General features: G+C 70.9%; 51 protein-coding genes and 1 pseudogene. 26 read left to right on the forward strand and 26 right to left on the reverse strand.

All coding sequences use genetic code 11. The features are described 5' to 3' along the window. Positions 1-78 precede the first annotated feature (78 nt). Entirely contained in the window at positions 79-2,862 is a 2,784-nt protein-coding gene (locus tag ABZT04_RS38960; RefSeq protein WP_356063534.1) for a penicillin acylase family protein, read from the reverse strand. Between the two features lie 221 nt (positions 2,863-3,083). Here ABZT04_RS38960 and ABZT04_RS38965 point away from each other — a divergent pair, with 221 nt between their 5' ends. Beyond that, complete coding sequence (locus tag ABZT04_RS38965) at positions 3,084-3,686, forward strand: hypothetical protein (protein WP_356063537.1); 603 nt, start codon at positions 3,084-3,086, stop codon at positions 3,684-3,686. Between the two features lie 185 nt (positions 3,687-3,871). On the opposite strand, the gene ABZT04_RS38970 is transcribed toward ABZT04_RS38965, so the two are convergent. Next, positions 3,872-4,678: a G1 family glutamic endopeptidase gene (locus tag ABZT04_RS38970; protein WP_356063540.1), complete on the reverse strand. Its 807-nt coding sequence runs from the start codon at positions 4,676-4,678 to the stop codon at positions 3,872-3,874. Positions 4,679-4,932: 254 nt separating this feature from the next. Between ABZT04_RS38970 and ABZT04_RS38975 the strand changes: the two genes are divergently transcribed. After that, positions 4,933-5,850, forward strand: coding sequence for a hypothetical protein (locus ABZT04_RS38975; protein ID WP_356063542.1), 918 nt, complete (start codon positions 4,933-4,935; stop codon positions 5,848-5,850). A 21-nt stretch (positions 5,851-5,871) separates the two neighbouring features. Further along, the gene (locus ABZT04_RS38980; RefSeq protein ID WP_356063545.1) at positions 5,872-6,600 is read left to right on the forward strand and encodes a 3-keto-5-aminohexanoate cleavage protein; all 729 of its coding nucleotides are present in this window, start codon (positions 5,872-5,874) and stop codon (positions 6,598-6,600) included. On the opposite strand, the gene ABZT04_RS38985 is transcribed toward ABZT04_RS38980, so the two are convergent. Further along, positions 6,546-7,280 (reverse strand): hypothetical protein, encoded by a 735-nt coding sequence (locus ABZT04_RS38985; protein ID WP_356063548.1) that lies wholly within the window; start codon positions 7,278-7,280, stop codon positions 6,546-6,548. The genes ABZT04_RS38980 and ABZT04_RS38985 overlap by 55 nt on opposite strands. A gap of 100 nt (positions 7,281-7,380) precedes the next feature. Between ABZT04_RS38985 and ABZT04_RS38990 the strand changes: the two genes are divergently transcribed. Next, positions 7,381-8,448 carry an RNA ligase (ATP) gene (locus ABZT04_RS38990; RefSeq protein WP_356063551.1) on the forward strand — a complete coding sequence of 356 codons (1,068 nt, stop codon included), beginning with the start codon at positions 7,381-7,383 and terminating at the stop codon, positions 8,446-8,448. An 8-nt stretch (positions 8,449-8,456) separates the two neighbouring features. Here ABZT04_RS38990 and soxR read toward each other — a convergent pair whose 3' ends face one another. Continuing rightward, positions 8,457-8,978: a redox-sensitive transcriptional activator SoxR gene (gene soxR / locus ABZT04_RS38995; RefSeq protein ID WP_356063553.1), complete on the reverse strand. Its 522-nt coding sequence runs from the start codon at positions 8,976-8,978 to the stop codon at positions 8,457-8,459. A gap of 123 nt (positions 8,979-9,101) precedes the next feature. On the opposite strand from soxR, the gene ABZT04_RS39000 reads away from it, so the two are divergent. Beyond that, the gene (locus ABZT04_RS39000) at positions 9,102-9,563 is read left to right on the forward strand and encodes a MaoC family dehydratase (protein WP_356063555.1); all 462 of its coding nucleotides are present in this window, start codon (positions 9,102-9,104) and stop codon (positions 9,561-9,563) included. Between the two features lie 26 nt (positions 9,564-9,589). On the opposite strand, the gene ABZT04_RS39005 is transcribed toward ABZT04_RS39000, so the two are convergent. The 3 genes from ABZT04_RS39005 to ABZT04_RS39015 form a co-directional block, all read right to left on the reverse strand. Then, positions 9,590-10,213 carry a TetR/AcrR family transcriptional regulator gene (locus tag ABZT04_RS39005; RefSeq protein ID WP_356063557.1) on the reverse strand — a complete coding sequence of 208 codons (624 nt, stop codon included), beginning with the start codon at positions 10,211-10,213 and terminating at the stop codon, positions 9,590-9,592. 73 nt (positions 10,214-10,286) lie between these two features. Beyond that, entirely contained in the window at positions 10,287-10,532 is a 246-nt protein-coding gene (locus tag ABZT04_RS39010; RefSeq protein WP_356063560.1) for a YiaA/YiaB family inner membrane protein, read from the reverse strand. A gap of 74 nt (positions 10,533-10,606) precedes the next feature. Next, positions 10,607-11,758: an acyl-CoA dehydrogenase family protein gene (locus tag ABZT04_RS39015; protein ID WP_356063562.1), complete on the reverse strand. Its 1,152-nt coding sequence runs from the start codon at positions 11,756-11,758 to the stop codon at positions 10,607-10,609. Positions 11,759-11,823: 65 nt separating this feature from the next. On the opposite strand from ABZT04_RS39015, the gene ABZT04_RS39020 reads away from it, so the two are divergent. The 3 genes from ABZT04_RS39020 to ABZT04_RS39030 all read left to right on the forward strand — a co-directional run bounded on the left by ABZT04_RS39020 (position 11,824) and on the right by ABZT04_RS39030 (position 14,213). Then, positions 11,824-12,465 carry a TetR/AcrR family transcriptional regulator gene (locus ABZT04_RS39020; RefSeq protein ID WP_356063564.1) on the forward strand — a complete coding sequence of 214 codons (642 nt, stop codon included), beginning with the start codon at positions 11,824-11,826 and terminating at the stop codon, positions 12,463-12,465. Positions 12,466-12,499: 34 nt separating this feature from the next. After that, positions 12,500-13,222 (forward strand): winged helix-turn-helix domain-containing protein, encoded by a 723-nt coding sequence (locus tag ABZT04_RS39025; RefSeq protein ID WP_356063567.1) that lies wholly within the window; start codon positions 12,500-12,502, stop codon positions 13,220-13,222. A gap of 70 nt (positions 13,223-13,292) precedes the next feature. Then, a complete protein-coding gene (locus ABZT04_RS39030; protein WP_356063663.1) occupies positions 13,293-14,213 on the forward strand; it encodes a DMT family transporter in 921 nt (306 codons plus the stop codon). Positions 14,214-14,237: 24 nt separating this feature from the next. Here the strand turns inward: ABZT04_RS39030 and ABZT04_RS39035 are convergent, their stop codons facing one another. The 11 genes from ABZT04_RS39035 to ABZT04_RS39085 form a co-directional block, all read right to left on the reverse strand. Then, entirely contained in the window at positions 14,238-15,320 is a 1,083-nt protein-coding gene (locus ABZT04_RS39035) for a Zn-dependent alcohol dehydrogenase (protein ID WP_356063569.1), read from the reverse strand. Positions 15,321-15,331: 11 nt separating this feature from the next. After that, positions 15,332-16,720 carry an aldehyde dehydrogenase family protein gene (locus tag ABZT04_RS39040; protein ID WP_356063572.1) on the reverse strand — a complete coding sequence of 463 codons (1,389 nt, stop codon included), beginning with the start codon at positions 16,718-16,720 and terminating at the stop codon, positions 15,332-15,334. A 98-nt stretch (positions 16,721-16,818) separates the two neighbouring features. Further along, complete coding sequence (locus tag ABZT04_RS39045; protein ID WP_356063575.1) at positions 16,819-17,271, reverse strand: DUF3574 domain-containing protein; 453 nt, start codon at positions 17,269-17,271, stop codon at positions 16,819-16,821. A gap of 20 nt (positions 17,272-17,291) precedes the next feature. Further along, entirely contained in the window at positions 17,292-18,620 is a 1,329-nt protein-coding gene (locus ABZT04_RS39050; RefSeq protein ID WP_356063577.1) for an ABC transporter ATP-binding protein, read from the reverse strand. 146 nt (positions 18,621-18,766) lie between these two features. Next, entirely contained in the window at positions 18,767-19,492 is a 726-nt protein-coding gene (locus ABZT04_RS39055) for a class F sortase (protein ID WP_356063580.1), read from the reverse strand. Beyond that, positions 19,479-20,135, reverse strand: coding sequence for a hypothetical protein (locus tag ABZT04_RS39060; RefSeq protein ID WP_356063583.1), 657 nt, complete (start codon positions 20,133-20,135; stop codon positions 19,479-19,481). Before ABZT04_RS39060 ends, ABZT04_RS39055 begins: the two co-directional genes overlap by 14 nt. 101 nt (positions 20,136-20,236) lie before the next feature. Further along, a complete protein-coding gene (locus ABZT04_RS39065; RefSeq protein ID WP_356063585.1) occupies positions 20,237-21,472 on the reverse strand; it encodes an MFS transporter in 1,236 nt (411 codons plus the stop codon). 23 nt (positions 21,473-21,495) lie between these two features. After that, positions 21,496-22,893 (reverse strand): citrate:proton symporter, encoded by a 1,398-nt coding sequence (locus ABZT04_RS39070; protein WP_356063587.1) that lies wholly within the window; start codon positions 22,891-22,893, stop codon positions 21,496-21,498. Between the two features lie 122 nt (positions 22,894-23,015). After that, a complete protein-coding gene (locus ABZT04_RS39075) occupies positions 23,016-25,256 on the reverse strand; it encodes a molybdopterin oxidoreductase family protein (RefSeq protein WP_356063590.1) in 2,241 nt (746 codons plus the stop codon). A 126-nt stretch (positions 25,257-25,382) separates the two neighbouring features. Beyond that, positions 25,383-26,000: a TetR/AcrR family transcriptional regulator gene (locus tag ABZT04_RS39080; protein ID WP_356063592.1), complete on the reverse strand. Its 618-nt coding sequence runs from the start codon at positions 25,998-26,000 to the stop codon at positions 25,383-25,385. A gap of 64 nt (positions 26,001-26,064) precedes the next feature. Further along, entirely contained in the window at positions 26,065-26,628 is a 564-nt protein-coding gene (locus tag ABZT04_RS39085) for a hypothetical protein (RefSeq protein WP_356063595.1), read from the reverse strand. Positions 26,629-26,787: 159 nt separating this feature from the next. Between ABZT04_RS39085 and hmgA the strand changes: the two genes are divergently transcribed. The 3 genes from hmgA to ABZT04_RS39100 are packed head-to-tail and all read left to right on the forward strand — an operon-like array spanning position 26,788 to position 30,057. Next, complete coding sequence (hmgA, locus tag ABZT04_RS39090; RefSeq protein WP_356063597.1) at positions 26,788-28,104, forward strand: homogentisate 1,2-dioxygenase; 1,317 nt, start codon at positions 26,788-26,790, stop codon at positions 28,102-28,104. Positions 28,105-28,131: 27 nt separating this feature from the next. Beyond that, positions 28,132-28,884, forward strand: coding sequence for a GntR family transcriptional regulator (locus ABZT04_RS39095; protein WP_356063600.1), 753 nt, complete (start codon positions 28,132-28,134; stop codon positions 28,882-28,884). Between the two features lie 12 nt (positions 28,885-28,896). Further along, positions 28,897-30,057, forward strand: a complete 1,161-nt coding sequence (locus ABZT04_RS39100) for a type ISP restriction/modification enzyme (protein ID WP_356063604.1) — start codon at positions 28,897-28,899, stop codon at positions 30,055-30,057. Here the strand turns inward: ABZT04_RS39100 and ABZT04_RS39105 are convergent. Next, positions 30,039-30,770, reverse strand: coding sequence for a TetR/AcrR family transcriptional regulator (locus tag ABZT04_RS39105; RefSeq protein WP_356063607.1), 732 nt, complete (start codon positions 30,768-30,770; stop codon positions 30,039-30,041). The genes ABZT04_RS39100 and ABZT04_RS39105 overlap by 19 nt on opposite strands. 63 nt (positions 30,771-30,833) lie before the next feature. On the opposite strand from ABZT04_RS39105, the gene ABZT04_RS39110 reads away from it, so the two are divergent. From ABZT04_RS39110 to ABZT04_RS39120, 3 genes are read left to right on the forward strand one after another with little or no spacing between them, the layout of a single operon-like run. Then, on the forward strand, positions 30,834-31,778 hold the full coding sequence (locus tag ABZT04_RS39110) for an ATP-binding cassette domain-containing protein (protein ID WP_356063610.1): 945 nt from the start codon (positions 30,834-30,836) through the stop codon (positions 31,776-31,778). After that, positions 31,775-32,557, forward strand: coding sequence for an ABC transporter permease (locus ABZT04_RS39115; protein ID WP_356063612.1), 783 nt, complete (start codon positions 31,775-31,777; stop codon positions 32,555-32,557). Before ABZT04_RS39110 ends, ABZT04_RS39115 begins: the two co-directional genes overlap by 4 nt. A gap of 49 nt (positions 32,558-32,606) precedes the next feature. Beyond that, a complete protein-coding gene (locus tag ABZT04_RS39120; RefSeq protein ID WP_356063614.1) occupies positions 32,607-33,815 on the forward strand; it encodes a CaiB/BaiF CoA-transferase family protein in 1,209 nt (402 codons plus the stop codon). Positions 33,816-33,857: 42 nt separating this feature from the next. Here ABZT04_RS39120 and ABZT04_RS39125 read toward each other — a convergent pair whose 3' ends face one another. The 3 genes from ABZT04_RS39125 to ABZT04_RS39135 form a co-directional block, all read right to left on the reverse strand. Continuing rightward, positions 33,858-34,124: a hypothetical protein gene (locus ABZT04_RS39125; protein ID WP_355906245.1), complete on the reverse strand. Its 267-nt coding sequence runs from the start codon at positions 34,122-34,124 to the stop codon at positions 33,858-33,860. A gap of 126 nt (positions 34,125-34,250) precedes the next feature. Continuing rightward, positions 34,251-35,084 carry an anti-sigma factor gene (locus tag ABZT04_RS39130; RefSeq protein ID WP_356063617.1) on the reverse strand — a complete coding sequence of 278 codons (834 nt, stop codon included), beginning with the start codon at positions 35,082-35,084 and terminating at the stop codon, positions 34,251-34,253. Beyond that, entirely contained in the window at positions 35,081-35,623 is a 543-nt protein-coding gene (locus tag ABZT04_RS39135) for a sigma-70 family RNA polymerase sigma factor (protein WP_355906741.1), read from the reverse strand. Before ABZT04_RS39135 ends, ABZT04_RS39130 begins: the two co-directional genes overlap by 4 nt. 229 nt (positions 35,624-35,852) lie before the next feature. Here ABZT04_RS39135 and ABZT04_RS39140 point away from each other — a divergent pair, with 229 nt between their 5' ends. From ABZT04_RS39140 to ABZT04_RS39155, 4 genes are all read left to right on the forward strand, one after another. Next, positions 35,853-37,394 (forward strand): DUF4331 domain-containing protein, encoded by a 1,542-nt coding sequence (locus ABZT04_RS39140; RefSeq protein ID WP_356063619.1) that lies wholly within the window; start codon positions 35,853-35,855, stop codon positions 37,392-37,394. Between the two features lie 170 nt (positions 37,395-37,564). After that, complete coding sequence (locus ABZT04_RS39145; protein WP_356063621.1) at positions 37,565-39,544, forward strand: tetratricopeptide repeat protein; 1,980 nt, start codon at positions 37,565-37,567, stop codon at positions 39,542-39,544. Then, entirely contained in the window at positions 39,541-41,181 is a 1,641-nt protein-coding gene (locus ABZT04_RS39150; protein WP_356063623.1) for a sulfite exporter TauE/SafE family protein, read from the forward strand. Before ABZT04_RS39145 ends, ABZT04_RS39150 begins: the two co-directional genes overlap by 4 nt. Positions 41,182-41,226: 45 nt before the next feature. Then, positions 41,227-42,834: a serine/threonine-protein kinase gene (locus ABZT04_RS39155; protein ID WP_356063625.1), complete on the forward strand. Its 1,608-nt coding sequence runs from the start codon at positions 41,227-41,229 to the stop codon at positions 42,832-42,834. A 4-nt stretch (positions 42,835-42,838) separates the two neighbouring features. Here the strand turns inward: ABZT04_RS39155 and ABZT04_RS39160 are convergent, their stop codons facing one another. Then, complete coding sequence (locus ABZT04_RS39160; protein ID WP_356063628.1) at positions 42,839-43,645, reverse strand: SGNH/GDSL hydrolase family protein; 807 nt, start codon at positions 43,643-43,645, stop codon at positions 42,839-42,841. Positions 43,646-43,917: 272 nt separating this feature from the next. On the opposite strand from ABZT04_RS39160, the gene ABZT04_RS39165 reads away from it, so the two are divergent. The 5 genes from ABZT04_RS39165 to ABZT04_RS39185 all read left to right on the forward strand — a co-directional run bounded on the left by ABZT04_RS39165 (position 43,918) and on the right by ABZT04_RS39185 (position 51,057). After that, positions 43,918-44,244 carry a hypothetical protein gene (locus ABZT04_RS39165; protein ID WP_356063630.1) on the forward strand — a complete coding sequence of 109 codons (327 nt, stop codon included), beginning with the start codon at positions 43,918-43,920 and terminating at the stop codon, positions 44,242-44,244. Positions 44,245-44,612: 368 nt separating this feature from the next. Then, on the forward strand, positions 44,613-45,431 hold the full coding sequence (locus tag ABZT04_RS39170; protein WP_356063632.1) for a glycosyltransferase family 2 protein: 819 nt from the start codon (positions 44,613-44,615) through the stop codon (positions 45,429-45,431). Continuing rightward, positions 45,428-46,429 carry a glycosyltransferase family 2 protein gene (locus ABZT04_RS39175; protein ID WP_356063635.1) on the forward strand — a complete coding sequence of 334 codons (1,002 nt, stop codon included), beginning with the start codon at positions 45,428-45,430 and terminating at the stop codon, positions 46,427-46,429. Before ABZT04_RS39170 ends, ABZT04_RS39175 begins: the two co-directional genes overlap by 4 nt. Further along, entirely contained in the window at positions 46,422-47,222 is an 801-nt protein-coding gene (locus ABZT04_RS39180; RefSeq protein WP_356063637.1) for a polysaccharide deacetylase family protein, read from the forward strand. Before ABZT04_RS39175 ends, ABZT04_RS39180 begins: the two co-directional genes overlap by 8 nt. Further along, positions 47,215-51,057 carry a lipopolysaccharide biosynthesis protein gene (locus ABZT04_RS39185; RefSeq protein WP_356063640.1) on the forward strand — a complete coding sequence of 1,281 codons (3,843 nt, stop codon included), beginning with the start codon at positions 47,215-47,217 and terminating at the stop codon, positions 51,055-51,057. Before ABZT04_RS39180 ends, ABZT04_RS39185 begins: the two co-directional genes overlap by 8 nt. Before the next feature lie 12 nt (positions 51,058-51,069). On the opposite strand, the gene ABZT04_RS39190 is transcribed toward ABZT04_RS39185, so the two are convergent. Beyond that, a complete protein-coding gene (locus ABZT04_RS39190) occupies positions 51,070-52,494 on the reverse strand; it encodes a xylan 1,4-beta-xylosidase (protein ID WP_356063642.1) in 1,425 nt (474 codons plus the stop codon). A 188-nt stretch (positions 52,495-52,682) separates the two neighbouring features. Between ABZT04_RS39190 and ABZT04_RS39195 the strand changes: the two genes are divergently transcribed. Next, positions 52,683-53,777 carry a DUF5925 domain-containing protein gene (locus tag ABZT04_RS39195; RefSeq protein WP_356063645.1) on the forward strand — a complete coding sequence of 365 codons (1,095 nt, stop codon included), beginning with the start codon at positions 52,683-52,685 and terminating at the stop codon, positions 53,775-53,777. Between the two features lie 14 nt (positions 53,778-53,791). Here ABZT04_RS39195 and ABZT04_RS39200 read toward each other — a convergent pair. After that, a pseudogene (locus ABZT04_RS39200) lies at positions 53,792-53,917 on the reverse strand (GntR family transcriptional regulator); the annotation flags it as partial. 55 nt (positions 53,918-53,972) lie between these two features. Continuing rightward, the gene (locus tag ABZT04_RS39205; RefSeq protein WP_356063647.1) at positions 53,973-54,344 is read right to left on the reverse strand and encodes a GntR family transcriptional regulator; all 372 of its coding nucleotides are present in this window, start codon (positions 54,342-54,344) and stop codon (positions 53,973-53,975) included. A 71-nt stretch (positions 54,345-54,415) separates the two neighbouring features. On the opposite strand from ABZT04_RS39205, the gene ABZT04_RS39210 reads away from it, so the two are divergent. Continuing rightward, positions 54,416-55,345 carry a GNAT family N-acetyltransferase gene (locus ABZT04_RS39210; RefSeq protein WP_356063649.1) on the forward strand — a complete coding sequence of 310 codons (930 nt, stop codon included), beginning with the start codon at positions 54,416-54,418 and terminating at the stop codon, positions 55,343-55,345. Beyond that, entirely contained in the window at positions 55,326-55,826 is a 501-nt protein-coding gene (locus ABZT04_RS39215; protein WP_356063651.1) for a DUF402 domain-containing protein, read from the forward strand. The genes ABZT04_RS39210 and ABZT04_RS39215 overlap by 20 nt, the downstream gene beginning before the upstream one ends. Positions 55,827-55,846: the final 20 nt, after the last annotated feature.

Raw genomic sequence — 55,846 nt, forward strand, 5'->3', positions numbered from 1 at the left:
GTTTTCTGGGTTCCGCGGCCCGTCGGGGGGGGGGGGGGGGGGGGGGCCGGGATCGACCGGCCCGCCGCCGCTCAGGCGTCACCGGTGTGACGTGTACTCCACCACTTGCTGGAAGGTGGGCCGGTTCTGCCAACTGATATTGGAGTGCTTGATGCCGCCCAGGGTCCGCTGGACGATCGAGTCGGCACACCACTGGTCGCCCGCCGAGCACAGCGAGTCCCCGGGGTAGACGGTGGCCGCGCTGGTGCCGGCCGCCGTCTTCAGCGTGCTGATCAGGATGTCCCGGCAGGCGCTGAGGCTGCCGCCGCCGCAGTACTGCTGGGCCAGCGGCCCGGACACGCTCTGCCCGAGCACCGACCGGATGTCCTTGTCGACATAGCTCCACCAGCCGAACTGGAAGGAGCTTCCGGCGTGCGACCCGGTCGGCCCGTGTGCGGCGGACGGGGTCTCGTCGATGTACAGGTTCTTGGTGAACGCGGTGTACAGGTCGTCACCGAGGCCGGGTTGGAACTCGGCCTTCACCAGCAGCGGCCACCAGGCGTCCAGGATCCGGATGGCGTCGGAGTTGGCGTAGGTCTTGGACCCGGCCGAGGTCTCCGTGCGCTTGCCGCCCGCGGTCAGCCAGGTCTGCAGCTTGGTGACGGCGGCTGCCGCGGTGGAGTCGGTGACCGTACTGCTGGTGACGACCTTCAGCAGGTCGGGCAGGACGTCCTCGGCGCGCAGGTCGGCGAGCGAGGCGTCGGACATCGCCTTCACCAGCGAGGATCTGGTGACCCCGCCGGCCGCGACGAGTTTCTTCACCCGGTCGTCGAGCAGGTTGCCGCGGTGGACGGACCCGTCGCCCCAGCTCGCGGTCGTGTAGTTGAGAGCCTGTTTGTTGTTCCAGGAGACGTAGTAGTCCTGGTCGATGGAGTTGGGGTGCGCGGAGGCCGGGGTGTAGTCGGCCGTGTTGGTGGTGGGGTCCCAGTTCTGCCACTCGTAGGCGGCCTGGCCCCAGACCGGGAACTCGGGATCGACACCGCTCGGCCGCACCGGGTTGTTGCCGCTGTTGTAGTACGCGGTGTGCTGGGAGTCGGCGTAGAACCAGTTGAACGTGTAGTTGATGTGCTGAGTGGCGCTCTGGAAGGTCTGCGGACTCTTCACGTAGTCCGGGTCGTTGAGCATCTGGAAGCCGATGATCGAGTCGGCTTCGTGCATGTAGGACGAGCGCAGAGTGGTGTAGGCGACCTTTTTCCCGCCGACGGTCGCCCGGTATTGGACCGGTCCGTACTTGGTCTTCCACACTCTCATCGTGTACGACCCGGCGGCGGTTCCGTCGGCCGTGGTGGGCGTCCAGGAGTTCTTCTGCTCGATCTCGTCCATGGCGGTGCAGGTGCCGTGGAAGAGGTAGTGGTAGTCGTCCTGGCAGAGTTCGACCGCGTAGGTGTCGATGATGTCCTGGCCGGAGGTCGTGGCGGACCACGAGTAGTCCTGGCCGCGGCCGAGTTCGACGTACATGCTCAGGCCCGCGAAGGAGGCGCCGCGTGCGCTGATACCCGGGCCCTGTATCTCCTGGAGCATGAGCAACTGGGGTGCGAAGTAGCCGGTCTGGGGTCCGAAGACGGCGATCGGGTGGCCGCTCGCGGTGTATTTGCCGCTCACCACAAGGGCGTTGGACATGCCGCGCTTGGCGGAGCTGAGGGCGGTCGCGGTCGCCGCGGCGGAGGCGGCGTCGGCGCTCTGGTCGGCGCCGGTGCCGGTGGCGTCGTAGACGAGCGGCTCGGTCGTCACCGAACCGGCGTCCGGCAGGGCCTCGCCCTGGGCGGTGGCGGGCTTGGTGCCGTAGGGGAAGCTCTCGCCGTTGTGGACGGTGAGCACGGCTTCGGGGTCGTTGCGTTCGCGGAAGGACTCCCAGACCTTGGTGCCCTCCGTCACGCCGTACTTCTCCTGGGCGGCGAGCAGCGACATGGCGTTGTTGACCTCACCACCGCCGCCGGAACCGAAGAGCGAGCCGATGACGGAGGCCAGCGCGACCAGGTCGGTGATCTTGAAGTGGTCGATCGTGCCGGCGTTGGTGACCGAGTCCTTGTGTCCGGTGAGGACGTACTCGCCGGGGAAGTAACGGCCGCTGTCCGAGGCGTCGATGTAGGCGTTGATGCCGGCCAGGTAGGCGTTGGCGTCGGCGAGCGCCTGCTGGCCGCGGGCGCCGTTGTTGGCGACGGCGTTGTCGATCTGCGACTGGAGCTCGGCCTCGCTGTAGGGGGCGTTGCGGTAGAACTCCTGCTCAAGCCCCTGGTTGGAGGCCACCCCGCCGGCGAAGGTGGTCAACTGACCGCGTCCGACGTGCCGGAAGACGTCCATCAGCCAGAGCCGGTCCTCGGCGGCGGCGTATCCGGCGCCGTACTCGGTGCCGTAGCGCGTGGTACCTGTGATGTGCGGCACACCGGTCGCCTTGTCGCGGACGATCGTCACGTCCGTGCGGCCGCTGGGGCTCTCGGTCGAGGCGACGTTGGCGGCGGGGACCCCGAACGAGGCGTCGTTGAAGAAGGTGTTGATCTTCGCGTCGGTGAGCGAGGAGGCGCCCGTGGCCAGGTTGGCGTAGGGGCCGAGCTGATCCTCGGCGTGCGCCGGCTGCACTCCGAAGGCCTGGTTCAGGAGGATCTGCGCGAGGGTGGCGTTGCCGTTCTCACCGGCCGGGAGGATGTCCGAGCACTGGCCGCCGCAGTAGTCGTTCGAGGCCGTGGCCGCCGTAGCGGTTCCTTGGGCAAGAGGAGACAAAAGGGCGGCAATGAGGGCGCATACGGATGCGGCCTTCAGGAACCCGGGGAATCTGCCGGGAGTTCTCAGTCTGTCGAGCAAGTTACGTGGGGTGCGCCGAGGCATGGCGGCTCCTACCGACGGGGGTGTGGCCGGACGTTACCGCCGGTATCCCCGAGATTGAAGATGAACATGCGTCAAGTTTTGGATGAGCGTGAGCTGCTTATGGGGGGCATCGGAAATCGGATGGAGCCAAATCGCTTGTCGATACGTCTATTCGGCGACGTCCGTACGACGACGCCGAGGTGACCGAAGTACAGGTGCAGGTGTGACGGAGGTGCAGGGCGATGGCCGGTTTCCGGAGTCTGGCGAGACAGGTGCGAGATCCCCGGTGCGATCTGGCGCTGCGGCGCTACTCGCTGCGCAAGTGCCTTGAGCGGTTCGCCCCTTATGGGCACAGGGCGACCTGGGACCACTTGTGCTCCCGGGCCGGGTTCGGACCCGAGGACCGCTCCCCCGACCCGGCGCGGCTCGTGGCCGCACTGGACGAGTTGGAGGAGGCGCGCAAGGTCTGGCTCGCCTACGAGGTCGAGTTCGCCGAACGTCGCAAGAAGGAGAAGCACGACGGGCTCCGCCGCCCGGGCAGCGTGGACGACTGGCACCGGCTGACCTGGGGCGGCTTCGGTGTCGCCTGGTGCGACGACCCCCGCCTCCACCCCCATGAACCACTGGCCGAGGTGCTGCGACGGCTGATCGCCGCCCTGGAGCGCGAACCGGGTTCCGTGTGCCCGGTGTGCGCCGGGGAGCGCCTCCTGTGGAAGTACGACCTGGCCCACGAACCCTCCTCGGGCCCGGTCTGCACGGACTGCGGCATCGTCGTGCCGCGTCCGGTGCTCACCCCCGAGGCCCTGGCGTACGCGAGGCGCGGACGGCTGCTGATGTCGGCCTGAACCGGGGCGAACCGAAGAAGGGCGCCAGGGGTGCGCCGGGGATGCCGCACCCCTTTCTGACCCGACCCGTTTGCCGTTGCCGGTGCAACGGCGGAAGGCGCTGCGTACGGGCAGAGGCTGCCGACGGCGATCCGTCGACAGCCCCGAAGCAGTGTGCCGCAGGCGCCAGTTGGCGCCGGTGGGCTCTAGCTGGCCTTCCAGACGTCGGAGAAACTTCCGCCGGAGATCGCGCCCGGCTGGGCCCGTACGGCGGAGCTGCTGCTCTTCGTCATGACGATTTCGTTCGGCGCGTACGTGTCCAGGTTGCTGCCGTTCGCCTTGGCGCCGGTGAAGGTCACGGTGCCGAAGTTGGCGAGGCTCGCGACCGAACCGCCGACCTCGGGGGCCTCGGCGACGACCTCGGCGGAGGCGTTCTTGAAGCCGGAGGAGCCGGCGTGGCTGGTGGTCTTCGTCCAGCCCTCGGTGGAGTCGGCGAGGGTCATGGTGAAGGTGGAGCCGGTGTAGGTCACGGTCGCGGTGAACTTGTCGCCGCCCTTGACGGTGACACCGGAGTACGCGCTCTCCGAGGCGGGCAGCACCTCCCACCAGGCACCGTAGGTCGCCTTGCCGCCGATGCAGTCGGCTTCCGTACCGGTCTGCTCCAGCGCGGAGTTGCTGTAGCCGTCGAGGCCGACCCAGAAGGACGAGTACGTCGTGGCCGAGCCACAGGTCACGGTCGGCTGGGTCCAGGACGAGGTCACCGAGGTGTACGCGCCGGTCGATCCCGTGGCCGCGTAGCCGGACCAGTTGGTGGAGGTGACGGTGGCGTTGACCTTGCCGGGCTTGGCGAGCCCGTGCAGGGTGTGGCTCTCGTGGCTCGCTATGGACTGGGTGAGCTGGGCGGGGGTGTGCGCCGCGGCGCTCGGGGCGGCGGCGAGCGCGGGGGTGGCGAGGGCGGTGGCGAGGGCGGCGGCGGTGAGGAGTACGAACCCGGCGGAAGATCTCGCGGACATGACTCTCCGTCATTCGAGGGGGTGGGGGGACTGCCGTGACGGCAGTGGACAGAAGCTTCCGCGAGGCTTCATGAGCATGGCAAGGCGTCAAGAGCCTTCAGTCTTGCGGGAATTGGCGACGGAGCGCCCCCGGTGGGCTACACCTGAGAAACCTGACAGGTTCGTTCAAGAAGGCTCAACCGCCGGGAAAGTCTGCGCCAACATCGGGGCAACGGTCTTCCGCCCCACCACGGCCCTGACTTGAGCTGGAGTACGTGACTTCCGGATCCGAGTCGATGCCCTTCCACGAGGCGCTGCGCGCGGCCATCGCGGCGAGTGGGCTGAGCCTGGACCGGATCCAGGACCGGCTGCTGCGACGCGGCACCCCGGTGGCGTCGGCGACGCTCAGTTCCTGGCAGTCCGGCCGCTACCAGCCCGAACGGCAACGGTCGTTGGCCGCGCTCGCGGTACTGGAGGACGTCCTACGGCTGCCGCCCGGCGCGCTCACCGGCCTGCTCGGTCCGCCCCGGCCCCGGGGCCGCTGGCTGCCACCGGTCGGCGACCGACCCGACCTGGCCCGGGCCTGGTCGGACCACCACGACCTCACCACTGCCCTCGCCGCGCTCGACACCCGCTGGGACGACAGCCTGACCCGGCTCAGCTGCCACAACCGCGTGGACGTCGGCGCCGACCGACGCGTGCTGTCGATGACCAGCCACCGTCTGCTGCGCGCCGAGACGGACGGCGCGGACCGCTGGATCGCCCTGTACCGGCTCGACGCGCCCGGCCCGTTGCCCCGCTTCCGGGTGGCTGCTCCGGCCCGGCTCGGCACGGTCGTCGAACTGCCCGACGAGGGGCTGGTCGCGGCCGAGCTGCTCTTCGACCGCCCGCTGGTTCGCGGCGAGACCGTGATCGTCGACTACACGGTCGAGCACCGGGACCCGCGCCCGTACTCCCAGCGCGCCGAGACCACGATCCACGTCCCGATGCGCGAACACCTCCTGGAGGTCCGCTTCGCACGGGAGTCCCTGCCGCGCACCTGCTACTCCTTCCGCACGAACGGCCTCGACCCACGCTCCGACGGACGCCGCCCGCGCGAACAGCGGCTCCGGGTGGACGCCTCCGGTTCGGTGCACGCGGTGGCCCTCGGCGCGGGGCCGTGCCGGTTCGGGATCCGGTGGGTGTGGGGCTGAGCGGCGGGGCACCATCGAGGCATGGTGCAGGTCTGTCTCAACGGCGCCCGCGGTGCCGTCGACGGTGGGGTGGTGCCGGTCTCTCCGGAGGCACTGGCCGACGCGGCGGCCGAGGCTGTCGCGGCGGGGGCCACCGACATCCACGTCCACCCCAAGTCCCCTTGCGGACAGGACACGTTGTCACCACGCGTCCTCGCGGCGACGCTCGCCGCGATACGAGCACGGGTGTCCGTCCCCGTCGGCGTGACCACGGGCGCGTGGACCGAACCGGAGCCCGAGGCACGGGTGTTGCGGGTACGGTCCTGGACGTCCCTCCCCGACCACGCCTCGGTCAACTGGCACGAGCCGGGCGCGGAGGAGGTCGCGGCGACGCTGCTGGACCGGGGCGTCGGGGTGGAGGCGGGCATCTGGTCGGGCACGGAGGGCGCCGCCCGGTTCGCCGTCTCCCCGCTCCGCACGAAGGTGCTGCGTGTCCTCGCGGAGGTGACCGACCCGGACCCGAACACGGCGGAAGAGTCGGCGCGTTCGCTACTTTCCGACCTGGCCACCGACCACGGCCGCCCCGTCCTGCTGCACGGCGAGAACGGCGGCGCCTGGCCGGTACTCCGGCTCGCGGGGCGGTTGGGTCTCACGACCCGTATCGGCCTGGAGGACACGCTGTTCCTGCCGGATGGTGAACGGGCGCTGTGCAACGCTCAGTTGGTCGCCGAGGCGTTGGTCCAGTACGGGTGGGCCCAGCGCTTGTCGTAGGGGAGGGCGAGGAGTTCGGCCTGTGTGGCGAGGTCGGGCTCGCCGTGGGCGCGGAGCCGGGCGGGGGCATACCGGGCCAACCACGCCTGGAGCCCCATGAGTTCCGTGCCGCCGTCGTTCGGGTGCCACCAGGAGAACGGTGAGGCGTCGGTCAGGAGGTCGTCCAGCCAGAGTTGTGTGCACCGCAGCAGGTGGGCGTCGGCCACGGGGGCTGTGGCCCAGCGATCGAGCAGTGGGGTCGCGGTGTGCAGGATCGTGGCGCAGGTCTCAAAGACGTCCTGGGCGGGGTACGGCGGGCGCGGTGTGCGCAGGGTGTCCTGCCACCAGGCGTGAACGAACTCCTCGACGGCCCGGGCCTGTTCGGCGGGCCAGGCGCGCCAGTCCGTCCGGCTGAGGGCATGGTGGCCCCAGCCGATCCCGTCCAAACCGCCGTCCGCCATCGCCCGCGCCGTCTGTGGCAGCAGGCGCCGAACCACGGCCGTGTGGTCCTCGAAGTGCAGGGGGTCCTTGAAGACGAACCTGTTCAGTAGCTCGTCGGGCACGCGCCGGTACGGCGTGCGCAGGAACGCGGTCTCCTCCGGGCCGAAGCACCGCTCACAGCCGGACTCCCCCGGACTCGCAAAGCCGTTGAAGACGGTGTCGATGTCGGCGAGAGCGGAGACGAGCGCGGGTGAGGTCATGGCACCGCCGACGCTAGCAGCCACAAATCCCCTCGCTCCACCCCTTTCCGATCAGCACAGTTGGCGGCGATGAAACCCAACTGAGAGCAGGGAGCCCCCGATGTCGACGCTGCGCGTCACCGCCGAAGTGCTGACCGTCCATGAACATCCGAACGCCGACGCCCTCGAACTGGCCCAGGTCGGCCTGTACCGGGCCGTCGTCGCCAAGGGCGCGTACCGCACCGGTGAGACCGCCGTCTACATCCCCGAGCAGTCCGTGCTGCCGGCCGCGCTGATCGAGGAGTTGGGGCTGACCGGACGCCTCGCGGGGAGCAACGCCGACCGGGTGAGGGCGGTGCGGCTGCGCGGTGAGCTGTCGCAGGGGATCGTGTGCCGGCCGAAGGCCCTCGCGGATGTCGATCTGGCCCAGGCCGCCCTGGACGGTACCGACTTCGCGGAGCGGCTCGGCATCACCAAGTGGGTGCCGCCGGTCCCGCCCACCATGGACGGCGACGTCGAGTCCGCCCCCGATCTGCTGCCTTGGGTCGACATCGAGAACATCCAGCGGTTTCCCGGCATCTTCGAACCGGGCGAGGCTGTGGTCCTGACCGAGAAGCTGCACGGCTCGGCCTGCCTGCTCACCTACGTCGCCGAGGACGGCCGCGTCCAGGTCTCCTCGAAGGGCTTCGGCGCCAAGTCCCTTGCCCTGAAGGAGGATCCGCGCAATCTGTACTGGCGGGCGATCCGCGGCCACGCCGTCCCCGAGGCCGCCGCCCGCCTCGCCGAGCGGCTCGGCGCGCGCCGGGTCGGGATCTTCGGCGAGGTCTACGGCGCGGGCGTACAGGATCTGACCTACGGCGCCGACGGACGACGTACCACGCTCGGGTACGCCGTGTTCGACGTGTCCGCCGAGATCGACGGCGCGGTGCGATGGCTGGACGCACGTGAACTGCTCGACGGGGAGCTGCCGTTGGTGCCACGGCTGCACGAAGGGCCGTACGACGTCGAACGGGTGCTGGAGGTCGCGAGCGGACGGGAAACCGTGTCCGGGCGCGGGCTGCACCTGCGGGAGGGGGTCGTGATCCGTCCGGCGGTGGAGCGGTACAGCCCCGTCACCGGTGGACGGGCGATCGCGAAGGCCGTCAGCGCCGCCTATCTGACGCGGAAGGGCGGCACCGAATTCGAATGACCGCGAGTTCAGTCGCGCTCCTCGGGATGCGGACCCCGGTCTCGCTCCCGAGGGACGCGGACCTTCCGGCGCTCCCCCGGTTCCGCCATCAGCCGTGAACCCGCGCCCCGTTCACCGACCACGTCGTCCGGGTTGGAGAGGACACAGGTCGCCAGGGAGAGACAGCCGCAGCCGATGCAGTCGGTGAGGTGGTCGCGGAGGCGGTTGAGCTGCTTGATGCGCTCGTCGAGTTCGGAGCGCCAGGCCTCGGAGAGGCGGGCCCAGTCCTCGCGGGTCGGGGTGCGTTCCTCGGGGAGTTCGGCGAGCGCCTCGCGGATGGTGGCCAGCGGGATGCCGACGCGCTGCGCGGCCCGCACGAAGGCGACCCGGCGCAGCGTGTCACGGGTGTACCGGCGCTGGTTGCCGGTGGTACGGCGGCTGCTGATCAGGCCCTTGGCCTCGTAGAAGTGCAGCGCGGAGACGGCGGCGCCGCTGCGTGCGGCGAGTTGGCCGACGGTCAGCTCGTGGATCTTCTCGGGGATCTGGGGCACCTGTCAGAGCCTACCTATCGCGTCACACCCCCGGTCCGTTGACAGGGGCCCTCGACCCGACCATGCTAAGCAGTTGCTTAGACCGTTGGACAGACAGTGTGCGATGCGAGAGGGCCGGTCAACATGGCAGAGCCGAGGATCTTCACGTCCGTGGACGAGCTGAGGGCGGCGGTGGGCGAGCAGCTCGGGCACACCGACTGGCTGGAGATCGACCAGAAGCGGATCGATCTCTTCGCTGAGGCGACGGGCGACCACCAGTGGATCCATGTGGACCCGGAGAAGGCGGCGGCCGGGCCGTTCAAGACGACCATCGCGCACGGGTACCTCACCCTGTCGCTGCTGCCGCTCTTCGGGCCGCAGCTCATCAAGGTCGAGGGCGTGAAGATGGGCGTCAACTACGGGACGAACAAAGTGCGTTTCCCCGCCCCGGTCCCGGTCGACTCCCGGCTGCGCGCCACCGCGACGATCACCGCCGTCGACGACGTGCCGGGCGGCGTCCAGGTGTCCGTCGCGTTCACGGTGGAGCGCGAGGGCGGCGACAAGCCGGTGTGCGTGGCCGAGTCGGTGTCCCGCTACTACCTCTGACCCGCTCAACCCCCGTACAGCGGCGGCTACCTGGCCCCCACCATCCGCAGCACGAGGTCGGCGTAGAGCGCGCCGACCTCGTCGGGCGTGCGGGGTCCGTCGAGGCTGAACCAGCGGGCCACGTCGATGCACAGCGACAGGATGGCGAGGGTGGTGCCCTTGACGTCCGGCACGTCGAAGGAGCCGTCCGCCACCCCGTCCTCGACGATCCCGCGCACCTCGGCGTCGACCTGCCGGCGCAGCGCGAGGATCTCGGCGCGGGCGTCCGGGCCGAGCGAGTCGAGTTCGTACTGCACGACCCGCGCGGTGGTACGCCCGCCCGCGTGCCAGCGCACGAAGGAGCTGACCGCGTCGGCGAGCCGCTCGGCGGCGCTGCCCTCGCGCCCCGCCGCCGTACGCAGGATGTCGAGGGCCTTCTCGTGGCCGATCCTGCTGATGCGGTGGAGCAGCTCTTCCTTGGTCTTGTAGTGGATATAGAGCGCGGCCGGGCTCATCCCGGCGCGGCCGGCGATGTCCCGGGTGGTCGTCGCGTGGTAGCCGCGCTCGGCGAAGGCCTCCACGGCGGCGATCAGCAGTCGCCGGGCCGCGTCGGGCGTGACCTCGCCCCAGGCCTGCGGGTCGCCCGCGGTGGTCTCCTCCGCCGTACTCATCGCTCGTAAGCCCCTCTCGATGGCAAGGGCTCCACCATACCGCCGAACCTGAGCGAGCGCTTAGTCTCCCCGCTCAGAGCTTTTCGAACGGGTTGTAGGCGGCGCGTGCCCCGTCCTGCCGGTCCCGGATCACCTTGGCGAGGGTGAAGGAGGAGGTGACCAGATACAGGACGGCGATCGCGAGGAAGGCCCGTACCCAGGCGTCGGCGTGCAGCTTGAAGATGCCGATGGCGGTCGCCGCGATGGCGACGGAGAAGGACGCGACGGCCTGGCCGTAGAAGGCGGCCGTGTTCTGCGGTCTGCCCGATGCTTCGCTCATGGGGACAAGCGTCGGCGACCACGGCCCTCGCGACATCCGCTCAGATACTCAACTCCCGTACTCAGCCCGGTCGATCAGAACGCCGAGACACCCGTCAGCGCCCGCCCTATGAGCAGTTTCTGGATCTGGCTGGTGCCCTCGTAGAGGGTCATCACGCGGGCGTCGCGCAGCAGTTTTCCGGCCGGGTACTCGTCGATGTAGCCGTAGCCTCCGAAGACCTGGAGGGCGTTGTTGGCGGCACGCACCGCGGCCTCCGAGGCGAAGAGCTTGGCCTTGGAGGACTCGGTGGCGAAGGGCAGGCCGCGGTCTATGAGGTCGGCGACCCGCCAGGTCAGCAGCCGGGCCGCGTCCACGTCGACCGCGATGTCGCTGATGAGTTCCTGGACCAACTGGTGCTGTGCGATGGGCTTTCCGAACTGCTCGCGCTCACCGGCGTAGCGGACCGCCACGTCCAGCGCGGCCTGCGCGATGCCGACACAGCCCGCCGCGACCGACATCCGACCCTTGGCCAGCGCCGACATGGCGACCGAGAAGCCCTTGCCCTCGGGGGCGAGCATGGCGGAGGCGGGGACGCGGACGCCGTCGAGGACCAGTTCGGCGGTGGCCTGACCGCGCAGGCCGAGCTTGCCGTGGATGGTGCGGCGGGTCAGGCCGGGGGTGTCGGTCGGCACGAGGAAGGCGGAGACGCCCTTGTGGCCGGGGGCGTCGGTCGAGCGCGCGAACAGGAGCACCACATCGGCCCAAGTCCCGTTGGTGATGAACATCTTGGTGCCGCTGATGACGTAGTCGTCGCCGTCCCGGACCGCCCGCGTGGTGAGGTTGCCGGCGTCGGAGCCGGTGCCGGGTTCGGTGAGGCCGAAGCAGCCGACGTACGCGCCGGAGGTGAGCCCCGGCAGCCAGCGCCGCTTCTGTTCCTCGCTCCCCCAGGCCGCGATCGACTTGGCGACCAGCCCGAGCGACACGGAGACGATGCCGCGCACGGAGGAGTCCCCGCGCCCGAGTTCCTCGGTGACCAGGCAGTACGCGAGATGGTCGCCGCCCGAGCCGCCGTACTCCTCGTCGATCGTCAGCCCGAGGAAACCGACCTCGCCGAGCTTCTTCACGATCCCGCGGTCCACTTCCTCGGCGCGGTCCCAGGCGATCACGTGCGGGGCGATCTCGCGCTCGACGAAGTCCCGGGCGAGCTGCCGTACGGCGGTCTGCTCCTCGCTGAGTCCCAGGTCCACCCGCGATCACCCCACATTTAAATTAGCACTGCTAGTTTCTTGGTTACGGCCCTACTATGTGCGCCATGGCCCGACCGCGCAAGCCCCTCCTCAGCACCGACCGGATCGTCGAGACGGCCCGGGTACTGGTGGACGCGGAGGGTCTGGCGGCCGTCTCCACCCGTCGGCTCGCCGCCGAGCTGGGGGTCAGCGGGCCCTCGCTGTACAACCACTTCCGCACCAAGGACCAGATCCTGGAGGCGGTCGCGGACTCGGTGAGCGCGCAGGTCGACCTGTCGATGTTCGAGGACGGCCGCGACTGGCGCACCGCGCTGCACGACTGGGCCGTCTCCTACCGCTCCGCCCTGCGCGACCACCCGAACATCGTCCCGGTCCTCGCCACCGGCCCCGGCCGCCGCCCCGCAGGACTCCGCCTCGCGGACGCGGTCTACGGCGCGATGGTCGACGCGGGCTGGCCACCGGCGCAGGCCACGTCGATCGGCGCGCTGATGCGGTACTTCATCATGGGCTCCGCGCTCGGCTCGTTCGCCGGGGGCTTCGTGGACGACGCGAGCGCCTACGACCCCGCCGACTATCCCCACCTCGGGCAGGCGCACCTTCTCGCCGAGCAGCAGGAGAAGATCGACGAGCGGGCCTTCGAGACGGGGCTCGCGGCGCTGCTGGACGGGCTGGTGCGGCAGTACGAGCAGGTTGGGCGCACCGCCTGAAATATTTCGGTGGGCGCCGAAGTGTCCGTGGCCCATGCTGGGATCCATGACCACCAGGGATCCTCAGGCACCGGGACTCGCCGCGCTGGCCTCGTTGATCGCGGACGAGACCCGGGCCACCTGTCTGCTGGCGCTGCTCGACGGACGGGCCTGGACGGGCGGCGAACTGGCCCGGCACGCGGGCGTCACCGCGTCGACGGTCAGCGAGCACCTGGGCAAGCTGATCGCCGGCGGACTGCTCACCGAGGAACGACAGGGACGGCACCGCTATGTGCGGCTGGCGTCCGCCCGGATCGCCCAGCTCGTCGAGGACCTGGCCGCGCAGGTGGAACCGGCCGATGCCGTACGGCCGCGCGGTCTGCGGGAGGCGAGCGCGGGGTCGGCGACGGCCCGGGGTCGTACGTGCTACGACCATCTGGCCGGGCGGATCGGGATCGCGGTGACGAACGCGCTGACCCTCCGGGGGCTGCTGAGGCAGGACACGGGGTTCGCGCTCACCGACGCGGGAGTGGAGTGGTTCGCGTCTGTCGGGATCGGCCTCGTTCGGAAGGGGCGGCGGCCGTTGGCCCGGGGTTGCCTGGACTGGACCGAGCGGCGGCCTCATCTGGCGGGGGTGGCGGGGGCCGCGCTGTGCCGACATGCGCTGGAGGAGGGGTGGTGTGTGCGGATCGGGTCGGGGCGGGCGGTGAGGGTGACTGACGTCGGCGAGCGCAGGCTGTCCGAGTTGCTCGGTATCGAGGCGGTTGGGCTCCGCTGAGTCCCGCCGGAGTCGCAGTCCGATTTCCGCCAGCATCGATCCCTTATCCCTACCTAACCTCAGGAGCATGATGAACGTCTCCCGTACGGCCGCCGCTGCCGCCGCCGTCACCGTCGTGCTGTGGGCCTCCGCCTTCGTCTCCATCCGGAGCGCCGGCGATGCCTACTCACCGGGCGCGCTCGCGCTGGGCCGGCTGTTGGCCGGGAGTCTGACGCTGGGCGTGCTCTGTCTCGTACGACGGGAGGGGTGGCCGCCGCGTGCCGCGTGGCGGGGGATCGCGATATCCGGGGTGCTCTGGTTCGGCGTCTACATGGTCGTCCTGAACTGGGGCGAGCAGGAGGTCGACGCCGGTACGGCCGCGCTGATCGTGAACATCGGGCCGATCCTGATCGCGCTGCTCGGTTCTCGGTTGCTCGGTGACGCGATGCCGCCGAGGTTGCTGGCGGGGATGGCGGTGTCGTTCGCCGGTGCGGTGACCGTGGGGCTTTCGATGTCGGGCGGGGGCGGATCGTCCGTGCTCGGCGTGGCGCTCTGTCTGCTCGCGGCGGTCGCGTACGCCAGTGGGGTCGTCGCCCAGAAGCCGGCCCTCGGACAGGCCGGCGCGCTCCAGGTGACGACGTTCGGGTGTCTCATCGGGGCGGTGGTCTGTCTGCCGTTCGCCGGGCAGCTCTTCCACCAGGCCGCCGACGCGCCCCTCTCCGCCACCCTCAACATGGTTTACCTGGGCGTGTTCCCGACCGCGCTCGCCTTCACCACCTGGGCGTATGCCCTCGCCCGGACGACCGCGAGCCGCATGGGCGCGACGACGTACGCGGTGCCCGCGCTGGTCGTCCTGATGGCATGGATGGTGCTCGGCGAGGTGCCGGGGCTGCTCACGCTGGCGGGCGGGGTGCTGTGTCTGGCGGGTGTGGCGGTGGCGCGGTCCCGGCCGCGCGCGAGGGCTGAGCGGGCCGGGGTCGCCACCGACCCGCAGCCCGAACAGGTGCCGTAGACAAGGCCGTTCAGACACGGGCGCTCAGAACACCACCAGCGCCCGTCCGCCCTTGCCCGCGACCATGTTCTCGAACGCCGCCGGAATTGCGTCCAGTTGGATCCGTTCCGTCACCAGCGCGCCCAGGTCCAGGCGTCCGGCCCGGACGTGTTCGGCGAGCACCGGCAGGTCCTTCGCCGGGTCCGAGTTGCCGTAGACGCAGCCGGTCAACGTCCGTCCCCAGTGGAAGAGTTCGAGGGCGTTGAAGGTGACCTGCTGGTCCTTGCCGCCGATGCCGACGACCGTCGTGCGTCCGCCCCGGCGGGTGGACTCCCAGGCTGTGCGGATGGTGACCGCCCGGCCCACGCACTCCACGGCGACGTCGACACCCTGCTTTCCGGTGAGGGCGCGGATCTCGCGGGCGGTGTTCTCGGAGGCGACCACGTAGTCGGTGGCTCCGGCCGCGCGTGCCAACTCCTCCTTCTCCGGGGAGACATCGACCGCGACGATCTTCCCGGCGCCCGCGATCCGGGCCGCCTGGAGGGTCGACAGACCCACCCCGCCCACGCCGAACACCGCGACCGTCTCGCCCTCCCGGACCCGCGCCGAGTGGTGGACGGCGCCGTAGCCGGTGAGGACCGCGCAGCCGAGGAGGGCCGCGTCGGTCAACGGGATTCCGTCGGGGAGCGGCAGGACACAGGCGGCCGAGACGACCGTCTCCTCGGCGAACGCGGCCACGTTCAGTCCGGGGTGGAGGTCGCTGCCGTCGGAGGTGCGGTGGGCGTAGACGTCGGCGGCGCCGTTGAGGGCGTTGGCGCAGAGCCAGACCTCGCCGAGTACGCAGGCGTGACACGTGCCGCAGGACGGGGCCCAGTTGAGGACGACGGAGTCGCCGGGTGACACATGCGTGACGTCTTCTCCCACGGCTATGACCGTGCCCGCGCCCTCGTGGCCGAGGACCGCGGGGACCGGCACGCGCATGGTGCCGTTGGTCAGGGACAGGTCGGAGTGGCAGACCCCGGCGGCGGCGAGGCGGATGCGGACCTGGCCGGGGCCGGGGTCCGGGAGGTCGATCCCGGCGATCTCCAGCGGAGCGCCCACGGCGGGCAGGACGGCGGCGCGAACCATGTGAACTCTCCTCAGAACTGGAGGGACTTGGTCTGGAGGTACTCGGACAGACCGTGCGCACCGAGTTCCCGGCCCACACCCGACTGCTTGTAACCGCCGAACGGGGCACGGGGGTTGAAGCGCCCGCCGTTGATGTCCACCTGCCCGGTCTCCAACCTCCGCGCGAACGCGACCGCTTCGGCCTCGTCACCGGCCCACACCGCGCCGGCCAGGCCGTAGACCGTGCCGTTGGCGATGCGCACGGCGTCGTCCTCGTCGTCGTAGCGGAGGATCGACAGGACCGGGCCGAAGATCTCCTCCTGCGCGATCGTCATGTCGGGGGTGACGTCGGCGAAGACGGTCGGGCTGATGAAGTAGCCCTGCGGGTAAGGGGGTTCGACGCCGCCCACCACCAGCTTCGCGCCCTCCGCCACACCCTTCTCGATGTAACTCCGCACCCGCGCCTGCTGCTTGGCGTTCACGACCGGGCCGATGCGGGCGCCGTACTTGGCGGCGGCGGTCGCGGCGAGTGCGACGGCCTCGTCGTACTGGTCGCGGTGGACCAGCATGCGGGTCCAGGCGCTGCATGTCTGGCCGGAGTTGGACATCACGTTGGCGACGCCGACGTTGACGGCCTTGGCGAGGTCGGCGCTCGGGAGGATGACGTTGGCGGACTTGCCGCCGAGTTCCAGGGCCACCTTCTTGACGGCGGCACCGGCGGCGGCGCCGATCTGGCGGCCCACCGCCGTGGACCCGGTGAAGGAGACGAGGTCGACGCCCGGATGCTCGGCGAGGGCCTGACCGGCGATCGGGCCGAGGCCGGTGACGAGGTTGAAGACACCGGCCGGGACACCGGCCTCGTCGACCGCCTCGGCGAACAACTGGGCGGTGAGCGGGGTGTCTTCGGCCGGTTTCAGCACCACGGTGCAGCCGGCCGCGAGGGCGGGGGCGATCTTGGCGACGATCTGGTGGAGCGGGTAGTTCCAGGGGGTGATCGCGCCGACCACACCGATGGGCTCCTGGTAGACGGTCGAGTTGCCCACCTTCTCCTCGAAGACGTGGGTCGCGGCCAGTTCTGCGTAGGAGCCCGCGACCGCGATCGGCACGCTCGCGTGGACGGCCTGCGAGAAGGCGAGCGGGGAGCCGAGTTCGGCGGTGACCGTCTCGGCGATCTCGTCCTTGCGGGAGATGAGCACGTCCCGGAGCGCCGTCAGGCGCGCGGCCCGTTCGGCGGGCGGGGTGGCGGCCCAGCCCGGGAGGGCGGCACGGGCGGCCCGTACGGCGATGTCGACGTCCTCGCTGGTACCGGCCGGGACCCGGCCGATCACCTGCTCGTCGACCGGGTTCACCACGTCGATGGCCTCCCCGCTCACGGCGGGGCGCCACGCGCCGTCGATGTACATGCCGTCGTGTGCCTTCATCGTGCTGCCTCCCGGGCGTGACTGCGTCGTCCGCCTCACAAACTAGCGGTGTTAGTTTTGGGGCGCCAGAGACCCCCGGTCACGGACGGGCGGCCGTCTCAGAAATCGGCCCGGGTCCGGTCGTCCACCCGGCCCACCGCCTCCTGCCCGAACGTCTTCTCGTACGTGCGCCGGACCTCCTCGATCCTCCGGTCGCTCGCGCCCGCCGAAGCCACCGGATACAGCAGGATCAGCTCGTACGACCGCTCCTTCTCGATCTTTCCGTGCGCGTCCCGCCACTGCCCGCGCCCGTTCTGCACGGTGAGCCCGTCCGGGAAGTTAGGCGTGACCTCCTGGTCGACGAAGGCCATGAACTGCCGGTCGGTGACGGCCGGTCCACCGTCCGGCCGCTCGGTGCCGAAGAAGAGCTGCGTCTCGACGTACGGCGTTCCGCGCGTCGGCGCGGGGGAGGTTTCCGTGTCGAGGCCGGCGTAGGCGGTCGGGGCCGCGACGGCCAGGAGGAGACCGGCGATCGCGAGAGCTGCCCGGTTTCGGGTGAAGTGCATGGTCATGCACCCATCCGTACCGGTCGTCACTCGTCCAGGTCGGGGAGCCGCGCCGGGGCCGGGGAGATCCGTTCGCCGTGCTGGTCGAAGACGAACAGGTGGGCGATGTCGACGAGGAGCGGGACCTGCATGCCGTGCCGGAGTTCGATGTCGGGGGTGGTCCGGACGACGAGGTCACCGGGGAGACGGCCCTCGGGCGGCACGGGGTCGGGGTCCTCCGGCTGTTCCAGGACGACGACCGGCCCGGCGCGCAGCGCTTCCGCACGCTCCCGCAGCCGGCCCAGGACACCGCCCTCGCGGCGGCGGCGCCGCACCGGACGAGCGGGGCGCGGGGCCTCCAACTCCGGTACGACGGCGGGCCGGGAGCCGGTGTTGAAGTGGACGAGGACCTCGTGGCCCTGGAACTCGACGTGCTCGACCAGACCGCTGATCGCCACCTCGCCGGGGCGGGCGGCGGCGGGCTTGGCTATGCGGATGGCTTCGGAGCGCAGACCGACGATGACCTCGCGGCCCTGCTGGACGCGGAGCAACTGGTGGTCCAGGCACAGGGGTTCGGGCAGGCGCAGGTACTGCTTGCCGAGGCTGATGGTCATCGCGCCGTCCAACGGGGCCCGGACCAGGCCGCGCAGGAGGTTGATGCGCGGGGTGCCGATGAAGGCGGCGACGAAGACGTTGCGGGGCAGGGCGTACACCGAGCGGGGTGTGCCGACCTGCTGGAGGACTCCGCCGCGCAGCACGGCGACCCGGTCGCCGAGCGACATGGCCTCGGCCTGGTCGTGGGTGACGTAGACCGTGGTGACGCCCAACTTGCGGGTGAGGGCGGAGATTTCGGCGCGCAGGTGGTTGCGGAGTTTGGCGTCGAGGTTGGAGAGCGGCTCGTCCATCAGGAACGCCGAGGGGTGGCGGGCGATGGCCCGGCCCATGGCGACGCGCTGGCGTTCGCCGCCGGAGAGCTGGCCGGGGAAGCGTTCCAGCAGGTCCTCGATGCCGAGCATGCGGGCGGTGGCGTCCACGCGGGGGCGCGGGTCCTCGCCGGGGGTCTCGATGCGCAGCGGGAAGCCGATGTTGTCGCGGCTGGTCATGCTCGGGTAGAGGGCGAAGTTCTGGAACACCATCGCCATGTCCCGTTCGGAGGGCGCGAGATCGTTGGCGTACTCGCCGTCGAGTCTCAGGTCGCCCTCGGTGATCTCCTCCAGGCCCGCGATCATCCTGAGCACGGTCGACTTGCCGCACCCGGACGGCCCGAGCAGGACGAGGAACTCCCCCGGCGCGATGTCCAGCGACAGCCGGTCGACCACACGGGTGCCTCGCGTGTAGGCCTTGCTCACATCGTGCAGGGAGATGGCGCGTGTCATGACGACTGCCCCCGGGGGCTCCGCGATCGAATCGCCCCGTACGGGTCGTACGAGGCTTGTGAGTCACGGAAGTTAACGGAATGTGCGCGCCCGGGGGAAGACTTCGGGCGGTCCGGTTCACCCTGTGAGAAAGCGGACGATCCCCTTCAGTGCCCGGTCCGGGGTGCCAGGACCCGTGTCAGGTGCGCGAAGACGACGACGTTGCTGGTGTAGCCCGTCCGTCGGCTGAAGAGTCCACCGCAGGTGATCACGCGCAGTTCCGGGCGCCGGGCCGGGCCGTAGACCTCCTTGTCGGGGAAGCCCGCCTTGTCGAAGATCTTCACCCGGTCCACCGTGTAGACGGCGGTACGGCCGTCCGCACGCCCCGCCTCGATCACCTTGCCGGGCTTCACCTGGGCGAGCGCGGCGAAGACGGCCGGCCCGGTCGTGGTGTCGCGGTGGCCGACGGCGATGGCCGCGCCGGACTCGCCGGGCGTGGGTCCGCCCCGGTACCAGCCCACGAGCTTCGGCTTGTCGACCGGTGGTGTCGACAACTGCCGGCCCTTGATGAGCCCGAGGCCCGTGACCGGGGCGTCGATGCCCAGGGACGGGATGCGGAAGGTCGTCGGCCGCGACCGGGGCAGCGGGCGGGGCGGAGGCGTGCGGGTGGGTGCGGGACGGGCGGAGGGGGCCGGCTCACCGGCCGCCTCCGCGTCCGGGCCGGCGGCTGCCACGGCGTCCGGGCCGTCGGGCCCGTCCGGTGCGGCCGGCTTGTCGTCACCCGTGCACCGGACCCCCACCGTCACCAGGACGACCGTGAGCAGGGCCGTCCTGATGAGGCGGTAGGCGCGGGTCCGGTACCAGGGCCTGCGTCTGCGCCTACGCGGCGCCATTGGGCCGACGGCGGTTCAGCCGGAAGTACGCGACACCGCCGACCGCCGCCAGGCCGACGGCCCCCGCGGCCGTCACCGGCGCGAACGCGGCCGCGGTGTCGGCGAGACCGCCGCCGCCCGCGTGCACACCGCCCTTCGGGCCGTCGTGGTCTTGCTGCCCCCAGCCCGCGGCGTCGCGCTGGTCCCCGATCTGGTCGTTCGGCCGGCGCTCCGCGTCGCGCTTGCCGTCGTGGCAGCTGACCTCGAAGACCTTCTCCTTGGGGGCGCCTGCCACGATCCAGGTGATCTTGTACTGTCCGTCCGCCATCCCCAGCGGGTCGGTGTGACCGGCGCCCCCGGCGAGCTGGATGGTGCCGGCGACGTTGGCGGCGGTGGGCAGCGGGGGCTGGGGCGTGATGGTGTAGGCGACGGTGGTGAGGACGTCGAAGTTGACGGCATCCAGGTAGAACTTGCAGACCCGGGGATCGTCCTTCGAGACGCCGAAAGGCACGCCCACCCGGTGGATCCTGATGTCGCCGTTCTCGCCCGCGGCCGACGCGGTCGGCGCCGCCACCCACGACGCGCCGGCCGCGGCGAGGGCGGTGAGGACGACAGTGGCGCTCGCTCGGACGCGGACGGTACGTGGGAGTGTCAGGGTGGGCATGCGCGCTCCTCCGATTCAGACGATTTCCATACAAATCGCTCTTTCGGCAGCACTCTCCTTTATGCGCCCGCCCGTGGGCCGCACCGACGCCCGACGCGCCGTCAGATATCGCTCGTGCGGCGCAATCCCAGGCGCTTCGGCCGCTTCCCCGCGGCCTGCCCGGCCCCGTCGGGGCGCCCCGGCGACCGCAGCGCCACCCCGGCCGACAGCAGCAGCAGCGTCCCGAGCATCACGAACGGCGCGGCCACCCCCGCCACTCCCGCGACCAGGCCCGCGGTGGCCGGTGCGGCGACCTGGCCGAGGCGGTTGCCGGTCAGGCGCAGGGCGAGGGCGGTGGAGCGCGCGCCGTCGGGGGCGGCCTGGACGACCGTCGTCATGGACAGCGGCTGGCCGACGCCGAGGCAGAAGCCGAGGGCGGCCAGCATCAGGCCGAGCGCCCAGACCGGCGCGGGAAGCGCGATCCCGGCGCACAGCAGCGCCGCCAGGAGGCAGGTCACCGTGAGCAGCGCGGGGCGGCCGAACAGTCGTAGCAACGGGGTGAGGACCAGGCGGCAGGCGATCGTCGCGCCGGCGCGCACGCTGAGCAGGACGCCGACCACCGACGGCGCGATGCCACGGTGCTCGCCGACCACCGGCAGATAGGCGGTGAGGACGTCGGTGGCGGACAGCACGGACAGGCTGATGAGCATGCCCGCCGGGACACCCCGCGCGCGCAGGATGCTGCCGACGGGGACGCGGTCGCCTTGTGCGGTACGGGACTTGACCGCCGTACGGTCCTCGATGCGCCACAGCGACGTGACCGCGACCGCCGCCCCCGCGCCCGCCACCACCAGGGCCAGGGCGCTCGTGCCCGCCATGTCCGGGCCGCCGATCAGCGCGCCCGCGGCGATGGGGCCGACGAGCTGGCCGAGCGAGGCGCCGATGGTGAAGTGGCCGAAGTTGCGGTCCTGTTCGTGCGGGGCGGACTGACGGGCGACGAGGGACTGGGCGCCGATGACGAAGCAGAGGTGGCCGAGGCCCATCACTCCGCTCCAGACCGCCATCGTCCAGAGGGAGCCGGCGAGGCCGCTGAGCGCGCAGCCGCCGGAGATCAGGACCACGCCGACGGGCAGCAGGGGTGCGCAGCGGCCGTGGTCGGTACGGCGGCCGAGCGGGACGGCGGCGAACAGCGGGAGCAGCGCGTACACGCCGGCGATGACACCGATCGCCCGCTCGTCGGCGCCGAGAGCGAGGGCCCGGTAGGACACCGCCGGACGGGCCATCGACACCGCCCCCTGCGCGAAGCTGAAGGCGATGACGAGGCGGAGCAGCCAGCCGCGGTTCCTGCCGGGCGCCATGGTGAAGTCCCCTGTCCCGTGGGTCAGATGATGCCGAAGAGGATTCCTGCCCCGAGCACCACGAGTGATGTGAGGGCGGCCCACTTGACGACGAACCGTGTGTGGTCGCCGAACTCCACCTTCGCCATGCCGACCAGGACGTACACGGCGGGCACGAGCGGGCTCGACATGTGCAGGGGCTGGCCGACGAGGGAGGCGCGGGCGATCTCCAGGGACGAGACGCCGTGTGCCTGGCCGGCCTCGGCGAGCACCGGGAGGATGCCGAAGTAGAAGCCGTCGTTCGACATGAAGTACGTGAGCGGGATGCTGAGCACGCCGGTGACGAAGGCCATGTGCGGGCCCATGCCGTCGGGGATGTTGCCGACCAGCCAGGTGGCCATGTGGTCGACCATGCCGGTGCCCTGGAGGACGCCGGTGAAGACGGCGGCGGCGAAGACCATGCCGGAGACGTTGAGGACGTTCTCGGCGTGGGCGCCGAGACGGGCCTTCTGCTCTGCCATGTGCGGGAAGTTGACGGTGAGCGCCAATGCCGCGCCGAGCAGGAACAGGACCGGGATCGGCAGCCACTCCATGATCATGGCGGTGAGCAGGGTGACCGTGAGCAGCGCGTTGAACCAGTAGAGCTTGGGGCGCAGGGTCGGGCGGTGCGGGTCCAGGCCCTGGAAGCCCTCGTCCTCGTCGGGCAGTTCGGCGTCGGCGTCCGTGCCGGAGCCCGAACCGCCGGTCCTCCTGGTCTCCTTGCCCGTACCGGCCGCGCCCACGAGGACCGTGTCCGGCTCCTCCACGAGCACCTCGTCCAGCGTGAGCACGCCGAGCCGCTTGCGCTCGCGGCGGCCGAGGACATAGGCGAGGACGAGGACACCGAGCAGGCCCGCGGCGAGCGCCGGGATCATCGGGACGAAGATGTCGGTGGCGCTGAGCTTGAGGGCGGTGGCGGCGCGGGCGGTCGGGCCGCCCCACGGGAGCGTGTTCATCACGCCGTTGGCCATCGCGGCGACCCCGGTCATCACGACCAGGCTCATCTTCAGGCGTTTGTACAGCGGGTACATCGCCGAGACCGTGATCATGAAGGTGGTCGAGCCGTCGCCGTCGAGGGAGACGATCGCGGCGAGGACCGCCGTGCCGACGACGATGCGCAGGGGGTCGGCCTTGCAGAACCGGAGGATCCCCCGGACGATCGGGTCGAAGAGACCCACGTCGATCATCACACCGAAGTAGACGATCGCGAACATGAGCATCGCCGCGGTGGGCGCCAGGCTGGTGACGCCGTCGATGACGTAGTCGCCGAGCTTGGCGCCCTTTCCGACGAAGACGCAGAACAACGCCGGGATCAGGACGAGTGCCGCGATCGGCGACATCTTCTTCAGCATGATCAGGACCAGGAAGGTCGCGATCATGGTGAAGCCGAGGATGGTCAGCATGAGTGGAACACCTAACGTTCGCCTTTGAACTCCCACCAGGAACGGCAGTCCGATGACGTTAGGTCGCGCAAAGCCGCGTTAACAAGACGTTGACGTGCGAGCAATAAGCGCAAAACTCCAGGTCACAGCGGTGTGACGAGAGCGGCGACCTCCACGGGCACGCCGTTGAGCACCGCGTTGCCCGACAGCGGGTCGAGCAGACTGCCGTCGAGGAGCTGGTTCACGTTGACTCCCGGATCGGTGGCCGCGTGGCTGAGCCGGGTGCCGGGGCGGTCGTGTCCCCAGCCGTGCGGGAGGCTCACCACGCCCCGGCGCAGACCGTCCGTGATCTCGGCGGGGGCGGTCACCTCTCCCCCGGCGCCCTTCACCCGGACCGGCGCTCCGTCGACCACGCCGAGACGCTCGGCGTCCTCGGGGTGGATGTGCAGGGTGCAGCGGTTGGTGCCGCCGGTGAGGGCGGGCACGTTGTGCATCCAACTGTTGTTGGAGCGCAGATGGCGCCGGCCGACGAGCACCAGTCCGTCGGCGCGCTCGCTCATCGCCTGCCGGAGCCGGGGCAGGTCGTCTGCGATCGGCCGCGGCAGCAGTTCGATCTTCCCGCTGCGTGTCTTCAGCGGCTGCGGGATGCGGGAGGTGAGCGGGCCCAGGTCGATGCCGTGCGGGTGCGCGAGCAACTGTCCGAGGCTCAGCCCGTCGGGCCGTACGCCGAAGCCGTCGCCGTAGGGGCCCAGGCGCAGCATCATGTCGAGCCGTCGCTCGGGGCCGGTGTCGCCGGTGAGCAGGGCGGCGATCTCGTGCGGATCCCGGCCGTGGACCGGCGAGTTGGGGTCTTTGACGGCCTTGGCGAGGGTCTGGTCGATGACCATCGTGTCGACGGCGGCGGGGTCGGCGCCGTGCATGCCGGTCGCGGCGAGGATCAGCCGGGCCAGGATCTCGGTCTCCGCCATCCGGCCGGGCTCCAGCGGGATCGCCGGGCGGCTGTAGCGGACCTGGTTGCGGACCGCGAGGGTGTTGAACGCGAAGTCGTGGTGCGGGCTTTGGGACGGCGGGGGCGGCGGCAGCACCACGTCGGCGTGGCGCGCGGTCTCGTTGAGATAGGGGTCGACGCTCACCATGAAGTCGAGCGAGTCGAGGGCCTTGTCGAGCCGGGTGCCGTCCGGGGCGGAGAGCACGGGGTTGGCGGCGACGGCGATGAGTGTGCGGATCGGTTCGCCCTCGGCGGTCGCGGTGTCGATCTCCTCGGCGAGCGCGGAGAGCGGCAACTCACCCTTGGCTTCCGGGTATTGACTGACCCGGGAGTGCCACCGCCCGAGCGCGAAACCGCGGCCGGGTCCGGCGGGCCGGGGTGTCCGGTCGGTGGCGGCCTGCGGGAAGAGGGCGCCGCCCGGCCGGTCGAGGTTGCCGGTGAGGATGTTGAGGACGTCGACGAGCCAACTGGCCAGGGTGCCGTGCGGGACGGTGCAGCTGCCGATACGGCCGTACACGGCGGCAGTCGGGGCGGCGGCGAGTTCGCGGGCGAGGGCGCGGATCTCGGCGGCGTCCACGCCAGAGGCTTCCGCCACGGCTTCGGGCGTGAAGTCCCGCATGTGCTCCCGGAGTTCGTCGATCCCCTGCACATGCGCGGCCAACTCCCCCATGTCCACGAGGTGTTCGTCGAAGAGGACGTGGGTCATCGCCGCGAGCAACAGGGCGTCGCCGCCGGGGCGGACCGTGATGTGCCGGTCGGCGAGCTTGGCGGTGCGGGTGCGGCGCGGGTCGATCACGGTGAGGGTGCCGCCGCGGGCCTTGAGCGCCTTGAGCTTGCCCGGGAAGTCGGCTGCCGTGCACAGACTCCCGTTGGACTCAAGGGGGTTGGCGCCGATGAGCAGAAGGTGGTCGGTGTGGTCGAGGTCCGGCACGGGGATCGCGTTGGCGTCGCCGTAGAGCAGTCCGCAGGAGACGTGTTTGGGCATCTGGTCGACCGTGGACGCGGTGAAGACGCTGCGGGTACCGAGGGCACCGAGCAGGACCTGCGGGTAGAGGGCGCCGGCCATGGTGTGCACATTGGGGTTGCCGAGGACGACACCGACGGCGTGCGGCCCGTACCGCTCGACGACCGGCCGCAGCCCGGCGGCGACCGCGTCGAACGCCTCCTCCCAGGTGGCCTCGCGCAGCACACCGTCCCGCCGCACGAGCGGGCCGCGCAGCCGGTCGGGGTCCCCGTCGACGGCGCCGAAGGAGGCGCCCTTGGGACAGATGAACCCCCGGCTGAACACATCGTCGCGATCACCTCGGGCGCCGGTCACCCGGGTGCCCTCGATGGTGAGGGTCAGCCCGCAGGTGGCTTCGCACAGGGGGCAGATACGCAGGGCGGTGCGGGACACAGGGCCTCCTGGGGGCGGCGTTGCCTCTTCGGGGCGAGCATACCGAGCGGTATGGAGGGTGGCGAGGGGGTGCCGGGGGTGAGGTCGGAAAACCGCGGAGGGGCAGGAGTCCGGCCCGAGGTCAGGTCAGTCCAACACCCGCGCCAAATAAGCCCGCAACAACTCCCGCGTCTCCTCGATGACCTTCTCGTCGCCCTCCGGTGCGACCCGGAAGGCGAGGTGGACGAGGGCGTCGGCGGTTTCCACGGCGATCAGGAAGGTGCGGCGGAGGTCTTCGTCGGGTTCGCGGGCGAGGTAGCCGGAGAGGAGGTCGGTGAGGCGGTCGGCGACGCGGCGGTTGGGTTCCGCGTGGCCGGAGCCGACGGGGATCTGGTTGCCGAAGTCGACGAGGGAGAAGCCGGGCGCGGTGCGCTTCATGGCGAGGTACTCGTCCAGGACGGCGTCCATCGCCGCCCGCCAACCCTGCGCGCCGGTCTCCTTGAGCCGCCCGGTGACCCGCTCCGTGTAGCGCTCCAGGTTGCGCTGGGCGAGGGCGTCGGCCATCGCGCGCTTGTTGCCGAAGAAGCGGTAGACCGAGCCGATGGGGACACCGGCGCGCAGGGCCACGGCCCGGGTGCTCAGCGCGTCGTAGCCGACCTCGTCGAGGAGGTCGGCGCAGGCGTCGAGAATCCTGGTCAGCCGTTCGGCACTGCGCCGCTGCACGGGCGCTCGACGGAGCGATGTCGGGTGGGGCACGGGCTTCATGATGCCTTTCCGCCGCGGTCAGGAGAAGCTCGCTCCTCAGTACGGAACTGGGTGCCCCCAGCACTCATTTCGACCCCGGCGTCGACGCGGAACGAGGTGTCTTGCTGCCGTCGGGCGTGGCCTGTACCGCCGACGCCGTGATGTCCGCCGTACTCTCGACCGGTTTGCCGTGCACGGCCCACACGGTGCCGTCGTCGGCGTAGAGGCGCGCGGTGACGTGGTGGGTGCCGTGCTGGACGAGGTCGCCGGCGAGGCGGTACTCGGGGATGCGGAGCCGGGCGACGGTGCGGCCGTCCACCAGGAGGCGGGCCGTGCCCCGGCCCGCGACCGCGACCGGTTTCACAGCGGCGGGCGAGAAGCGGAAGTCATGGACGGTCAGCCGGACGTCCCAACTGTCGTCGGCCGCGTCGGGCTCCACCTCTATGCCGACCTCCGGCGCGCCTTTCGTGCCCACCTCGCGGTAGTGCCGGCCCTGCTCGTCGGTGTCGTCGAGGACCTTGCCCACCGGCGAAGGCGACACCCGGTCGCCCTTTTGCCCCTGGGCATCGCCGGAGCCGCAGCCCGCCGATCCGGCCAGCAGCAGGGCACAGACCGCGAGCGCGGTGAGAAGTGCGCGCGACCACGACATGCCGGGGAGACTAGAACACCGGTCTGACAGCCGGATCCCCCTTGAGGCTGGTTCTTCGCCACCTGAGGTCGGATTTTCCGGGGTCCCCCTCGCCCTCTTGCGCCCGCGAAACCGCAATCCTACGGTGTTGCATAGGAATCGAATCGCGAGGGAGCAGGCATGGGCGCGGACGCGCGGAAGACCGCCGAGGGACTGACCCACCTCACCGGTTTCGGCAACGAACACAGCTCGGAGGCGGTGCCGGGCGCCCTGCCCGAGGGCCGCAACGCCCCGCAGCGCGCACCGCTCGGTCTCTACGCCGAGCAGCTCAGCGGTACGGCGTTCACCGAGCCGAGGGCGCACAACCGCCGCTCGTGGCTGTACCGCATCCGCCCCTCGGCCGCGCACCCGGCGTTCACCCGCGCCGACAACGGCGCGATCCGTACGGCGCCCTTCACGGAGACGGTGCCCGACCCGAACCGGCTGCGCTGGAACCCGCTGCCCGAGCCCGAGCCCGGCACCGACTTCCTGGCCGGCCTGTGGACCCTGGGCGGCAACGGCGACGCGACCCAGCGCACCGGCATGGCCGTGCACCTCTACCACGCCGACTCCTCGATGGACCGTGTCTTCAGCGACGCGGACGGCGAGCTGCTGATCGTGCCGGAGCGCGGCGGGCTGCTGCTGCGCACGGAGTTCGGGCTTCTCCATGTGGAGCCGGGACATGTGGCGTTGATCCCTCGTGGGGTGCGCTTCCGTGTGGAGCTACTGGATGCTTCAGCCCGCGGATATATGTGCGAGAACTATGGGGCACCCTTCCAGCTCCCCGACCTCGGCCCGATCGGCGCCAACGGACTCGCCAACGCCCGGGACTTCCGGGCCCCGGTCGCCGCGTACGAGGACGTCGAGGGCCCGGTGGAGGTGGTGAACAAGTTCTGCGGCAACCTCTGGACCGCGACCTACGACCACTCACCCCTCGACGTCGTCGCCTGGCACGGCAACCATGTGCCGTACGCCTATGACCTGCGCCGGTTCAATGTGCTCGGCTCGATCTCCTACGACCATCCCGACCCGTCGATCTTCACCGTGCTGACGTCCCCGTCGGACACCCCGGGCCTGGCCGGCGTGGACTTCGTGGTCTTCGCGCCGCGCTGGCTGGTGGGCGAGGACACGTTCCGGCCGCCGTACTTCCACCGGAACGTGATGAGCGAGTACATGGGGCTCATCGAGGGCGCCTACGACGCGAAAGCGGAGGGATTCGTGCCCGGGGGCGGCTCGCTGCACAACATGATGTCGGCGCACGGCCCCGACCGCGAGACCTTCGACCGGGCCAGCGCCGCCGAGCTGCGCCCGCAGAAGGTCGACGACGGCCTGGCCTTCATGTTCGAGACCCGCTGGCCGGTGACGGCGACCGCCCAGGCGGCCCACGCCGATCACCTCCAGCGGGGCTACGACGAGGTCTGGCGGGGCCTCCAGCGCCACTTCCACCCCTTGCCCTGAAGATCCCCTACCGGTACGGATGACCCCGTGACCTCCTTCGCCCCGGACTCGATCGTCCTGAACCGCAAGCTGCCGCTCTGGTACCAGGTGTCGCAGTCGCTGCGCGCCTCGATACTCGGCCGCTCGCCCCGGGACCCGCTCCGGCTGCCGACGGAGGAACAACTCGCGGGGCACTACGGCGTCAGCGTGCTCACCATGCGGCAGGCGCTGAAGGAGCTGGAGGACGAGGGCCTGATCACCCGGCACCGCAGACGCGGCACGTTCATCGAACCGGATGTCCACCGGGCCACGCCGGTACGGCTGTTGGGCTCCGTGGACGCGATCGTGGCCCAGCAGTCCGGGATGACCACCGAACTCCTCGACCACGGCAAGGTGTCGGTGCCGCCCGAACTCGCCGAGCACTTCCCGGACTTGGCCGAGGTGGCGACGTACCACCGGCTGCGCGGCGAGGAGCGGACCGGCGAGCCGACGAACCACGCCCGCAACCACATCCGCCCCGAACTGGCCGCCCGCCTCGACCCGGACGACCTGATCCGCTGGCCGATGACCAAGGTGCTGCGGGACGTCGTCGGCGCGGACATCAGCCGCATCACGGACACCGTGGAGGCCCGCCTCGCCGACCCGGAGACCGCGCGCCTGCTCCAAGTGCCGCTCCTCAGCCCGATCCTGCACTACACGGGCATCACCTACGACACACAGGGCAGGGTGCTGGACGTGGCCGTCATCCACTACCGGGGCGACCGCTTCTCCTTCACCGTCACCCTCGACGCCGCGAACTGACGTCGTCGTACGATGCCCAGCGTGACGCACGACGACGCTCCGCTGCTCGCGGACCTCATGCCGTGGTCCGTCGCACCGATCCGGCTCGGCCGGGGGTGGCCGACGGCGCCCGACGCGGCAACCCTGAAAGCCCGCTGGGACGCCCTGGTGAAGGCCGAGGTCCCGGACCGGGAGACCCTGTTCGAGCCGTCCCGCTCCCGCACCCTGCACTCGGCGGTGCCCCAGCTCCCGGGCCAGCCCAGCGGCACGGAGAAGCTGATCCGGGCCACCGGCCCCTGCCCGGAGCCGATCCGGGTCCTGCACGCCCCCTTCGACGAGCAGTGGCTGATCCCCGACCACCGGCTGATCGACTCCGCCCGGCCGGAGCTGTGGCGGGTGGCGGACGAGCGGCAGAGCTTCGTGGTGGAGACGGCGGGCGCCCCCGGCCCGCTCCTCCTCGCGTCCTCGGTCCTCCCCCTGCTCCGCCCCGGCCGCGTCCGCCCCCTCTACCGCCGCCCCGGAGCCGAGGAACCCAACCTGGCGCCGGGCCTGTTGGCCCACCTGGCCACCCGCCTCGGCCACTCCCCCGCCCCGGTGGACGTCCTCGCCTGGACGCTGGCGACGGCACGCCCCGGGCTCGCCGTACCACTCACCGCGGACCCCGAACTCTGGGCACGAGGCGTCGAGTTGGGCCACCGCCTGCTCTGGCTGATGCGCCGCGACGGCAACCGCCCCAAACTCCCCGGCGGCCGACGCCCGTACGTCCGGGCCCCGTTGCCGTCCCTCCCCCTCACGCTGCACTACGACCGCGACGAGGAGACCCTGCACCTGGACGAGGGCCGCGTCTCCCCGGTACCGCCCGAGTCCTGGGACTTCGAGGTGGGTGGGGTCAGGGCGCTGGAGCAGTGGTTCACGTCCCGCACTGCGGAGGCCGCCGAGCCGGGCACGCTGGCCGCGATCCGCCCGACTACCTGGCAGCAGACGTGGACCTCGGAGCTGCTGGAGCTGATCACCGTCCTGGCGCTGCTGGCAGAACTGCGGCCCCAGCAGGAGGAGTTGGAGGTGACGGCCTCGATCACGGCGACGGAGTTGCGCAAGGCGGGCGTCCTCCCGGTTGCGGAGTGGACGCGCCACCCCGCCTCGGTCCTGGACCACCACGAGGAGGGCCCGGAGGGTCAGTTCGCGCTGCTCTGACCCCGCTCGGGGTCGAAGGCGTCGAGGACCTTCGCCAGCGCCATGTCGAACACGGCGTCCAGATCGATCGGCCCCGGATCCTCGGTGAACGCCGCGGCCATCCGCGGATAGGCCCCGCCGGCGATCTGGCTCCCCAGGTAGGCGATCCGCACCGCGTTCTCCTGCTCCTCGGACCAGGGCAGCGACCGCGAACGCTCGGCGGTGGCCAGCTCGTTCGCCACATACATGGTCACGACCCCGTTGAGCAGCCCAACGAGCTGCATCTTCGTTCCGTAGGTCGCCTCGACCGGATCGAGACAGGCCAGGCAGTGCTCCAGATAGCGCAGGGCGTTCGGGCTGAACCCGTACACCGGTGACATCAGCCGGGGCAGCCAGGGATGCCGGTGCATCAGCGTCCGCGTCTGGTGGGCGACCCGGATCATGTCCGCCCGCCAGTCCCCCGACGGCTCCCACTCCTCGTGCTCGCCGCTGACCGCGTCGACCATCAGCTCGTAGAGGTCCTCCTTGCGGGGGACGTAGTTGTAGAGCGACATAGTGCCGCACCCCAGCTCGGCCGCCACATGTCGCATGGACACGGCGTCCAGCCCGCCACCGTCGGCGATCCGCACGGCCGCCGCCGCGATGTCCGCGCGGCTGTACGCGGGCTTCGGCCCCCTCCCCGCGCGCTCGGGGCGCGCCCAGATCACTTCGGGTACGGCCGCTCGGTCCGCCATGGATCATCACCTCGATCACCATGCTAGTTACGTACACCGTACGTAGTGCGCTATGGTCGACCCATGACTACTACGTACGCTGTACTTAGTGAAGGTCTGGAGAAGCGCTTCGGCGCTGTGCACGCCGTGCGCGGGCTGGATCTGGCGGTGGCCCGTGGCACGGTCTGCGGGATCCTCGGGCCCAACGGCGCGGGCAAGACCACGGCCGTCCGCCTGCTCACCACCCTGCTGCGGCCCGACGCGGGCTCCGCGCGGATCGCGGGGCACGATCTCGTCCGGGAGGCTTCGGCCGTACGGCGCCGAATCGCCGTCACGGGTCAGTACGCGTCGGTCGACGGCGACCTCACCGGCCGGCAGAACCTGCGGCTGTTCGCGCGGCTGCACCGGGTGCGGGGCCCCGCCGAGCGGGCCGGCGAGCTGCTGGACCGCTTCGGTCTGACGGAGGCCGCCGACCGGCCCGCGTCGACGTACTCCGGCGGGATGCGCCGCCGCCTCGATCTGGCGGCGAGTCTCGTACGCCGCCCCGACGTGCTCTTCCTGGACGAACCGACCACCGGCCTCGACCCGGCCAGCCGCAACCGCATCTGGGACGCCCTGCGCGACCTGAAGAGGGAGGGCACGACCGTGCTGCTGACCACGCAGTACCTGGAGGAGGCCGACCAACTCGCCGACGACATAGCCCTGGTGGACCGGGGCCAGGTCGCGCACAGCGGGTCGCCGGCCCAACTCAAGGCGCTCATCGGCACATACGCCGAGGTCGTCGTCGCCCACGCCGACGCGCTGGCCCAGGCGGCCGGTGTGCTGGACCGACTGACCGGGGCCGAGCCGTCGTTCTACCACGAGCGGAACGCGGTCGGCGCGGTCACCGGCGACCCGACGCTCACCCTCCCCCGCCTGGTCCGCGAACTCGACGCGGCGGGCGTGCCGTTGCTCGACGCGAACATGCGACCACCGACCCTCGACGATGTGTTCCTCCGGCTGACCGACCACAAGGAGCGGGTGGCATGAGCGCGTTGGCGTACGACGGCACCGCGATGCTCGGCCGGCAGTTGCGGCGGGTGCGGAACAACCCGGCGCTGGTGATCCTCACCCAGACCATGCCGATCACGATGCTGCTGTTCTTCGGCTATGTCTTCGGCAGCGCGCTCGCGATGCCGGGCGACGCGTACCGCTCCTACCTCGTCCCGGGTCTGCTGGTCGCGACGGCCGCCAACGGCATCATGACGGGCATGTTCCAGGCCGCCCAGGACTCGCACCGGGGCGTGACGGACCGCCTGCGCACCCTGCCGATGAGCAGGGCCGCCGTACCGCTGGGGCAGGCGGCCGCCGATCTGGTCGTCACGGCGGCCGGGACCGTGCCGTTCCTGCTGGTCGGTCTGGCGGTGGGCTGGCGGATCGAGGGGTCCGCGGCCCAAGCCGTAGCCGCCGTGGGCCTGTTGCTGCTGTTCCGGTTCGCCTGCGCGTGGGTCGGCATCCTGCTCGGGCTCGCCTCCCGCAGCGAGGAGGCGGCCGGTCAGCTCGGCAGCGCGACCTTCATGCTGCCGCTGCTCTCCAACGCGTACATCCCGACCGACCGGCTGCCGGGCTGGCTGCGCACCCTGGCCGAGTGGAATCCCATCAGCGCGGTGACAACAGCCCTCCGGTACCTGTTCGGGAACTCCCCCGTGCCCGAGGGCGCCGCCTGGCCGGTGGCCCATCCCATCGCCGGGTCGGTGGTGTGGTGCACCGCGCTGATCGCCGTGTTCGCACCGCTCGCCGTACGCCGCTACGCGCGCGGCGAGGGGTGAACTCCCCGCACGACAAAGATGCCGGTGACAAAGGTGCCGGTCACGGGACATGATCCCCGGCATGGAACCCCTGCCGCTGCCCCTGGAGGGCATCACCGTCGTCGCCGTCGAACAGGCCGTCGCGGCCCCGTTCGCCACCCGACAACTCGCCGATCTGGGCGCCCGGGTGATCAAGGTCGAGCGGATCGACGGCGGTGACTTCGCACGCGGCTACGACACCGCGGCCGGCGGTCTCGCCTCGCACTTCGTGTGGTGCAACCGGGGCAAGGAGTCGATCGCGCTGGACCTGAAGGACCCGCGCGGGCTGGACGTCGTACGGCGGCTGGTCGCGGACGCGGACGTGTTCGTGCAGAACCTCGCACACGGGGCGGCGGCCCGGCTCGGGCTGGACGCGGCGACGCTGTGCGCGGCGCACCCCCGGCTGGTCGCCGTGGACATCTCCGGGTACGGGGCGTCGGGGCCGTACGCCGATAAGCGGGCCTACGACATGCTCGTGCAGTGCGAGGCCGGGCTGGTGTCGGTGACCGGGACGCCGGAGCTGCCGGTGAAGGCGGGGATCCCGGCGGCGGACATCGCGGCGGCCATGTACGCCTTCTCGGGCGCGCTCGCGGCGCTGGTGCGTCGGGGCACGACCGGGAGTGGCGGGCCGGTGGAGGTGTCGATGCTGGACGCGCTCGCGGAGTGGATGGGGCATCCGCTGCACCACGCGATGCACGGCGGAACTGCCCCGGCGCGCACGGGACTCGCGCACGCCGTCATCGCCCCGTACGACGCCTATCCCACGGCGGACGGTGGGCGGGTGCTGCTGTCGGTGCAGAACGACCGGGAGTGGCGGCGGCTCGCCGAACTGGTGCTGGAGCGGCCGGAGTTGGGGACCGACCCGGACTTCGCGACGAACGCGGCGCGGGTCGCGAGGCGGGAGCGCACGGACGCCCTCGTCGGCAAGGCGCTGGGTGGGCTGGGCGCCGACGAGGCCGTGCTGCGACTGGAGCGCGCGGGTGTGGCCTGCGCGCGCCTCAGGGACGTACAACAGGTGGCGGAGCACCCGCAGTTGGCGGCGCGGGAGCGGTGGCGGGAAGTGGGTTCACCGGTCGGGCCGCTGCGGGCACTGCTGCCGCCGATCACCTTGCCGGGCGGAGGCGAGGCACGGATGGGTGACGTGCCCGCGCTCGGGGAGCACACCGAGGCGCTGCTGCGTGCCGTGGGGATGGCGGACGCGGAGATCGCAGCACTGCGCCGGGACGGTGTGGCGGCCTGAGCACGGGCCCCCGGGAACTCCCCGGGGACGCCGAGCAGTTGCTCAGCGCCCGCCGAACAGCGAACGGCGCAGCCTGCGCAGGGGTGCGAAGAGCTTGACGCGGCTCACTCGCGTGCCTGTGGCGCTGCGTTCCTGCGTCCTGTCACGTGAGGTCAGCTCGCGCATCAGCAAGGTCGCCTCCGCCGTCTCGCGTTGCGGGACGACAGGGCCGCCCAGCACCGAGAGATGGCGGTCGAGACGCGAACTGGTCGCGCTGCTCCCGCACGTGATCGCAGGGACCCTTGCCCTGCTGCGCACTATCTGTTCCATGTCACTCCCCACCCGTACGAGTCCACCCGGCCCGGGCAGGTTAACCCTATCGCCCTCACCGAGCACTCGTGTATCGAGGTCTCAGGATTCACCTTCCCCGTAAGGGTGTTGACGACCCCTCCTCGATCACTCTCCGAATCCGACCGATTTCAGGGCGAGTTGGACAACTGGCTGCGTTGTGGGCTGCGGTGAGCCTCCGCCGGGCTCGACGGTCACTGCGAGTGATGTTGCAGTTTTGTCGAGTCCGGTGGCGACCAAGGGCGTGTCGCCCTTGAAGAGCCCCAGGGAGCGCGGTTGCGCATCGGGGCGCATCAGCCACAGTTGACGCACGCGGTCGCTCGGCAGCGCGCCGTATCCGCTCAGGGTGACGACCGCGCGCCCCTCCGAGGCGGACGCGATCACGCCGATGCTCCGGCCCTGGGCGTCCGCGCCGGTCGTCGCGCGGGCGTCGGTGGCCGAGAGAACGTGGGCGATCTCACGTGACTGCGCCTGCGCGGCGTCCAGCTTGTCCTGGGTCCGGTTCGCCTGCACGGCGAACAGCGAGGCCACCACGAGCGCGGCGGCGGCCGTCGCGGTGGCGAACGGCACGAAGAACGGGCGTCGTTGGGGCACGCGGGCGCGAGACACCTGCGGCTGGGTGCCCCACACATGGGCCGGCAGCCGGGGCGTGTACTCCCGCCGCTCCCGCGCGTGCTCCCGCAGCGGCCCGGGCTCCTGCGGAGTGTTCCGTACGGCGGCCAGCACCCGGTCACGCATCATGAGCGGCGGCTGGGCGGCCGTGGACCAGGCCAGGCGGACCGCGTCCTCGGTCAGGGCGCGCACCTCCTCGGCGCAGCGGTCGCAGCCCTTGAGGTGCTTCTCGAACTGTCGGCGCTCGTCGGGTTCGAGGGCGTCCAGGGCGTAGGGGGCGGCGAGCGAATGGAGATCCCCCCGGCCGAACAGTCGGGCGAAGATGCTCATGCGACACCTCCCAGGCAGTCGCGCAGCCGGGTGAGTCCGTCACGCATGCGGGTCTTGACCGTGCCGAGCGGCAGCGAGAGCCGCTCGGCCACTTCACGGTACGTATAGCCGTCGTAATAGGCGAGAGTGACGGACTGCCGTTGCAGGGCGGTGAGGCGGTCCAGGCAGCGGCGCACCAACTGGCGTTCGAGGCCTGCCTCGACCTCCTCGGTCACCTGGTCGAAGGCCGGGTGGTGGGAGCGGCGGGCCTCACGCTGTTCGCGGTCGACGGCCGCGCGGGCGCTGCGCACCCGGTCGACGGCCCGGCGGTGCGCGAGGGTGAGGACCCAGGACAGGGCGCTGCCCCGGCCGGGGTCGAAGCGGGCGGCGGACCGCCACATCTCCAGGAGCACCTCCTGGGCGACCTCCTCGGACTGGGCCGGGTCGCGCACCACGCGGCGCACCAGCCCGAACACCGGCCCGGACACCAGTCCGTACAGCTCCTCGAAGGCCCGCTGATCCCCTGCCGCCACCAGCACCAGGAGTTCGTCCGCCTCCACCCGTCCCCCACTCTTCGACCGCACGCGGCCCATCCCCTCATCACATCCCGTCACACGAGGCATTCGCAGCGAACGCCCCTACGGATGGGTTACGGATCAGCGCGCCCAAAACGCGGGTCGGGGGACGGATCGCGGCCCACCAAAAAAAGTTTTCGCCTTCGACCAATCCGCCCCGGCACCTGCTCCGAATCCCCGGACGTCAGGCAAGTTGGCACTGAGGACGGACGGCATGACACCTATCTCCAGGAACGGTGCGGGACGCAGGAAGCTCGCGGCCCTCATATGTGGCGCGCTGACCGCCGGGGGGCTCGCAGCCGCCGGCGTCACCGTGCTGGAACCGGGAGTGGCCGCGGCCTCCTCCCACCGGGAAGCCCCCCTCATCTCGGGAACTCCGCAGTACGACAACACGGACCTGTACGCGTTCGTCAGCCCGGACAAGCCGGACACCACGACGATCGTGGCGAACTGGATCCCGTTCGAGGAGCCCGCCGGCGGCCCGAACTTCTACCAGTTCGCGGACGACGCCCAGTACGACCTGCACATCGACAACAACGGTGACGCGCTGGACGACTTCATCTTCCGCTACACCTTCAACACCCAGATCAAGAACAAGAAGACGTTCCTCTACAACACGGGCGCGGTCACCAGCCTCACCGACCCCGACCTCAACGTCACTCAGTCCTACGACATCGAGCTGATCAAGCTGAAGAAGGGCAAGCAGGTCTCCGAGACCAAGGTCGCCGACGACATCCCGGCGGCTCCGTCGGACGTCGGCAAGGCGTCGATGCCCGACTACGCCAAGCTGCGCTCGCAGGCGGTCTACAAGACGACGAACGGCGGCGCGACCTTCGCCGGCCAGGCCGACGACCCGTTCTTCGCCGACCTGCGCGTCTTCGACCTGCTGTACGGCGGCAACCTCAGCGAGGTCGGCAACGACACGCTCAAGGGCTACAACGTCAACACGATCGCCCTCCAGGTGCCCAACGACCTGATCCGGCAGTCGGCTTCGCGTCCGACCGTGGGCATCTACTCGACGACCCAGCGCAAGAACGCGCAGGGCTACTACACGCAGGTCTCGCGGCTGGGCAACCCGTTGGTCAACGAGGTCGTCAACCCGCAGAAGGACAAGGACAAGTTCAACGCGTCCCAGCCCAAGGACGACGCGCAGTTCCTGAAGAACGTGACCGAGCCGGAACTGCCGAAGCTGATCGAGTCGATCTACAAGATCAAGGCGCCGAGCGAGCCGCGCAACGACCTCGTCAGCGTGTTCCTCACGGGTGTCAAGGACCTCAACACCGAGCAGCCGTACGCGAAGCCGTCGGAGATGCTGCGCCTCAACACCTCGATCAAGCCGACCGCTCACCCCAAGCGGCTCGGTGTCCTGGACGGCGACAACGCGGGCTTCCCGAACGGGCGTCGGCTCACCGACGACGTGATCGACGAGGCGCTCCAGGTCATGGAGGGTGAACTCGTCGGTTCCAAGAATGACTTGGGCGACGCGGTCGACAAGAACGACAAGGGCTTCGAGAAGTACTTCCCGTACGTTGCCGAGCCCACCTCGGGTTCGCGCGGCCCGCTCGCCAAGGGCACGACCAGCGGCTCCGACGTCAAGAACCAGCTCGGCGACGCGCTCCAGCCGGCCGGTTCGTCCGCGGGCACCGACAACATGATGCTGATCGTCGCGTCGGCGGCCTCCGGTGTGGCCGGCGTCCTGCTGATCGGCGCGGGCGTCGCGTGGTGGCGCCGCCGCATGGCCCACCGCCCGTACTGACCCCCACGAACTGGCGCGGCCCGCACAGCTCCTTCCCCCACGGTGCGGGCCGCGCCACCCCTTGTTACACGCCCTTTGAGCAGTACGGCACTTGATCCACGTATCCCCAGGTATCCACCGGTCCGCAGACCCACAGAACCACTGATCCACCCAGGCGATGGAGGAACGGCATGGCCCCGCGCGAGAACGACAACAACCCGCCGGAGGACAGGCCCGGCGAGACGCCGGCGGCGGAGCGGGAGTGGGAGCGGTTGTGGGAGCAGGACGAGGACGCGGGTGGGGGCGACGTGAGGGCCGACGTCGGGGTGGAGAGCGGGGATACCGCCAGGGCTGAGGACGAGGGCGCCGGATCGGGGTGTGAGCGGGCCGCGGAAGCCGGCGCCGAGACGCAGAGCGCGCGCGGCCTCGAAACGGCCAACGAGCCGATGGACACGCCAAGTTCGGACCCCGTCACCGAATCCGCCGGCTCAGTCGGCCGGGACGTCCCGGAGCCGGTCGCCGAGGCGGAATCCGCGCCGACCGACAGCCCGCTTCCCGGCGAGGAGCCGCGGGCCCCGCGCTCCGAGCACTCCGCGACCGGAGCCCACGCCGAGGCCCCCGAGCCGACCGACACCGCCGCCGACGATGTGGCCCCCACCGCAACTCCCGCGCACGACAACGCCGATGAACCGGCCTCCTCCCACGACCACGGTAACGCCGACGGACCGGCCCACACACATCACCACCACGACGGGTCGACCCACGCCCACCATCACGACAGCCCCAACGACGCCCCCGCGCCGAACGACGAACGCGTCGCCGCCGTACGCCGGGTCGCCGCCGCAGGTCGTCGCTGGCGGGCGCTACAACTCGCGGGCTGTGCCGCCCTGTTGGCTGTGGCGTTGACCGGCGGGGCGATCGCGATCGGCGCCGCGAAGGACAGCGGTGCCACCACCGCGACCAACTCCAGTGCCGTATCACCGGAGTTGCTGGCCAGCGGGAGTCTGGACGCGAGTATCGCCTCGTTGCAGGCTCATCTGCGGGGGCAGCCCAAGGACTTCGACGGGTGGGCGACGCTCGGGCTGGCGTATGTGGAGCAGGCGCGGACGAAGGGTGATCCGTCGCGGTATCCGCAGGCACAGGCCGCCTTCGCGCGGTCGTTGAAGATCTCGCCGGACAACGAGAACGCCCTCGAGGGCCGCGCCGCGCTCGCCGCCGCCCGGCACGAGTTCAAGGAGGCCCTCACCTACGCGGACCAGGTCCTCAAGGAGAACCCCTACAGCGAGCGCGCCCTGTGCTCCCGTATCGACGCGCTGGTCGAACTCGGCCGCTACGACGAGGCGTCGAAGGCCGCCGACCTCGCCGACGCCCGCAAGCCCGGCGTCCCGGTCTTCACCCGGTACGCGTACGTCCACGAACTGCGCGGCGACGTGACCACGGCCCGCAGCGTCCTGGAGCGCGCGCTCGCCGCCGCCACCTCCCCGGGCGACATCTCCTACGTGGCCGCCACGCTCGGCCAACTCGCCTGGAACCAGGGTGACTACAAGACCGCCCTGAACGACTACGGCCGCGCCCTCGCCGCCGACGAGAACTACCTCCCCGCCCTGGAGGGCCGCGCCCGCGCCCAGGCCGCCCTGGGCGACCGCGCCGACGCCATCAAGGGCATGGAGCTGGTGGTCTCCCGCTATCCGCTGCCCCAACCCCTCGTGGAACTCGGTGAGTTGTACGAGAGCCGGGGCGCCGAGGGCGACAAGGCGAAGGCCGACGACCAGTACGCCCTCGTCGACGCGTGGATCGCCCTCGCCCGGGCCAACGGCGTCAACGCCGACCTCGACACCGCGCTCGCCGCCGCCGACCACGGAGACATCAAGTCCGCCCTGCGCGCCGCCCGCGCCGAGTGGGCCCGCCGCCACACCGTGCACACGGCGGACGCCCTCGCCTGGGCCCTGCACGTCAACGGCCTCGACAAGGAGGCCCTCGCCTACGCCCGCTTCGCCACGGCCACCGGCTACCACAACGCCTCGTTCATCTACCACCTCGGCGTGATCGAACTCGCCACGGGCCACAAGGCGGACGGCCGCGCCCACCTCACCAAGGCCCTGAAGCTGAACCCGGGCTTCTCGCCGCTGGGCGCGAGCAAGGCCCGTAAGGCGCTGGAGGCGACCAAGTGAGGCCCGCCCGCCGCCTGTTCGCCGCCGCCGCGACGGTCCTCACGGCCGCCGGCACGCTCCTCCTGGTCCCCACGGCCACCGCGAGCGCGCACCCCCTCGGCAACTTCACCGTCAACCGCTACGACGGTCTCGTCGTCGCCCCCGGCGCGCTGCGCGTGACCCACATCGAGGACCTCGCCGAGATCCCGGCGACCCAAGCCAAGCCGGACATCAAGCGGTTGGGCATGACGGAGTGGGCCCGGCAGCGGTGCGACAAGGCCGCCGAGGGCAGCAAGGTAACCGTCGACGGCCGTACGGTCGCCCTCATGCCCGGCAGCAGCACCGCACGGCTGCGGCCCGGGCAGGCGGGGCTCAACACCCTGCGGGTGGAGTGCGGTTCGACCGCACCGCTGCCCAAGGGCGGCACGGTCACCGTCGGATTCCACAGCGCGGGCCTGACCACCGGCCCGGGCTGGCGGGAGATCACCGCGCGCGCCGACCGGATGACGCTCACCACCTCGGACGTGGCGAAGAAGTCGGTGTCGCACGAACTCACCAGCTATCCCAAGGACTTGCTCTCCTCTCCCGCCGACACCACGACCGCGTCCCTGAAGGCCCGCCCCGGCGGCCCGGCCCTGACCGACGACGATCAGGCGCGGTCGGACTCCCCGGCCGCGTCCATCCTCCCGCGGGGCGCCGACCGCTGGACGGAGGCCCTGAACAACCTGGTCGCCCGGCACGACCTCAGCGTCGGCTTCGCGGCCCTCTCCCTGCTCATCGCCATCGCCCTGGGCGCGATGCACGCGCTCGCACCCGGCCACGGCAAGACCCTGATGGCGGCCACAGCAGCCGCGCGGGGCGGTCGCGCCCGCCTCAAGGACGTCCTCCCGCTCGCCGCGTCGGTCACCGTCACCCACACCCTCGGCGTGATCGCCCTGGGCCTCCTGGTCACGGCCGGCTCCGCCGCGACCCCCTCGGTGATCGCTTGGCTGGGCATCGCGAGCGGTGTCCTGGTCCTCTTCGCCGGCGGCAACCTCGTCCGCAGGGCCTGGAGCAACCGCCCACGGAAACCGGCCACTTCACACGGGTATGTGCACGAGCCCGTGAAGTCCCCCGAGCGCGCGCTGGTCCTGGCTTCCGCACACGCCGAGCCCCATGCGCACCCGCACCCGCACCCGCACCCCCACCCGCACAGTCACGATCACGGTCATGACCACCCCCACCCTCATGACCACGACCACAGCCACAGCCACGCTCACGACGACACCGTGGAACACACCCACGGCGGCTTCACCCACACCCACTCCACCGCCCCCACCCTGCGCGGCACGATCCTGCTCGGCTTCGCCGGTGGGCTCGTACCGAGCCCGTCCGCCGTGGTCGTCCTCGTGGGGGCCGCAGCGCTGGGCCAGGCCTGGTTCGGGCTGCTGCTCGTCGTCGCGTACGGCGTCGGGCTCGCGCTCACCCTCACCGCCGCCGGATTCGCCGTCGTCAAGCTGGGTACAGGAATGAACCGTGTGCTGGACCGGCGTCCCCGCTGGACCACCAGCCCCATGACTGTCCTGGTCCGCCGGACCGCGCCGCTGGCATCGGCGCTCGTCGTCGTGGCCCTCGGGGTCGCATTGGTGCTCAAGGGGGCGGCATCCGCACTCGGCTGAGTTACGTTTGTGGAGAATTGGCCCGGATGCGAATGGGGGGCACCCATGCCCGAAGAACCGGGCGCTGAACGTGTGATCGCGGGCCGCTACCGGCTCCTGTCCCCGCTCGGGGAGGGCGGGATGGGCACGGTGTGGCGGGCCCGCGACGAAGTGCTGCAACGCGAGGTCGCCGTCAAGGAGGTGCGCGCGCCGGCCGGGCTGGACTCCGGTGACGTGGAGCGGATGTACGCCCGGCTGGAGCGCGAGGCGTGGGCGGCGGCGCGGGTCGCCAACCGCAATGTGGTGACGGTGTACGACGTGGCGACGGAGGACGGCCGCCCCTGGATCGTCATGGAGCTGGTGCGGGGTGTGTCCCTGGCCGATCTCCTGGACGCCGAGGGCCCGTTGACCCCGCAGCGGACCGCGCACATCGGTGCCGAGGTACTCGCCGCGCTGCGGGCCGCGCACGACGCGGGGGTGCTGCACCGGGATGTGAAACCGGCCAACGTGCTGATGTCGAACGACGGCCGGGTCGTGCTGACCGACTTCGGTATCGCGATGGTGGAGGGCAGTTCGGCGCTCACCATGACCGGCGAGGTCATCGGTTCGCCCGAATTCCTCGCCCCGGAGCGGGCGTTGGGCCGTACGCCCGGGCCCGAGTCCGATCTGTGGGCGCTGGGCGTGCTGTTGTACGCGGCGGTCGAGGGCAGTTCGCCGTTCCGGCAGAACACCCCGCTGAGCACCTTGCGCGCGATCGTCGACGAGGAGCTGCCGACGCCGCACCGGGCGGGGCCGTTGACCCCGGTCATCGAGGGGCTGCTGCGCAAGGATCCGGCCGAACGGATGTCTGCCGAGCAGGCGGAGCAGGATCTACGGCTCGTCGCGGCGGGCGGCACTCCGTACGCGGCCACCGCGCCCACGACGCCGTACGCACCGACGATGGCGGGGTCCCCGCAGGACCCGTACTCCCAGGCGGAGTCGCGGACGCCGGTGCAGGGCTTCGGGCCGCCACAAGGCCCCTACTCGACGACCACGTCGGCCGCGGACGAGCCGCACCGCAACCGGCGCGCGGCCGTCGTGCTGATCGCGGGCCTGGTCGCGCTGGCCCTGGCGATCGGCGGGCTGACGTACGCACTGCTGAACCGGGACAACGGGAACGCGGACGCGAGCGGGACGACCGGCAGCCCCAAGAGCCAGACCTCGGGCGGGAGTTCGCCCAGTGCGAGTGCGACACCCAGCCATACGCCGAGCCCGAGCAGCAGCAAGTCGTCCTCGGCGCCCCAGTCGGTGCGGGCGACGGTGGCGGGTGCCAACACCGACTACTCCGGCACCTGTCCCCCGCCGAACGCGAAGGCGCCGACCTTCACGGCGAGCATCACGGTGGGGAAGCTGCCCGCGGAGGTGTCCTACCGGTGGGTGACGAAGACCGGCTCGGTCGCCAACCCCGGCTGGAAGACGCTGTCGTTCCCGGCGGGCGGCGGGAAGACCAAGCAGGACCGGGTGTTCCTGACGACGTACACGGACAGCGGGACGTTCAAGAACGAGATCAGTGTCGAGGTCCGCAGCCCGGTGGAGACGACGTCCAACTCGGTGCCGTTCTCGGTGACCTGCCTGGCGGAGACCCCGTCGGACGGGGCCTCCGCCTCGGACTCGGCATCACCTTCCGGTCAGTGAGACCTCAGACCGCGCCGGTCAGCACCGGCAGATAGCCGCCGGACTGGCCGGATGCGGTGGGGTGGTACGACTCGCCGATGCTGAGCAGGTTGAGGCTGTGCAGCCAGGAGCTGCCGGAGCAGATCTCGTGGCCGGTGAACGGGGTGCGTACGTCGCCGAAGGTGAAGCCGTGGTCGGCGGCGCGCTTGGCGATGGCGGTGTCGAGGTAGTCGGCCGCTCCGTTGATGGCGGTGCGCTTGGTCGCGGAGAGGCCGAGGCAGGTGGTGCCGAGTCGGTAGAAGCGCGGGTAGCCGAGCACGACCACGTGCGCGGCGGGGGCCTTGGCGCTGATCGTCGAGTAGACGTTGTCGAGGAGGCCGGGGAGCGTCGAGTCGACGTACGCCTTCGCGGTGGCGATCCGGGAGAGGCACGCGCTGTCGGACTGCAGGACGCAGGTCGTCATGACGTCGGTGAAGCCGGCGTCGTTGCCGCCGATGCTGATCGAGACGAGGGCGGTCGAGGCGCTGAGGGTGCCGAGCTGGTTGGCGAGAACATCACCCGTACGAGCGCCCGAGCAGGCCTTGAAGTCGAACGTCGAGGGTGAGTGGGCGGCTGCCCAGAGGTAGGGGTAGGCCTTGGTGCTGCGGTCGCAGGACCCGCTGGAGCTGATGTAACTGCCCGAGCCGACTCCGGAGGAGTAGGAGTCGCCGAGGGCCACATAGCCGCCGGTGGCGGCGAGTTGGGACGCCTGCGCCGCCGTCGCCCCGGTAAGGGCGAGGCCGGCGGCGAGGAGGAGCGAGGTCACGTATGCCGTAAATCGGGAACGTCTCATGGAACCTCCCTTAGCAGGATCTCTGCCACAACCGTCGTACCAACTACGCGCATTGACGGGAAGTGTTCATGCCAAGGGAGTATCGGAGCGTCCGCGTGGGCGTCTTGACGTGCCGCGCGGGGCTGCGTCACATTGAAGTCCGGCATCCGGCGCGTCGGGGGGCAAAGTCGCCAATGCAGACCTTAGGCATCAAGAGAACATCCACCGCCGACTCCGGGCGGGCGCGGTCAGGACCAGGGAGGGACCTGTCGGCGTTGCTCGCCGGTGCGGCCGTGGCCGTGGGAGCGGTCGGCGCGGTGCTCGCGCTCGCCGACTCCGGCTCGCCGTTGCGCGGTCCGTTCGCGCTGTTCTTTCTCCTCGCCGCGCCGGCCGCGGCGATCGCCGCGGTATTGCGCGGACTTGATCTCTTCGCCCGGGTCCTCACCTCGGTGGCGGGCGCGGTGGTCGTCGACATGCTGGTGGCCCAGGGAATGCTGGGCGTGCACCGCTGGTCGGTCGACGGCGGAATCATCGTGGTGGCGGCGATCAGTTGTCTGATTCCGATACCGGTATCCGTGCGGCATATGCGCGGCCGTACCACGACGGACAAAGGAGTGTAACGGTCAAACCAACAAAAACGTGAGGCCTCGTTCCAGGCCTTGCCATACAGGTTCAATCGTCAATACCGTCGTACATCTCACCCGCACTGGTCCATCATCGAGCGGCTCTAGGGGAGGGCTCAAGGACCGCGATGGCCCGGCGCGGGGCGCGGTAGGGGGGTGCCGTGCTCGGTGACCGCACTGGTGACCGAGTCGTGCCGCGCGGCCGGCTTTCACGCTTTCCGGGGGTCGACCAGCTTTGCCAGCTCACCACGCGTGCACGGAGATCCATTTCTCCGTGTCGCCTGTGAGAACCCCCCTTTCGAACCGGAGCTAAGAGCCGGGCCGCCCAGGGGCGGGCGGTCCGCCGGACGAGAGGGACCAGACTCGTGAGTTCTGTTCTGCGCCCAGCGACATCGGGCCAAGATCCGTTAATGTCGGCCAAATACCGGCCGATCTCCTCTCACCTGGCCATTACACCGCCGGTGAGCATCGTGATTCCCGCCATGAATGAGGCGGAGAATCTTCCCTACGTCTTCAAGACCCTTCCGGCGTGGATTCACGAAGTGGTTCTTGTGGACGGCAATTCCAGCGACGACACCGTCGCGGTGGCCCGTGAGCTGTGGCCCGGGGTCAAGGTCGTCGAACAGCAGGGCAAGGGCAAGGGGGACGCCCTGATCACCGGGTTCGAGGCCTGCAGCGGCGACATCATCGTGATGGTCGACGCGGACGGCTCGGCCGACGGGCAGGAGATCGTCAGTTATGTCTCCGCCCTCGTCTCGGGCGCGGACTTCGCCAAGGGTTCCCGCTTCGCCAACGGCGGCGGCACGGACGACATGACGTTCATCCGCAAGCTCGGCAACTGGGCGCTGTGCACGATCGTCAACCGCAAGTTCGGCGCGCGCTACACCGATCTCTGCTATGGATACAACGCGTTCTGGCGGCACTGCCTCGACAAGATCGACCTCGACTGCACCGGTTTCGAGATCGAGACCCTCATCAACATCAGGGTGGTCAAGGCAGGGTTGAAGGTGCAGGAGATCCCCAGTCACGAGTACCTCCGTATCCACGGCACGAGCAATCTGCGCGCCGTGCGGGACGGTCTGCGAGTGCTCAAGGTGATCCTCAAGGAGCGTTCCAACCGGCGTGCGCTGCGCCGTCGTTCGCACTCCACGAAGCTCGACTCGGTGCGGGGAGAGGTGTCTTGAGCAGTCCCGACATCTCTGTCGTGATCTGCGTCTACACCGAGGACCGCTGGGAGGACATCCTCGCGGCGGTCTCCTCGGTGCGGGCGCAGTCGCGGCCCGCTCTGGAGACGTTGCTGGTCGTCGACCACAACCCGGCTCTCCTGGACCGACTCACCAGGGAGTACAAGGACTTCGAGGAGACGGGCGAGGTCCGGGTGCTGGCGAACGCGGGCCCGCGCGGTCTTTCCGCGGGCCGCAACACCGGCATCGCCGTCTCGCGCGGCGAGGTCGTCGCCTTCCTCGACGACGACGCCGTGGCCGAGCGGGAATGGCTGCGGCACTTCGCCGAGGCGTACACCGATCCGAAGGTGATGGCCGTCGGCGGCCGTACGATGCCGATCTGGGCGTCGGGCCGCCGGCCCGCCTGGTTCCCCGAGGAGTTCGACTGGGTGGTGGGCTGCACCTACCGCGGCCTGCCCCCGGGCCGGGTCCGGGTGCGCAACGTCCTCGGCGGCAACGCCTCGTTCCGCCGTACGGCGTTCGACGCGGCGGGCGGTTTCGCCACCGGCATCGGGCGTGACGGCGACAAGCGCCCGCTGGGCTGCGAGGAGACGGAGTTGTGCATCCGGCTCACCCGGGCCAGACCGGACGCGGTGCTGCTGATCGACGACCGGGCGGTGATCCACCACCGGGTGCCCGAGGCACGCGAGCACTTCGGGTACTTCCGCACGCGCACCTACGCCGAGGGGCTGTCCAAGGCCCTGGTGGCCCGAAGCGTCGGCGCCGACAAGGGACTTGAGTCGGAACGCCGCTACACGACCCGAGTCCTGCCGGCCGGGGTGGCACGCGGGCTGCGGGACGCCGTACTCGCCCGACCGGGAGGAGTCGGCCGGGCGGGGGCGATCGTCGCGGGGGTGTTCACGGCGGCGGGGGGGTATGTCGTCGGGAGCGTCAGGGCACGGCGGGGCGGTGCCACTTTCGAGGTGGTCGGGATCGAGCGGGGGGACTCACATGAGTGACACACCCGTGCCGATCCTCATGTACCACTCCATCGCCGCCGCCCCGAACGACGCCACCCGCGAGCTGTCCGTCGCGCCGGAGGCGTTCGCCGAGCAGCTCGCGCTTCTCGGTGATCTGGGCTTCACTCCGGTCAACACAGCTGATCTGGCGGCGAGTTGGCGCTCGGGCAAGCCGCTGCCCGAGCGGCCGGTGCTGATCACCTTCGACGACGGCTACGAGGGGGTGCACCGGCATGCGCTGCCCGCGCTGGCCCAACACGGGTTCGCGTCCACCCTGTTCGTGTCCACCGGCTGGATCCGGGGCGCCCACGACACCGGGGGCGGCCTGGACACCATGCTCGACTGGGACCAGGTGCGCGAACTCGCGGGCGCGGGCGTCGAGATCGGCGGCCACAGCCACACCCACCCGCAGCTCGACCAGCTCGACGACGACACCCTGCGCACGGAGCTGGTCCGCTGCAAGGAGATCGTCGCCGACGAACTCGGCGCCGTACCCGTGTCGTTCGCCTACCCGTACGGCTACTCCAGCCGCCGGGTGCGCCACGCGGTGCGGGAGACCGGGTTCGCGCAGGCGCTCGCCGTCGGCAACGACCTCGCCCGCCGCCGGCAGGGGCCGTACGCCCTGCGGCGGGTGACCGTGCGCCGCACCACGGGCGTCGAGGAGTTCGAGCGGCTCGTCGAGGGCCGTGCGATCGCCCGCAACTTCGCCAGGGACCGGGTCCTCACCCAGGGGTACGCCATGGTCCGCAGAGCCCGACAGGTCCGCCGGAAGGCCAGCCGTTCCCGTGTCTGACACGACCACCACCACCCAGGCCGCAACGCCCGAGACCGAGGCGCCCCAGCGGGCGGGGCGCCGCCTGCGCCTGCCGGGGAGGGGCACGTCCCCCGGCGGCAGCCCACTGTTCCGCAACGCCTACGCCCTGATGCTGAACACCGGGATCTCCGCGGTGCTGGGCCTCGGCTACTGGCTGATCGCGGCCCACTACTACTCGGCCTCCGCCGTCGGGCAGGGCTCGGCGGCGATCGCCGCGATGAAGCTCCTGGCCGGACTGACCGCGGTGACCCTGACGGGCGCCCTGGCCCGCTTCATCCCGGTCGCGGGACGCGCCACCGGCCGTCTCATCTTCCGTACGTACGCGGGCAGTTCGCTGGTCGTCGCGCTCGGGGCCGGGATCTTCCTGCTGACCCTGAACGCGTGGGGACCCTCGTACCGCTTCCTGCACGGACCGGTCCACGCACTCGGCTTCGTCGCCGCGGTCGTGGCCTGGAACCTGCTCACGCTCCAGGACGGGGTGCTGACCGGGCTGCGCAGCGCGCCCTGGGTTCCGGTGGGCAACACCGTGTTCTCGGCGGTCAAGTTGGCACTGCTCGTCGGGCTCGCGGCGGTGTTCGCCACCAGCGGTGTCTTCGTGTCGTGGGTCGCCGCGATCGCGTTCTCCGTGGTGCCGCTCGGCTGGCTGGTGTTCCGGCGGCTGGTGCCCCGGCACATCAAGGCGACCGAGGACCACGCGCGGCCGCCGACGCTGAGGGAGATCGGGCGGTTCCTCGCCGGGGACTACACCGGCTCGCTGTTCTCGCTGGCCGTGGTCTACCTGGTGCCGGTGATCATCGCCTCGCAGGTCAGCTCCGAGGACAACGCGTACTTCTACATCACCACGACGATCGGCGGCACGGTCAATCTGCTCGCCATCAACATGGGCGCCTCGCTGACCGTCGAGGGCTCGCACGACCCGGCGCGCATCGCCGCCAACACCCGGGCCGCGCTCAGGCGGATGGCCCGGATCATGCTGCCGATCTGCGGGCTGCTGTTCATCGGCGCCCCGTACATCCTGGGCGTGTTCGGAGCGGGGTACGCGGACGCGGCGACCCCGCTGCTGCGCTGGTTCGCGGTGGGCGCCCTGCTGCGGGTCGTCATGGAGACCTACTTCGCGGTGCTGCGCGCGCAGAGCCGGACCGGTGGACTCGCCTGGCTGCAGGGCCTGTTGTGCGTCCTGGTGCTCGGTCTGACGCTGCTGCTTCTCCCCCGGATGGGCCTGACCGGCGCGGGCGTCGCCGAGATCTCCAGCCTCGCGGTGATCGTGACGATCGCCGCGCCCAAGCTCTTCCGGACGCTCCGGGCCGCGACGCCCGCGGAAGCACCCGAGGACACGGCGCCGGACGGCGACCTCGCCGACCTGGGGGCGCGCGAGGTGCCGGCCGCGTCCCGCCGTCGTGGTCCGGCCTGGGCGCTGGACTCCGACACCCTCGCGCTCGGCATCCATGTGGACTTCGACCACCTGGAACGCCGTCCCGATGTGCGGCCCGGCCCGGGCACCCCGCCCACCGGCACGCCCATCGTGTCCGGCGAGCAGCGGCCGACCTGGGCGCTCGGCATCAAGCGGTCCGGGATCGTCGGGCTGCCGGTCGAGGAACGCGAGCCCGGTTCGGAGTCCTCGCTCAGCCCGTCGGCGGAGCCCGAGGTGGACGCGCCATTCGAGCCCGCCGAGGGCTCCGACCGGGTGGTCGTACCGGAGGCGTCGCTCGTGCGGGAGCAGGCCCGGAAGGACGCGGCGGAGCAGGCGCGGGAAGCCGAAGTGCCGCCGCCCGCCCGCCCGTTGTCGCTGCGTGAGCGCCTCGTGCCCACCCGGCCCGGCGTCGTGCTGGGCTGTCTGCTGGTCGCCGCGCTGCTCCTGTACTGGGTGCCCGCGCTGCGGCTCGGCGAGTCCGACCTCGACGACATGGGCGGGCTCGGCCTGATCTCGGTGCTGCCGCTGCCCACGCTGGTCGGCGCCGCGCTGCTGATCACGGTGTTCGCCGCGCTGCTGTGGCTGGGCCGCGAGCACAAGGCGCTGCTGCTGATCACCCTGCTCGCGACCGTGGTCTCGCTGCACGCGCTGCCCGCTGTGATCGAGCCCGAACCACGCTTCCCGACGGCCTGGCAGCACCTCGGGTTCATCGACTACATCGACCGCACCGGGTCGGCCGTACCCGACCTGGACGCGCGTTGGAGCTGGCCGGGCTTCTTCGCGGCGGCGGCGTTCATCGGCAAGGCGTGCGGGATCACCGACTGGACCGAGGTGATCCGCTGGTGGCCCACCGCGATCCAACTCGCCTATCTGGCGCCGATGTTCCTGCTGGTGCGCTCGCTGCGGGCGAGCTGGCGGGCGAAGTGGACCGGTATCTGGATCTTCGTGCTCAGCGGCTGGGTCGGCCAGGACTACTTCTCCCCGCAGGGCTTCACCTTCCTGCTCTATCTGGCCTTCGTGGCGATCCTGCTGGTCTGGTTCCGGGCGCCGGGCGTCCTGTGGTCGAGGACGCGACCGGGCGAGACGGAGGTGGAGCCGACCGACCGGCGTCAACAGGCCGTCCTGCTCCTGGTGTTGATCGGTCTGTTCGCGGCGAGTGTCCCGGCCCACCAGCTCACCCCGTTCGTGATGCTGGGCGTGCTCGCGGTCCTCGTCCTGATCGGCCGCTCCGAACTGCGCGGCCTGCCCATCCTGTTCGCGGTGCTGGTCGCGGTCTGGCTCGGTTTCATGGCCGAGCCGTACTGGTCCGGGCACTTCAACGACCTCTTCGGCGGGGTCGGCGGCGTCGGCAGCAATGTGTCGACGTCCGTCTCCGGCCGTATCGCGGGCGGCAGTTCGACCCACAAGCTGGTCCTCTACACCCGCGTCCTGCTGGCCGGCGGCATCATGGCCTTCGCCTGCTGGGGCTGGTGGCGCCGCCGCGACCACAAGTACCGCGAACGCTCGCTGCTCGTCCTCACCTTCGTCCCGTTCCTGGGCTTCGGCATGCAGTCCTACGGCGGCGAGATGGCGCTGCGCGTCTTCATGTTCGCGGTGCCGGGCGCGGCCCTGCTCGCGGGTCTCGCCCTCTTCCCGCGCACCGGCGTCACCGCCAAGGAACGCGAGAAGGATCGGGTGAGCCTCGCCCCGCTGGCCGCACTGCTCGCCGGCCTGCTGCTCATGGGCGGCTTCCTGGTGGCCCGTTGGGGCAACGAGGGCTTCGAGCGGGTGCGGCCCGGCGAGGTCGCGGCCATGAACTACGTGTACGCCCACGACAAGCCGACCGTACGGCTGCTGTGGCTGACCGACGACACGGTCAACGACGTGACGCCGGCGATGCCGTGGGGCGCGAAGGACATGGAGCGGGTCAACTACGTTCCCACGCTGGCCCCTTCGGACCCGGTACTGGTGTCCGGTCTGGTCAAGGCGCTCAAGGACGCGGGCCCGAACTCGTATCTGATGATCAACGAGAGCCAGGTCGTGGCGCTCCAGATGGACGCGGGCTTCTCACCGACCTGGCAGGCGCGGCTCGTCCAGAACCTCGACAACCGGCAGGAGTTGAGGAAGGTCCTCGTCAACGACGACGTGACCATGTACGCGCTGCGCACCCAGCCGGCCGGTGCGGTCCCGAAGCCCGATCCCGGGCCGATCGGACCGCAGATCACCTGGACGCCGTGGTCGGTGGTCGGCGCGCTCGCCGCCGTCGCGCTGATCCTGATGCTGACGGCCCGCGAGGTGGTCCGGGTCGCGGTGCGGCCGGGCGTGCGTCAATTGCGGTGGCTGCAGAGCAGTTTCTGGTTCTCGCTGCCCCTGCTGGCGGTGCTGCTGGCCTCGCTGGTGCAGCGGTTCCTGACCATGAAATAAGCGCTACGGGGGTCAAGTGGCCTGGCGAGTCAGCCACTTGACCTCGTAGGCCGCCATGTCGAACTGCTTGCCGTCGACCTTCGCGCTGATCTGCCGGTTCAGGGTGTTCACGACCAGGATCGTCTTGTCGGTGGCGAGGACGCGTACGTTGGGCACGTCGTCGGCGGCGACGGACACCGTCGCGTACGCGGTGCCGGGTCCGAAGGCCGTGTCGAAGCGGGAGACCAGGTCGTACATGGGCAGTTGCCTCCCGCCGTCGGAGCTGTCGGTCGGGGTCCACAGGCAGCCCGCGCAGGTGGTGCCCTTCTCGTCCTCCGGGTTCCAGTAGAAGCCGGAGGTGGCGCCCCCCTTGGCCATGGCGATCATGCCGGCCGCCTGGACGGCGACGCGATGGGTCTCGGACCAGCCCTTGCGGTCGTCGTTGCCGTCGGCGGGTTCGACGTAGTACTCGGCCCACCACAGCGGCAGATCGTGCGTCTGTTGCCGTACCCACTCGCTCACGGCGGTGAGCTTCTCGGTGGCCCCGAACTCGTCGGGCAGCAACTCGTCGTCGTTGGTGTAGCTGGAGCCGTCGACGACCACGAAGTCGGCGCCGACCTTGTGCTGGTTCCAGTAGTCGAAGGCGTCGACGATCCTCTGGTCCATCGCGCCCCAACTGCCCTTGAGGGTGCTGGAGGCGTTCGCGTCGCGCGGGTCGACGCTGTCCATCACCAGATACGGACCGCCGACCATGATCTTCGGGTTGACCTTCTTCAGCGCCTTGTAGACGAGGTTGTAGAGCTGGGTGTAACCCTCGTAGTCCCAACGTTGTTTCGCGTTGTTCCAGAAGCCCTTGAACTCGTTCCACACGATGAAGTGGGTGACGTCCGGGTACCGCTTGGCGACGGTCGCGGCGAGCGCGGCGAAGTCCGCGTAGTGGTCCGGCTTCGGGGCCGTCTCCAGCGACGCCTGGCTCCAATTGGTGTTGTCTACGCCGGCCTTGCCGCCCTTCATCCAGTCCGGGGAGCAGCACAGTGTGATGACCGGGGTGCCGCCCGACTTGCGGACGAAGTCGATACGGCGGTCCAGGGCGCCGAAGTCGTAACGCCCCTTCACCGGCTCGGGGTTGTCGGCGCCCCAGCCCATGATGGCCTGGTCCTGGGGCAGTTGGGACTTCGCGAGGAGCCCCTCGACTCGCTCGGTCGCGGTGTCGCTGCCCTCGTCGGCGCTGTACTGGGTGTGGGTGAAGCCCCAGCCGACCTCCGGCCGGTCCTCGTCGGGCGGGGTCGCCGGTGTGCCGTGCACCTTGTCGCCGTCGCGCGAGGTGCCCGCGGTGCTTCCGCCGCCGGGAAGCGTGTTGATCAGGGTCACGATCAGAGCCAGTGCGGCCACACCCACGCCGAGCAGCGCGGTGAGTCGCCACCGTCGTGCCCCCGAATTCCACTCATGACGTCCCATCAAGGGCAACAGTAACGTCGGTGCCGGGCGGTGGGGCAGGCTTCCACATGCACAGGCTTGTAACAGGACCGAGGGGATACACGGCGGACACGGAAGGGACACATCGGATGGACCGGGCGGAGCCGACACTCGGGGGCGCACTGCGGAAAGCGGGTGCACACGGCGTCCTCGTGCCGGATCATGGCCCCATGTCCGCTAACCCACACGACGCACTGCCGATCCGGCTCAACGTCGACGACTCCGACTCCCCGTCCGACGTCGTCGACGCGCTGTTCCTCGGCCGCTTCGCGACGGGCGAGCAGCCGTACTCGCACGCGGCGAACATCGACCGCGTACGGGCCGGGGCGACCCTGCTCCCGCCGGGCGCCCGCGTGCTGCGCGCCGCCCGCGACGACGACCGCAGCGCGACCCTCGCCGAGGGCGACGGCTGGACTCTGCTGATCTCCCGCTGGAACCGCGGCGCCGACGTCACGGTCACCGCGACCACCGAGGAACTCGCCGAGAAGGTCCTCGACCAGGCCACGGACGGCGCGGCGGACGAGCCCGAACCCCAGCCGGAGAACGTGACGATGGGGTTCTGGTACGTCTCCCCCAGGCGCGGGCCGCACCGGACGACCCGGCAGATCTCGGCGGGCACGTGGGACGAGGTGCGTCCCAACTACACGCGTCCGGTGGCCGATGCGATGGACCGCCTGATGAAGACGACGCCGGAGGACATCGCGGGCCGGTTGCTGTTGCTGCACGGCCCGCCGGGCACCGGCAAGACCTCGGCGCTGCGCACGCTGGCCCGTTCCTGGCGGGACTGGTGCCAGGTGGACTGTGTGCTGGACCCGGAGCGGCTGTTCAGCGATGTCGGCTATCTGATGGACATCGCGATCGGCGAGGACGACTCGACGGGCAAGGGCCGTTGGCGGCTGCTCCTCCTCGAGGACTGCGACGAACTGATCCGCGGCGAGGCCAAGCACACGGCCGGCCAGGCCCTGTCCCGGCTGCTGAACCTCACGGACGGCCTGCTCGGCCAGGGCCGCAACGTCCTGGTCGGCGTCACCACCAACGAGGACCTGGAGCGCCTCCACCCCGCCGTGGTCCGCCCCGGCCGCTGCCTGGCCCGCATCGAGGTCGGCGCGCTCACCCGCAAGGAGGCGGTGAACTGGCTCGGCACGGACGAGGGCGTCGGCCGCGAGGGCGCGACCCTGGCGGAGCTGTACGCGCTGCGCCGGGGCACTCAGCCGACGTCGGTGCCGGACCAGCGGGAAGGGGCGGACGCGGGGTTGTATCTGTAGCAACTCCCCTTGCTCTAGGGGCTGTCGTAGACCGCCCGCAGCGCGTCCCGTGCGGCGGCCAGCGCGTCGGACTCCGACAGCCCCAGCCGCCGCACCCGCTCCGCGTACGCCTGCGCGGCGGCCGCCGCCTCCCGCGGCGCCGGACCAGCGGGAAGGGGCGAACGCGGGGTCGTACCTGTAACGACTCCCGCTGCTCTAGGGGGTCTCGTAGACCGCCCGCAACGCGTCCCGGGCGGCGGCCAGCGCGTCGGACTCCGACAGCCCCAGCCGCCGCACCCGCTCCGCATACGCCTGCGCGGCGGCCGCCGCCTCCCGCTCGGCCGCCGAACCGGCCGCCGCGACGAGCGTGCCGTTGCGGCCCCGCGTCTCGATCACCCCGTCCGTCTCCAGGGCCCGGTACGCCTTGGCGACGGTGTTGGCGGCGAGGCCGAGCGACTCGGCGAGCCCGCGCACCGTGGGCAGCCGGTAGCCGACCGGCAGCGCACCGGACCGGGCCTGCGCCGAGATCTGGGCGCGGATCTGCTCGTAGGGCGCGGCACTGTCATCGATGTGGATCTTCAGGGTCACGGCCCGATTGTCCCGCACCCGCCGGAAAATGAGAGGCACTCCGGCGCGGCCCCGCCGTAGCGTGCGACTCCATGACCGTGATCGCGCGCGACCTGCGCCCCGATGTCCGGGCCGACCTGGAGGGCTTCGTCCGGGTCCGCCGACTGGCCCTCCCCTACATGCTGTTCACACCGGAGTCCGTCGCCTTCGACATCGCCCACGCACATCCGGAGGCCGAGCTGCGGCGACTGGTCGCGGAGGAGGACGGCGAGATCATCGGCACCGCCCAGGTGGGCATCGCCTACGAGAGCCCGGAGCCCGGCCAGGGCTTCGTCAACGTGTACGTGCACCCGGAGCGGACGCACCGGGGCGCGGGCTCGCTCCTGGTCCGCACCGCCGAGGAGCACCTGGCCGCCCGGGGCGCGACCAAGTTCTACGCCTGGGTCCTGGACGAGCCGGGCAACCGTGCCTTCGCCGAAGGGTTCGGCTATACGGCAAGCCGCTCCGCGCACTTCCTCCGGCTGGACCTGGCGCACGGCACGCTGCCCCCGCTCCAGGACCCGCCACCGGGCGTCGAGATCCGCCCGGGCTCGGACTTCGCCTCCGACCCGCGCCCCCTCTTCGAGCTGGACGCGGAGGCGACGCTGGACGAACCCAGCGACATCGACACCGAGTTCACCGACTACGAGGCCTGGCTGGACGAGACCTGGCGAAACCCTCTCTTCAGCCCCGAGTTGACGTCCGTCGCCGTCGTGGACGGACGCCCGGCGGCCTTCAGCGCGGCCCGCACGGACGACGGCACCCGCTACGGCACGGTGATGACCGGCACCGCCCGCGCCCACCGGGGCCGGGGCCTGGCCAAGCTCGCCAAGAACGACTCCCTGCACCGCGCCCGCGCCGCCGGATACACGGAGGCCTTCACGGGCAACGACACCGGCAACGGTCCGATGCTCGCGATCAACAAGTGGTTCGGTTACGAGACCTGCGCTACGGAGGTTCGATATGTCCGTGAACTCATCTGATCCCGCACGCCAGTTGGACGTCGTCCTCGTCAAGGCGGGCCGGACGAAGATCCGTTACACGGCGGATTTGCTCTCCGACGACGGCACCCGCCTCGCCGTCCGCGCCCCGTGGGCCGGTGAGGGCGTCCGCGACTTCGGCTTCGTACGCTTCGAGCGCGGCGACGTGTTCACCGAGTACTACTGGCGGGACCGCTGGTACTCGGTGAAGGAAGTCCGTTCCGGTACAGGCGAGTTGAAGGGCTGGTACTGCGACATCACCCGCCCCGCCACCCTCTCCGGCACCGAACTCGTCGTCGAGGACCTCGACCTGGACCTGTGGCGCTCGGCGGACGGCCTGGACGTACGCCGCCTGGACGAGGACGAGTTCGAGGAGAGCGGCCTGCCGACGTCGGACCCAGCGGCCGCGGCTGCCGCCGTGGCGGCACTCGACGAGTTGGAGGGGCTGGCGCGTGAGGGCGGGTTCGAGGAGCTGCTGGCGTGAGGGCGGGCGGAGCGGCCCGG

The organism is Streptomyces sp. NPDC005492, from assembly GCF_040605995.1.
In the GTDB taxonomy this organism is placed as follows: Bacteria; Actinomycetota; Actinomycetes; order Streptomycetales; family Streptomycetaceae; genus Streptomyces.

Coding starts and splice junctions, on each gene's coding strand:
- ABZT04_RS39155 (WP_356063625.1), top strand. CDS start 41,227: ATGCCCGAAGAACCGGGCGCTGAACGTGTGATCGCGGGCCGCTACCGG.
- ABZT04_RS38990 (WP_356063551.1), top strand. CDS start 7,381: ATGTCGACGCTGCGCGTCACCGCCGAAGTGCTGACCGTCCATGAACAT.
- ABZT04_RS38980 (WP_356063545.1), top strand. CDS start 5,872: ATGGTGCAGGTCTGTCTCAACGGCGCCCGCGGTGCCGTCGACGGTGGG.
- ABZT04_RS39115 (WP_356063612.1), top strand. CDS start 31,775: ATGAGCGCGTTGGCGTACGACGGCACCGCGATGCTCGGCCGGCAGTTG.
- ABZT04_RS39070 (WP_356063587.1), bottom strand. CDS start 22,893: ATGCTGACCATCCTCGGCTTCACCATGATCGCGACCTTCCTGGTCCTG.
- ABZT04_RS39000 (WP_356063555.1), top strand. CDS start 9,102: ATGGCAGAGCCGAGGATCTTCACGTCCGTGGACGAGCTGAGGGCGGCG.
- ABZT04_RS39130 (WP_356063617.1), bottom strand. CDS start 35,084: ATGAGCATCTTCGCCCGACTGTTCGGCCGGGGGGATCTCCATTCGCTC.
- ABZT04_RS39030 (WP_356063663.1), top strand. CDS start 13,293: ATGAACGTCTCCCGTACGGCCGCCGCTGCCGCCGCCGTCACCGTCGTG.
- ABZT04_RS39195 (WP_356063645.1), top strand. CDS start 52,683: ATGTCCGCTAACCCACACGACGCACTGCCGATCCGGCTCAACGTCGAC.
- ABZT04_RS39105 (WP_356063607.1), bottom strand. CDS start 30,770: ATGGCGGACCGAGCGGCCGTACCCGAAGTGATCTGGGCGCGCCCCGAG.
- ABZT04_RS39080 (WP_356063592.1), bottom strand. CDS start 26,000: ATGAAGCCCGTGCCCCACCCGACATCGCTCCGTCGAGCGCCCGTGCAG.
- ABZT04_RS39110 (WP_356063610.1), top strand. CDS start 30,834: ATGACTACTACGTACGCTGTACTTAGTGAAGGTCTGGAGAAGCGCTTC.
- ABZT04_RS39215 (WP_356063651.1), top strand. CDS start 55,326: ATGTCCGTGAACTCATCTGATCCCGCACGCCAGTTGGACGTCGTCCTC.
- ABZT04_RS39120 (WP_356063614.1), top strand. CDS start 32,607: ATGATCCCCGGCATGGAACCCCTGCCGCTGCCCCTGGAGGGCATCACC.
- ABZT04_RS39190 (WP_356063642.1), bottom strand. CDS start 52,494: ATGGGACGTCATGAGTGGAATTCGGGGGCACGACGGTGGCGACTCACC.
- ABZT04_RS38965 (WP_356063537.1), top strand. CDS start 3,084: ATGGCCGGTTTCCGGAGTCTGGCGAGACAGGTGCGAGATCCCCGGTGC.
- ABZT04_RS38970 (WP_356063540.1), bottom strand. CDS start 4,678: ATGTCCGCGAGATCTTCCGCCGGGTTCGTACTCCTCACCGCCGCCGCC.
- ABZT04_RS39065 (WP_356063585.1), bottom strand. CDS start 21,472: ATGGCGCCCGGCAGGAACCGCGGCTGGCTGCTCCGCCTCGTCATCGCC.
- ABZT04_RS39140 (WP_356063619.1), top strand. CDS start 35,853: ATGACACCTATCTCCAGGAACGGTGCGGGACGCAGGAAGCTCGCGGCC.
- ABZT04_RS39005 (WP_356063557.1), bottom strand. CDS start 10,213: ATGAGTACGGCGGAGGAGACCACCGCGGGCGACCCGCAGGCCTGGGGC.
- ABZT04_RS39025 (WP_356063567.1), top strand. CDS start 12,500: ATGCTGGGATCCATGACCACCAGGGATCCTCAGGCACCGGGACTCGCC.
- ABZT04_RS39040 (WP_356063572.1), bottom strand. CDS start 16,720: ATGAAGGCACACGACGGCATGTACATCGACGGCGCGTGGCGCCCCGCC.
- ABZT04_RS39050 (WP_356063577.1), bottom strand. CDS start 18,620: ATGACACGCGCCATCTCCCTGCACGATGTGAGCAAGGCCTACACGCGA.
- ABZT04_RS39100 (WP_356063604.1), top strand. CDS start 28,897: ATGCCCAGCGTGACGCACGACGACGCTCCGCTGCTCGCGGACCTCATG.
- ABZT04_RS39055 (WP_356063580.1), bottom strand. CDS start 19,492: ATGGCGCCGCGTAGGCGCAGACGCAGGCCCTGGTACCGGACCCGCGCC.
- ABZT04_RS39010 (WP_356063560.1), bottom strand. CDS start 10,532: ATGAGCGAAGCATCGGGCAGACCGCAGAACACGGCCGCCTTCTACGGC.
- ABZT04_RS38985 (WP_356063548.1), bottom strand. CDS start 7,280: ATGACCTCACCCGCGCTCGTCTCCGCTCTCGCCGACATCGACACCGTC.
- ABZT04_RS39085 (WP_356063595.1), bottom strand. CDS start 26,628: ATGTCGTGGTCGCGCGCACTTCTCACCGCGCTCGCGGTCTGTGCCCTG.
- ABZT04_RS39060 (WP_356063583.1), bottom strand. CDS start 20,135: ATGCCCACCCTGACACTCCCACGTACCGTCCGCGTCCGAGCGAGCGCC.
- ABZT04_RS39145 (WP_356063621.1), top strand. CDS start 37,565: ATGGCCCCGCGCGAGAACGACAACAACCCGCCGGAGGACAGGCCCGGC.
- ABZT04_RS39160 (WP_356063628.1), bottom strand. CDS start 43,645: ATGAGACGTTCCCGATTTACGGCATACGTGACCTCGCTCCTCCTCGCC.
- ABZT04_RS39035 (WP_356063569.1), bottom strand. CDS start 15,320: ATGGTTCGCGCCGCCGTCCTGCCCGCCGTGGGCGCTCCGCTGGAGATC.
- ABZT04_RS39020 (WP_356063564.1), top strand. CDS start 11,824: ATGGCCCGACCGCGCAAGCCCCTCCTCAGCACCGACCGGATCGTCGAG.
- ABZT04_RS39180 (WP_356063637.1), top strand. CDS start 46,422: ATGAGTGACACACCCGTGCCGATCCTCATGTACCACTCCATCGCCGCC.
- ABZT04_RS39045 (WP_356063575.1), bottom strand. CDS start 17,271: ATGACCATGCACTTCACCCGAAACCGGGCAGCTCTCGCGATCGCCGGT.
- ABZT04_RS39210 (WP_356063649.1), top strand. CDS start 54,416: ATGACCGTGATCGCGCGCGACCTGCGCCCCGATGTCCGGGCCGACCTG.
- ABZT04_RS38960 (WP_356063534.1), bottom strand. CDS start 2,862: ATGCCTCGGCGCACCCCACGTAACTTGCTCGACAGACTGAGAACTCCC.
- hmgA (WP_356063597.1), top strand. CDS start 26,788: ATGGGCGCGGACGCGCGGAAGACCGCCGAGGGACTGACCCACCTCACC.
- ABZT04_RS39125 (WP_355906245.1), bottom strand. CDS start 34,124: ATGGAACAGATAGTGCGCAGCAGGGCAAGGGTCCCTGCGATCACGTGC.